At 70.0% G+C, this 57,671-nt stretch carries 45 protein-coding genes and 2 pseudogenes (1 of these 47 running past the window's edge); 31 read left to right on the top strand and 16 right to left on the bottom strand.

The features are described from left to right. A protein-coding gene (locus FM051_RS38790; RefSeq protein ID WP_158852113.1) for a CHAT domain-containing protein crosses the window boundary here: on the top strand, positions 1–3,066 show its 3' portion. Its footprint begins 2,628 nt before the window's first position; the window shows 3,066 of its 5,694 coding nt (coding positions 2,629–5,694); its start codon lies off the left edge, out of view; the stop codon is at positions 3,064–3,066. Positions 3,067–3,139: 73 nt separating this feature from the next. On the opposite strand, the gene FM051_RS38785 is transcribed toward FM051_RS38790, so the two are convergent. The 3 genes and pseudogenes from FM051_RS38785 to FM051_RS38775 all read right to left on the bottom strand — a co-directional run bounded on the left by FM051_RS38785 (position 3,140) and on the right by FM051_RS38775 (position 5,239). Further along, positions 3,140–4,459: an MFS transporter gene (locus FM051_RS38785; protein WP_158852112.1), complete on the bottom strand. Its 1,320-nt coding sequence runs from the start codon at positions 4,457–4,459 to the stop codon at positions 3,140–3,142. Between the two features lie 49 nt (positions 4,460–4,508). After that, a pseudogene (locus FM051_RS38780) lies at positions 4,509–4,808 on the bottom strand (response regulator); the annotation flags it as partial. After that, positions 4,805–5,239, bottom strand: coding sequence for a sensor histidine kinase (locus FM051_RS38775; RefSeq protein ID WP_158852110.1), 435 nt, complete (start codon positions 5,237–5,239; stop codon positions 4,805–4,807). The gene FM051_RS38775 and the pseudogene FM051_RS38780, both read right to left, overlap by 4 nt. 19 nt (positions 5,240–5,258) lie before the next feature. On the opposite strand from FM051_RS38775, the gene FM051_RS53400 reads away from it, so the two are divergent. Together FM051_RS53400 and FM051_RS38770 are read left to right on the top strand one after the other, a co-directional pair. Next, positions 5,259–5,381, top strand: coding sequence for a hypothetical protein (locus FM051_RS53400; RefSeq protein WP_274383859.1), 123 nt, complete (start codon positions 5,259–5,261; stop codon positions 5,379–5,381). Positions 5,382–5,500: 119 nt separating this feature from the next. Then, positions 5,501–5,977 carry a hypothetical protein gene (locus FM051_RS38770; RefSeq protein ID WP_158852109.1) on the top strand — a complete coding sequence of 159 codons (477 nt, stop codon included), beginning with the start codon at positions 5,501–5,503 and terminating at the stop codon, positions 5,975–5,977. Positions 5,978–6,004: 27 nt separating this feature from the next. On the opposite strand, the gene FM051_RS38765 is transcribed toward FM051_RS38770, so the two are convergent. From FM051_RS38765 to FM051_RS38755, 3 genes are all read right to left on the bottom strand, one after another. Next, positions 6,005–6,625, bottom strand: coding sequence for a chorismate mutase (locus tag FM051_RS38765; protein ID WP_238412961.1), 621 nt, complete (start codon positions 6,623–6,625; stop codon positions 6,005–6,007). A 32-nt stretch (positions 6,626–6,657) separates the two neighbouring features. Beyond that, positions 6,658–6,921, bottom strand: coding sequence for a hypothetical protein (locus FM051_RS38760; protein ID WP_158852108.1), 264 nt, complete (start codon positions 6,919–6,921; stop codon positions 6,658–6,660). A 118-nt stretch (positions 6,922–7,039) separates the two neighbouring features. Continuing rightward, a complete protein-coding gene (locus FM051_RS38755; protein ID WP_158852107.1) occupies positions 7,040–8,692 on the bottom strand; it encodes a PucR family transcriptional regulator in 1,653 nt (550 codons plus the stop codon). Between the two features lie 215 nt (positions 8,693–8,907). On the opposite strand from FM051_RS38755, the gene FM051_RS38750 reads away from it, so the two are divergent. Genes FM051_RS38750 through FM051_RS38740 form a run of 3 tightly spaced genes read left to right on the top strand, consistent with a single transcriptional unit; the run spans position 8,908 to position 14,473 of the window. Then, positions 8,908–10,167, top strand: coding sequence for an aspartate aminotransferase family protein (locus tag FM051_RS38750; RefSeq protein ID WP_158852106.1), 1,260 nt, complete (start codon positions 8,908–8,910; stop codon positions 10,165–10,167). Beyond that, positions 10,164–13,040 (top strand): FAD-binding and (Fe-S)-binding domain-containing protein, encoded by a 2,877-nt coding sequence (locus tag FM051_RS38745; protein ID WP_158852105.1) that lies wholly within the window; start codon positions 10,164–10,166, stop codon positions 13,038–13,040. The genes FM051_RS38750 and FM051_RS38745 overlap by 4 nt, the downstream gene beginning before the upstream one ends. Further along, complete coding sequence (locus FM051_RS38740) at positions 13,037–14,473, top strand: NAD-dependent succinate-semialdehyde dehydrogenase (protein WP_158852104.1); 1,437 nt, start codon at positions 13,037–13,039, stop codon at positions 14,471–14,473. Before FM051_RS38745 ends, FM051_RS38740 begins: the two co-directional genes overlap by 4 nt. Before the next feature lie 23 nt (positions 14,474–14,496). Here the strand turns inward: FM051_RS38740 and FM051_RS38735 are convergent, their stop codons facing one another. Next, complete coding sequence (locus FM051_RS38735; RefSeq protein ID WP_202919238.1) at positions 14,497–15,249, bottom strand: IclR family transcriptional regulator; 753 nt, start codon at positions 15,247–15,249, stop codon at positions 14,497–14,499. Positions 15,250–15,439: 190 nt separating this feature from the next. Between FM051_RS38735 and solA the strand changes: the two genes are divergently transcribed. From solA to FM051_RS38660, 15 genes are all read left to right on the top strand, one after another. After that, positions 15,440–16,576 (top strand): N-methyl-L-tryptophan oxidase, encoded by a 1,137-nt coding sequence (gene solA, locus FM051_RS38730; protein WP_158852103.1) that lies wholly within the window; start codon positions 15,440–15,442, stop codon positions 16,574–16,576. Positions 16,577–16,583: 7 nt separating this feature from the next. Further along, complete coding sequence (locus FM051_RS38725; protein WP_158852102.1) at positions 16,584–17,567, top strand: succinylglutamate desuccinylase/aspartoacylase family protein; 984 nt, start codon at positions 16,584–16,586, stop codon at positions 17,565–17,567. A 71-nt stretch (positions 17,568–17,638) separates the two neighbouring features. Then, on the top strand, positions 17,639–18,745 hold the full coding sequence (locus FM051_RS38720; protein ID WP_158852101.1) for an ABC transporter substrate-binding protein: 1,107 nt from the start codon (positions 17,639–17,641) through the stop codon (positions 18,743–18,745). Continuing rightward, complete coding sequence (locus FM051_RS38715; protein ID WP_202919237.1) at positions 18,738–19,880, top strand: ABC transporter ATP-binding protein; 1,143 nt, start codon at positions 18,738–18,740, stop codon at positions 19,878–19,880. Before FM051_RS38720 ends, FM051_RS38715 begins: the two co-directional genes overlap by 8 nt. A 3-nt stretch (positions 19,881–19,883) precedes the next feature. After that, positions 19,884–20,813 carry an ABC transporter permease gene (locus FM051_RS38710; RefSeq protein WP_158852099.1) on the top strand — a complete coding sequence of 310 codons (930 nt, stop codon included), beginning with the start codon at positions 19,884–19,886 and terminating at the stop codon, positions 20,811–20,813. Then, positions 20,810–21,667, top strand: a complete 858-nt coding sequence (locus FM051_RS38705) for an ABC transporter permease (RefSeq protein ID WP_158852098.1) — start codon at positions 20,810–20,812, stop codon at positions 21,665–21,667. Before FM051_RS38710 ends, FM051_RS38705 begins: the two co-directional genes overlap by 4 nt. Continuing rightward, the gene (locus FM051_RS38700; protein WP_158852097.1) at positions 21,664–23,034 is read left to right on the top strand and encodes an aminotransferase class III-fold pyridoxal phosphate-dependent enzyme; all 1,371 of its coding nucleotides are present in this window, start codon (positions 21,664–21,666) and stop codon (positions 23,032–23,034) included. Before FM051_RS38705 ends, FM051_RS38700 begins: the two co-directional genes overlap by 4 nt. Positions 23,035–23,066: 32 nt before the next feature. Continuing rightward, the gene (locus tag FM051_RS38695) at positions 23,067–24,020 is read left to right on the top strand and encodes a succinylglutamate desuccinylase/aspartoacylase family protein (RefSeq protein WP_158852096.1); all 954 of its coding nucleotides are present in this window, start codon (positions 23,067–23,069) and stop codon (positions 24,018–24,020) included. Further along, a complete protein-coding gene (locus FM051_RS38690; RefSeq protein ID WP_158852095.1) occupies positions 24,017–25,468 on the top strand; it encodes an aldehyde dehydrogenase family protein in 1,452 nt (483 codons plus the stop codon). Before FM051_RS38695 ends, FM051_RS38690 begins: the two co-directional genes overlap by 4 nt. Next, positions 25,465–26,400, top strand: coding sequence for an aldo/keto reductase (locus tag FM051_RS38685; protein WP_158852094.1), 936 nt, complete (start codon positions 25,465–25,467; stop codon positions 26,398–26,400). The genes FM051_RS38690 and FM051_RS38685 overlap by 4 nt, the downstream gene beginning before the upstream one ends. Positions 26,401–26,445: 45 nt before the next feature. Continuing rightward, complete coding sequence (locus tag FM051_RS38680; protein ID WP_158852093.1) at positions 26,446–27,111, top strand: haloacid dehalogenase type II; 666 nt, start codon at positions 26,446–26,448, stop codon at positions 27,109–27,111. 17 nt (positions 27,112–27,128) lie between these two features. Beyond that, positions 27,129–28,412, top strand: coding sequence for an NAD(P)/FAD-dependent oxidoreductase (locus FM051_RS38675; protein WP_158852092.1), 1,284 nt, complete (start codon positions 27,129–27,131; stop codon positions 28,410–28,412). 125 nt (positions 28,413–28,537) lie between these two features. Continuing rightward, positions 28,538–29,971, top strand: coding sequence for an aspartate ammonia-lyase (gene aspA / locus FM051_RS38670; RefSeq protein ID WP_158852091.1), 1,434 nt, complete (start codon positions 28,538–28,540; stop codon positions 29,969–29,971). A gap of 50 nt (positions 29,972–30,021) precedes the next feature. Then, complete coding sequence (locus FM051_RS38665; RefSeq protein WP_238412960.1) at positions 30,022–30,192, top strand: hypothetical protein; 171 nt, start codon at positions 30,022–30,024, stop codon at positions 30,190–30,192. Positions 30,193–30,250: 58 nt separating this feature from the next. Next, positions 30,251–30,961, top strand: a complete 711-nt coding sequence (locus FM051_RS38660; RefSeq protein ID WP_158852090.1) for a class I SAM-dependent methyltransferase — start codon at positions 30,251–30,253, stop codon at positions 30,959–30,961. 90 nt (positions 30,962–31,051) lie between these two features. Here FM051_RS38660 and FM051_RS38655 read toward each other — a convergent pair whose 3' ends face one another. Next, a complete protein-coding gene (locus tag FM051_RS38655) occupies positions 31,052–31,510 on the bottom strand; it encodes a respiratory nitrate reductase subunit gamma (protein ID WP_238412959.1) in 459 nt (152 codons plus the stop codon). A 715-nt stretch (positions 31,511–32,225) separates the two neighbouring features. Between FM051_RS38655 and FM051_RS38650 the strand changes: the two genes are divergently transcribed. Both FM051_RS38650 and FM051_RS38645 read left to right on the top strand, forming a co-directional pair. Continuing rightward, positions 32,226–32,831 carry a cadmium resistance transporter gene (locus FM051_RS38650; RefSeq protein WP_158852088.1) on the top strand — a complete coding sequence of 202 codons (606 nt, stop codon included), beginning with the start codon at positions 32,226–32,228 and terminating at the stop codon, positions 32,829–32,831. 181 nt (positions 32,832–33,012) lie between these two features. Next, on the top strand, positions 33,013–33,165 hold the full coding sequence (locus tag FM051_RS38645) for a hypothetical protein (protein ID WP_158852087.1): 153 nt from the start codon (positions 33,013–33,015) through the stop codon (positions 33,163–33,165). Between the two features lie 51 nt (positions 33,166–33,216). On the opposite strand, the gene FM051_RS38640 is transcribed toward FM051_RS38645, so the two are convergent. From FM051_RS38640 to FM051_RS38625, 4 genes are all read right to left on the bottom strand, one after another. Continuing rightward, complete coding sequence (locus FM051_RS38640; protein ID WP_158852086.1) at positions 33,217–34,224, bottom strand: arsenic resistance protein; 1,008 nt, start codon at positions 34,222–34,224, stop codon at positions 33,217–33,219. Next, on the bottom strand, positions 34,221–34,697 hold the full coding sequence (locus FM051_RS38635) for a hypothetical protein (protein WP_158852085.1): 477 nt from the start codon (positions 34,695–34,697) through the stop codon (positions 34,221–34,223). The genes FM051_RS38640 and FM051_RS38635 overlap by 4 nt, the downstream gene beginning before the upstream one ends. Positions 34,698–35,002: 305 nt before the next feature. Further along, on the bottom strand, positions 35,003–35,428 hold the full coding sequence (locus tag FM051_RS38630; protein ID WP_158852084.1) for a carboxymuconolactone decarboxylase family protein: 426 nt from the start codon (positions 35,426–35,428) through the stop codon (positions 35,003–35,005). A gap of 135 nt (positions 35,429–35,563) precedes the next feature. Then, a complete protein-coding gene (locus tag FM051_RS38625) occupies positions 35,564–37,993 on the bottom strand; it encodes a heavy metal translocating P-type ATPase (protein ID WP_158852083.1) in 2,430 nt (809 codons plus the stop codon). A gap of 158 nt (positions 37,994–38,151) precedes the next feature. Here FM051_RS38625 and fdxA point away from each other — a divergent pair, with 158 nt between their 5' ends. From fdxA to FM051_RS38610, 3 genes are all read left to right on the top strand, one after another. Continuing rightward, positions 38,152–38,481, top strand: coding sequence for a ferredoxin (fdxA, locus tag FM051_RS38620; protein WP_158852082.1), 330 nt, complete (start codon positions 38,152–38,154; stop codon positions 38,479–38,481). 76 nt (positions 38,482–38,557) lie between these two features. Continuing rightward, positions 38,558–42,718, top strand: a complete 4,161-nt coding sequence (locus tag FM051_RS38615; RefSeq protein ID WP_158852081.1) for a non-ribosomal peptide synthetase — start codon at positions 38,558–38,560, stop codon at positions 42,716–42,718. Further along, entirely contained in the window at positions 42,715–49,914 is a 7,200-nt protein-coding gene (locus FM051_RS38610) for a type I polyketide synthase (protein ID WP_158852080.1), read from the top strand. Before FM051_RS38615 ends, FM051_RS38610 begins: the two co-directional genes overlap by 4 nt. Positions 49,915–49,999: 85 nt before the next feature. Here FM051_RS38610 and FM051_RS38605 read toward each other — a convergent pair. Beyond that, positions 50,000–50,320 (bottom strand): annotated as a pseudogene (locus FM051_RS38605) (YnfA family protein); the annotation flags it as partial. Between the two features lie 206 nt (positions 50,321–50,526). Here FM051_RS38605 and FM051_RS38600 point away from each other — a divergent pair. Then, a complete protein-coding gene (locus tag FM051_RS38600; protein ID WP_158852078.1) occupies positions 50,527–50,979 on the top strand; it encodes a MerR family DNA-binding protein in 453 nt (150 codons plus the stop codon). A 101-nt stretch (positions 50,980–51,080) separates the two neighbouring features. Continuing rightward, positions 51,081–51,500, top strand: coding sequence for a heavy metal-responsive transcriptional regulator (locus tag FM051_RS38595; RefSeq protein ID WP_202919235.1), 420 nt, complete (start codon positions 51,081–51,083; stop codon positions 51,498–51,500). Positions 51,501–51,554: 54 nt separating this feature from the next. Here FM051_RS38595 and FM051_RS38590 read toward each other — a convergent pair whose 3' ends face one another. Further along, positions 51,555–53,015, bottom strand: coding sequence for an APC family permease (locus FM051_RS38590; RefSeq protein ID WP_158852077.1), 1,461 nt, complete (start codon positions 53,013–53,015; stop codon positions 51,555–51,557). A gap of 604 nt (positions 53,016–53,619) precedes the next feature. On the opposite strand from FM051_RS38590, the gene FM051_RS38585 reads away from it, so the two are divergent. Both FM051_RS38585 and FM051_RS38580 read left to right on the top strand, forming a co-directional pair. Continuing rightward, positions 53,620–54,357: a class I SAM-dependent methyltransferase gene (locus FM051_RS38585; protein ID WP_158852076.1), complete on the top strand. Its 738-nt coding sequence runs from the start codon at positions 53,620–53,622 to the stop codon at positions 54,355–54,357. 98 nt (positions 54,358–54,455) lie between these two features. After that, positions 54,456–55,121, top strand: coding sequence for a MerR family transcriptional regulator (locus FM051_RS38580; RefSeq protein WP_158852075.1), 666 nt, complete (start codon positions 54,456–54,458; stop codon positions 55,119–55,121). A 100-nt stretch (positions 55,122–55,221) separates the two neighbouring features. Here the strand turns inward: FM051_RS38580 and FM051_RS38575 are convergent, their stop codons facing one another. Continuing rightward, complete coding sequence (locus FM051_RS38575) at positions 55,222–56,784, bottom strand: MFS transporter (protein WP_158852074.1); 1,563 nt, start codon at positions 56,782–56,784, stop codon at positions 55,222–55,224. Between the two features lie 240 nt (positions 56,785–57,024). Here FM051_RS38575 and FM051_RS38570 point away from each other — a divergent pair, with 240 nt between their 5' ends. Beyond that, complete coding sequence (locus FM051_RS38570) at positions 57,025–57,546, top strand: MerR family transcriptional regulator (protein ID WP_202919234.1); 522 nt, start codon at positions 57,025–57,027, stop codon at positions 57,544–57,546. On the opposite strand, the gene FM051_RS38565 is transcribed toward FM051_RS38570, so the two are convergent. Beyond that, positions 57,543–57,671, bottom strand: a 129-nt coding sequence (locus FM051_RS38565; protein ID WP_158850051.1) for an adenosylhomocysteinase, incomplete at its 5' end; no start/stop codon positions are given. The genes FM051_RS38570 and FM051_RS38565 overlap by 4 nt on opposite strands.

The following is a 57,671-nucleotide window of genomic DNA, read 5'->3' as shown; positions in this document are numbered from 1 at the left end:
GCCCTGTTGTCGCACGCGCAGTGGTTCCCCTCCCCGCAGGCACGCGACGAGGCCGTCGAACTGTTGCGGGAGGCCCGCCGACGCTTCCCCGCAAACGATCCGGGCCACCTCGCGATCCAGCTGCACCTGGGACGCGCGTTGCAGCTGCGCTACGCCGAAACCGGCGATCCCGCCGCACTCACCGAGGCGATCGAGGTCGCCAGGAGCGGGATCCGGACCACCGCGTCGGACCACGCGTACCACGCCGCGCTGCTCGTGGTGCTCGGCACACTGCTGACACAGCTGTTCGAGCGGACCGACGACATCCCCGCCCTCGACGAAGCCGTCGAGGTGCACCGCCGTGCCGCCGCGACGATCACCGCGGGGAACGGGGTACTGGCCGTCGCCCTCTCGGAGTTGGCGAACTCGCTGCGCGCCCGGTATGTCCGCCGCACCGACGCGAGCGACCTCGAGGAGGCCATCGCGGTGGCCCGGCGCGCCGCGGAACTGCCGGGGTTGCTGCCGCCCGAGCGGGCGTCGGCCACGGCGGCACTGGCGAACGGCCTGTTGGCCCGCAGCACGCACACCGGTGACCTCGACGACCTCACCGCGGCGGTCGACCTCGGCCGGGACACCGTCGCCGGATTGTCCGCCGGGCACTTCTTCATGCCGCTTCAGCTGCTCGGGCTGGGCACGGCGCTGTGGACCAGGTACGAACGGACCGGCGCGATCGCCGACCTGCACGAGGCGATCGACGTCTTGAGCGCCGCGGTGGACCGCAGCGCCGACGGTGCATGGCGATCGCACGTGCTGACCAACCTCGGCAACGCGCTGTGCGCCCGGGCCCGACGCCTGGGCTCCACGGCGGACTTCGACGCGGCCGTTGACACCGGCCGGGCCGCGGTCGACGCCGCGTCCGAGGCGACCGCGTTCATCTGCCTGCTCAACTTCGCCGTCGCGCTGCACATCCGCTTCGTGGAGCGCCAGGACCTCCCCGACCTCGACGCGGCGATCGAGGCCGCCGGCGAGGCTGTCGAGCGTTGCCCGGAGGGGCACGCGCAGCGGGCACAGCTCCTGTCGAGCCTGGCCATGATGCGGCACAGCCGGGACCAGGCGCGCCCCGGGAGCGATGACCTCGACCGGGCCGTCGCCCTGCTGCGGGAGGCGGTCGCGAGCACCGACCCGACGCACGCGTCGGGGGCGACGTACCGGCTCAACCTGGGGTCGGTGTTGCGAGCCAGATACGAGCGCCGTGGTCGGGAGAGCGACGCGACGGAGGCCGTGGACCAGAGCCGTCGGGCGGTCGAGACCTTCCCGGCGGACGACCCCCGCCAGGCGATGACCTGGTTGAACCTGGGCCTGGTGCTACGCCTGCGGTACCAGCGGAACGGCGTCGCGGCCGACTGCGACGACGCCGTGGCGGCCTGTCGCGCCGCCGTCGAATCCCGCTCCGCCACGCCCATGTCGCGGTCGGCCGCCGCCGTGGTCTGGGCCATGCTGGCCGCCAATCGCGGGGACTGGCCGTCGGCGGTCGAGGCGTTCAGCACGGCCGCCGCACTGCTGCCGCAGGTCGCCTGGCACGGTGTCGAGCGCGGCGCCCGTGAACGTCGGCTGGACCAGTGGGAGGGCTTGGCCAGGGCGGCCGCGGCGGCCGCGGTGGCGGGGGGAGCCCCGGACCTCGCGGTGGAGTTGCTCGAACAGGGCCGCTCGGTGATGTGGTCGCAGGTGTTGCAGACCCGCGACGACACGTCGGTGCTGCGCGAGCGGGACCCGGCGCTGTACGACCGGCTGCGGGCCGTGGCCGCGGACATGGCGACCACGGGCACCCTCGATGCGCCGACCGGCATGGTTCCCGTCCTGCCCGCCGGTCTCCCGGCCGACGCCGCCCGGCACGATCAGGAACGCCGCATCCGGCTGGCCGAGGAGTGGGACCGGCTGCTCGCGCGGGCGCGGGCGTTACCGGGGCTGGAGCACCTGCTGCGGGTGCCGCCGCTGGCGACCCTGCGCGACGGCCTGCCCGACGGACCGGTGGTGCTGATCAACGTCCACGACACGCGGTGCGACGCGCTGGTCGTGCGGCGGGACGGGCCCGTGGAGCACATCCCGCTGCCCGACCTGTCCGCGGACGAGACCGTCCGGCGGACCACCGCCTACCTGCGGGCGTTGCACGTCCTGGAGAGCCCGGCGGTGCGGGGCGACCTGACCCGCACCAGCGCCAAGCAGACCCTGCACGTGACGCTGGAGTGGCTGTGGGACGCCGTCGCCGGACCGGTGCTCGACCACCTGGGCCTGGTCGACGGGGAGCGGTTGTGGTGGTGCCCCACCGGCACCCTGACCCTGCTGCCGCTGCACGCCGCCGGCTACCACGACCCGGCCGACACCCCGTCCGGGCGCACCGTGCTCGACCACGTCGTCTCGTCGTACACCCCGACGCTGCGCGCGCTCGCCAGGGCACGCACGGCCGACGCGCCGGACACCGCGGACCGCCGACTGCTCGTCGTGAGCATGCCCGAAACCCCGCCCGGCGAGGCCGCGCTGAGCCCGCTGCCGGGAGCCCGTGCGGAGGCCGAGTTCTTCCAGCGCGCGATGCCGGGGGCGCACACGCTGCGCGCCGGCGACGCGGCCACGCACGCCACCGTCACCGCCGACCTGCGCACCCACGCGTACGCGCACTTCGCGTGCCACGGGGGACAGGACCTGGGCAACCCGTCCACCGGCGCGCTCTACCTGCGGGACAAACCGCTGACCGTGCTCGACGTCGCCGAACTGGACCTCGCGCACGCCGAACTGGCCTACCTGTCGGCGTGCCACACCGCCGTCGGCGGCACCACCCTGTCCGACGAGGCCATCCACCTCGCCGCGGCCCTGCAACTGGCCGGCTACCGACACGTGATCGCGACCCTGTGGGCGGTCACCGACCGGACCGCGGTCGAGGTGGCGATGTCGGTCTACACGGCACTGATCAACGGCTCGGGGCTCGACCTCACCGAAACCGCCCACGTGCTCCACCGAACCGTGCGGGCGCTGCGCGACGCCGACCCCCGTGATCCGACGCGGTGGGTGCCGTACATCCACTCGGGAGCGTGACGAAGATCGGAATCGGGCGAGGGGCTCCTCTATCGGGACAAGTTTCCCGAGTAGGCGACGAAGCTGCCCGTTGTCAGTGCTCCAGAGCGGGGTCCTTCCGGCGGAACGACAACGCGATGACCCCGGCAGCAGCCATGAAGGCCGCCACGACCCACATGCCCGCCCGGAAGTTGCCGGTCACCCCCTGGAGCCAGCCCGCCAGGTACGGGCCGGCGAAACCCGCGAGGTTGCCGAACGAGTTGATCAACCCGATGCCCGCGGCGGCGCCGACCCCGACCAGGAACGAGTTCGGCAGCTGCCAGAACACCGGGATCGCGGCGAACACACCGATCGCGCAGACCGTGACGGCCACCATCACCAACAGCGGCGAGTTCAGGTACAGCGCGGCGGCGATCGCCACCGCTCCGGTGAACGCGGCGATCGCGACGTGCCCCGCCCGTTCGCCGGTGCGGTCTGAATGCCGCGCCCACAGCACCATCGCCAAGGCCGCGAAGGCGTACGGAACCGCCGTGACCAGCCCGATCTCGACGATGCTGAACGTGGTCCGGAACTGTTCCTGGAAGCCCTTGATCACCTGCGGCAGGAAGAACGCGAGGACGTAGAGGCCGAAGACGATGCCGAAGTAGACGACGCTGAGCGCGAGCACGCGCGGGTTGGTCAACGCCGACCGCGTGCTGACCTCGCCGCCGACCTCCTGGGCGTCCTCCGCGTCGATGGTCGACTGGAGCGCGACGCGCTGGTCCGCGGTCAACCACTTCGCGTCCCGCGGCCGGTTGGGCAGGAAGAAGAACACCGCGACGCCGAGCAGGATCGAGGGCAGGCCCTCGACGAAGAACATGAAGCGCCAGCCCGCGTCGAAGCCGAGCACGCCGTCCCCGTGCTGGATGAGCAGGGTGGAGATCGGGCTCCCGATGACCGAGGACAGCGGCACCGCGAGGAAGAACAGGGCGACGATCTTCGCCCGTTGCGCGCGGGGGAACCAGTAGGTCAGGTACAGGATGATGCCGGGGAAGAAACCGGCCTCGGCCACACCGAGCAGCACCCGGACGACGTAGAAGCTGACCTCACCCTGGATGAACGCGGTGGCCGAGGCCACGATGCCCCAGGTGACCATGATCCGGGCGATCCAGATCCGGGCGCCCACCCGGTGCAGCACGATGTTGCTGGGTACCTCGAAGAAGAAGTACCCGACGAAGAACAGGCCCGCGCCGAGCCCGTAGGCCGCCGCGCTGATGCCGAGGTCGGCGTTCATGGTCAGCGCCGCGAACCCGACGTTCACCCGGTCGAGGTAGTTGAGCAGGTACAGCAGCCCGAGGAACGGGACGAGGCGGATCACGGCCTTGCGCACCGCCTGCGCGGTGGGTGTCGCTGCCGTGGACGAGGGTTTGTTCATCGGACTCTCCTGCGTGTCGGCAGTGAACTGGTGACCGCGGCCACGGTCACCCGGACGCGCCGGCACGCAGCGCCTGGTAGACGTAGTCGTCGAGGTCGAACGTCGTCAGCATCAGCACCCGGGCCGGTGAGCCGGCGGCGACGATGCGTTCCAGCGCGGCGATCCCGCCCAGCACGGGCATGCGGATGTCCATCAGGACCACGTCGGGTTCGAGTGATTCGCAGAGCTGCACGGCCGTCGCGCCGTCGCCCGCCTCCCCGACCACCGTGGTGTCCGGTGCGGCCTTGAGCAGCGACACCAGTCCGGCGCGGAAGAGCGCCTGGTCGTCGACGACGAGGACGCGCGTCACGACAACGTCCCTCCTCCCAGGGGCACGGTCAACTCCACGCCGAAACCACCGTCCGCGCGTGGACCCGCGACGAGCGTTCCGCCGTAGATCCTGGCCCGCTCGCTCATCCCGATCAAGCCGTGCCCGCTACCGGCCGCCCGGACTGGTGCCAACGGCGGCGAGTTGACGACTTCCGCCGAGAGCTGTCCGGCGTAACGGCGCACCGCCACCTCGGCCGTGGCCCCGTCCGCGTGCTTGAGCACGTTCGTCAACGCCTCCTGGATGACCCGGTAGACCGTCATCTGCAGGCCGGACGGCAGGTCCGACGTGTCGCCGCGCACGGTCAGCGACACCTCCAGACCGGTGGCGCGGACGCGGTCGACCAACGATTCCAGCTCACCGAGGCCCGGTGCCGGCCCGTCGGGCGACTCGCTCGCGCGCGACCGTGACACCCGTGGCAGCTTCGTCACCATGCAGGAGCACCGCAAGCACGTGGGCACCAACTTCAAGGCGGGCACCAAGTTCTGCCTCGCCGCGTACGGCGTCGGGAACGACGGCACCGTTGGCGGAACGCTGTGGTGGAGCGGTCACTGATCGTGGCGCTCACCGCCGTCGCCTGGTCCTCGCCGGCCAGGGCGCGGCGGGCGCCACTTCGCAGAACGTCCAGGGGCACGCGGAAAGTCCGTCGTCGATCAGCTGGGGGGAACGCTGTGGTGGAACGTCACATCGTGATCGTGACGGCGCTGCTGGCGCTGGCGGGCTGTGCGTCTGCGCAGCCGCAGCCGCAGCCGGCACGCTTGCTCGACCCGCAGCAGTACGCGAAGGCTTTGGGCGACAAGTACTCCGCGTTCAGCTGGCCCGAAGGCCGCGAACCCGACCTGTCGGTGCTCGCGGAGAAGTCGGGACCGGGTGACGGCAAGGTGCCCGAAGGCGCCGAGCGGGTCGTTCTGGAGATCACCAACTCGTGTGCCTGGTACGCGTCGTGGGAGGACGCGCGCCAACGTGGTGATCACGTCTCGGTCGCACGCGCGTTGAAGGTCATGGCCGAGGTGCTGCCGACGTTCTCGCCGGAGGACCCGGACGGGCAGCGCTACGCCAGGGAGACCGCTGCCAAGGCGAAGGCGGGTGACGGCACGCAGGCCGCCGATTACGTGACCGCGAACTGCGACGCGGTGAAGTGGAGCGAATGAGGTGGACCCACCGGTGACGGTGATCGACTACGGCGTGCCGACCGCGGGTCGATCGCAGGCGGACGACAGCGAACGGTCCAGTGCCGCGCGGTGGGGCGGGTCGAGGTTCCGGTCGTGGGAGACGAACAGCCGCGTCGCGAGGAGTCGGCCGGGGCACGACGGGCGTGCGCGGGAGTGGTCGGTCGCTTTCAGTTGTTCCAGCAGTCGCAGGGTGATCCGGTCCAGCTGAGGGCGGACTTCGGTGGCCAGGTCGGGCCGTTCGACGGGCGCGAGTTCGGGGTGCGCGGTCCACAGCGCGTAGAGGTGGCGCTGGACCTGTTTGTTCGCCTCGATCTGGTCGCGGAACACCGCGACCGACTCCTCGGGATCGACGCCCATGCCGATCGACAGCGTTCGCACGTTGTCCAGCACGACCTGCTCGCGTGCGGGATCGTCGATGGGCGCGGGCGTGCCGAACTTCGCCGCGGCGACCTTGTCGGCCAGCAGGACCCGTTCCGCCGAGAGCCCGGTCAGCGGAACCAGGGACTCCCTCGCTCCGCCGGTGGCCGTCGCCCCGTTGACCGGGCCGAGGGCGGTGACGAGCAGTGCCACGAGCACCGCGACGGACGACCTGCCCACCGACACGCGCATTCCCGGAATCGAGATCACAGCGCGAGACTACCGGTGCCGTCAGGGTTCGGTCAGTGACCTCGGGCTTCCATGACCAGCAACATCAGCGAGAGCAGGAGCTGGAGGGCGCCGATACCGGTGCCCGTGACGGCGGTCCAGTCCAGTCGGTACTCGGTCTTGGTGGTCATCGACCGCACGCCGCAGACCACGGCGCCCGCCGCGAGGACCGCGCCTCCCGCGGGGGTGGGCCAGCTGAGCAGGCCCAGGCACAACGCGATCGGTCCCAACCACGCGTCTTTGCCCGGACGGTCCTTCGCGGGGAGTTGCCGCGTCACGCCGATCATGGTCCCCCAAGTCATCCGCAAGGCCTGCCCGTCACCACCGATCACGATAGCGATCGCACCGGCTGCGGAGGGAGCGCTGCTGTTCAGCTCCGTTGTTCAGCTCCGTTGTTCAGCTCAGCCGCAGAACGCCGAGCGCCATGAGGGCGACGTGCAGTTCGGTGCGCCGCTCCCCGGATTCCAGGTCGCAGTCGAGCAGTCGTTCGATGGCTCGAAGGCGCTGGTAGAGCGTCTGCCGGGAGAGGTCGCCGCGGCGGGCGGCGGTGGTCTTGTTGCCCGCCGCGTCGAGGTAGTGGCGCAGGGTCGGCAGCAGGTCGGTGTGGTGCCGGGTGTCGTGCTCGACGAGCCGGCCGATCTGCCGTTCCACGTAGTCCTGGACCCGGACGTCCTCGCGCAGCGTGTACAGCAGCTGCCGCAGGCCGATGTCGGACAGTTCGTGGAACGGCTTGCCGGGGGAGTCGGGCAGGACCGCTTCCGCCACGCGTGCCGCCTCGCGGAACGAGCGGGCGGCGTGGGCGAGGTCCGCGACCTCGGAGCCGACGCTGATCACCGCCGACGGGTCGACGTCCAGGGCGGTGCGGCTCAGCTGCTCGACGGCGGGCCGCCAGGGCTGGGCGGGACGCGGGGAGAGCAGGACGCCGACGCGTCCGGGGCTCAGCTCGCCGACCAGGACCGGGCCGAAGGTCGGCTCCAGGGCGTCGGCCAGCGACGTTTCGAGTTCGGCCGACGTGTCCACGAGGACGGCGAGGAAGCGGCCGTCCTTGGTCGGCAGGCCCAGCGCCGCGGCGCGCACCCGTGCCTCGTCGGGGGAGCGGTGCCGTTGCTCCGCGATGTCCTGGAGGAGGTTGCGGTGCGCTCTGCGCTCCCAGGTCGTGGCGTGGATGAGACGCGCGATCGTCAACGTCATCGCGGTCCGCTCCAGCACGGTGACGTCCTCCGGCCCGAACGCCCTGGCGGCACGGGTCGGCTTTCCCGGCGCCGGCGGGACGAGGGTCGGGAGCATGGCCACCCGGCCCCACCGTTCGCCGCGGTACTCCACCGGGGTCACCAGCCACCCCTCGGGGCCCCGCACGTCCGTGTCGTCGCCGGGCGGGACAGCCCTGGAACGACGTTCCCAGCCGGTGAGCGCGTCCTCCACGGTGCGGCCCGCCGGTTCGCAGATGACCGCCTGGTGCGCCAGGTTCTCCAACACCACCGTGTGGCCGCTCATCTCCGCCGCCGCCCGCATCACGTCCTCGGGACCCGCGCCGCGCAGCGTCAACGCGGTGAACGCGTCGTGGATCTGCTGCGTCCTGCGCATCGCCTCCGCGTGGTTGCCGAGGATCAGGGCGTGGACGACCTGGGTGATCTCCACGAAGTTGACGTCCTTGGCCAGCGACACCAGCGGCAGACCGCGCGTCCGGCAGGCCCGCACCAGCGCGTCGGGCGGGCGGTGGAACCGCCGGACGAGCTCGATGACCAGGGCGGACGCCCCCACGTCCGCCAACTCGTCCACGTACCGGCGCACCAGCGAGGGGTCGGTCGGCAGGGGCATTCCGGTGGTGAGGACGAGCTCGCCGCCCTTGAGGAACGACGCCGGGTCGGTCAGCTCGGTGATGTGCACCCAGCGGACCGGCCGGTCCAGCTCGGACTCGCCGGTGACGACCGTGGGCAGCCCCGCCGCCAGCACCGGCAGCGCCAGCACGTCGGCCACGGTGAGCGCGCCGACCGCCTGGCCCTGCTCGCCGGGCCGCGCCGGTCCGGCGGCCCGGAATTCCTCGTCCACGGCGTCTCCCTCGGTGCCCGGTCACTGTGACAAGCGGGTCTCCACCTGCGCAAGAGCAGCCCGGGGACGCCCACGCGGTCGCGGACGGCAGGCGCCGGCCCCGGACGTTGACAAAACGTCCAAACCCCGTGCTCCAGGCGGACAGAACACGCGTTGTCGCGCCTCAGCGCCCCGGAGATGCTCGGGACGCCCCCCCGAGAGCCAGGGAGACCACCATGACCGCACTGTCGCCGCACCTCCGCCAGGCCACGCCCGTGGTCGCGGTCCGGGGCGAGGGCGTCCACCTGTACGGCGAGGACGGCCGGCGCTACCTCGACTTCACCGCCGGTATCGGCGTCACCAGCACCGGCCACTGCCACCCGGCGGTGGTGGCCGCCGCGCAGGAGCAGGTCGGCACGCTCGTCCACGGCCAGTACACGACGGTGATGCACCGACCGCTGCGGCGGCTCGTGGACAAGCTCGGCGAAGTGCTGCCGGCCGGGCTGGACAGCCTGTTCTTCGCCAACTCCGGCAGCGAGGCCGTGGAGGCCGCGTTGCGGCTGGCGCGGCAGGCCACCGGCAGGCCGAACATCCTGGTCTGCCACGGCGGCTTCCACGGCCGCACGGTGGCCGCCGCCTCGATGACCACCTCCGGCACGCGGTTCCGGGCCGGGTTCTCGCCGCTGATGAGCGGTGTGGTGGTCACCCCGTTCCCGACCGCGTTCCGGTACGGCTGGGACGAGGAGACCGCCACCCGCTTCGCGCTCCAAGAGCTGGACTACGTGCTCCAGACCGTGTCCGCACCCGCCGACACGGCCGCGATCATCGTCGAGCCGGTGCTGGGCGAGGGCGGCTACGTGCCCGCGACCCAGGCCTTCCTGGAGGGCCTCCGCGAGCGGGCGGACCGCCACGGCTTCCTGCTGATCCTGGACGAGATCCAGACCGGCGTGGGCCGCACGGGCCGGTTCTGGGGCCACGACCACTTCGGTGTCGCGCCCGACATCCTGATCACCGCCAAGGGCGTGGCCAGCGGTTTCCCGCTGTCCGCCATCGCCGCCCCCGAGGAGCTGATGAGCAAGGCGTGGCCGGGCTCGCAGGGCGGTACCTACGGGGCCAACGCGGTGGCGTGCGCCGCCGCGTGCGCGACCCTCGACGTCGTCCGCGACGAGAAGCTGGTCCACAACGCCGAGCGGATGGGCGAGCGGCTGCGGGCGGGGCTGGAGGCGGTCGCCGCCACGACGCCGGCCATCGGTGACGTGCGGGGTCTCGGCCTGATGCTGGCCACGGAGTTCGTCACCGCGGACGGTCGGCCCGACGGTGAGACCGCCGCCCGCGTGCAGCGCGCCGCCGCGGACGCAGGGCTGCTCCTGCTGCTGTGCGGCGCGTGGAACCAGGTCGTCCGGATGATCCCCGCGCTGGTGATCGACGAGCAGGCGGTGGACGAGGGCCTGCAGGCATGGGCCTCGGCCGTCGAAGCGGGAGTGTCGGCGCCATGACGGCTGACGCCCTGGCGCGTCTGCTCGCCCGATCCGCTCCCGGTATGCGGTTGGAGACCGGCGCGGGCGGGACCGCGCCCTACGCCTACGACGCCTCCAACTACCGGGTGCCGCCGCGAGCCGTGGCGTTCCCGCGTTCCGTCGACGAGGTGCGCGCCGTGCTGCGGGCGTGCCGGGAACTGGGCCTGCCGATCACCGCGCGGGGAGGCGGCACCAGCATGGCGGGCAACGCCATCGGCCCGGGGGTGGTCCTGGACTTCTCCCGCCACCTGAACCGAATCCTGGACATCGACCCGGACGCGGGCACCGCCAGGGTCGAGGCCGGAGTGGTCCTGGACGACCTGCGGACGGCCGCCGCGCGGCACGGGCTCACGTTCGGCCCCGACCCGTCCTCGCACAGCCGCTGCACCCTCGGCGGGATGATCGGCAACGACGCCTGCGGCAACCGTTCCGTCCGGCACGGGCGGACCAGCGCGCACGTCGAGTCGCTGGAGATCGTCACCGCCGACGGCGTCCTCGCGATCGCCGACCACACCGGACTGCGTGCCGCCGACCCGGCCGACCCCGAGGCGGTGGCCCGGATCGCGCGGCTGACCGAGGACGCGCGGCAGCTGGTCGTGGACAACCTGGCGCTGATCCGCACCGAACTGGGTCGCATCCCCCGCCAGGTCTCCGGCTACCAGCTCCACCACCTCCTGCCCGAACGCGGCTTCGACGTGGCACGGGCACTGGTCGGCACCGAGGGCACGTGCGCCGTCGTGGTCGCCGCCACGGTCCGCCTGGTCGCCACGGCTCCGGCATCGGCCCTGCTGGCGCTGGGTTACGACAACCTCGTGGACGCGGCCGAGGACGTCCCGGAGATCCTGCGCTGGTCGCCCACCGCCGTGGAGGGCATGGACGAGGCCATCGTCGCCACCATGCGCGCCCGGCGCGGCCCGGACTCCGTCACCGGCCTGCCCGACGGGCGGGCCTGGCTGTACGTCGAACTCGACGGTGACGACGAGGCACAGGTCGCGATCAACGCCGGCGAACTGCTGGACGTCCTCAAAGCCCGTGGGCGCATGTGCGACGGCAGGCTGGTGGACAGCGCCGCGCAACGGCGTTCGCTGTGGCGGGTCCGCGAGGACGGCGCCGGCCTGGCCGCACGCCTCGTCGACGGCGGCGAGTCGTGGCCGGGCTGGGAGGACGCGGCGGTCGCGCCGGAGAACCTGGCGGCCTACCTGCGCGAGTTCCGCGCGCTGCTGGACGGGCACGGCCTGACCGGCGTGCTGTACGGGCACTTCGGCGCGGGCTGCGTGCACGTGCGCATCGACTTCGACCTCGGCACGGACACCGGCCGTGCCGCCGCACGCCGCTTCCTCCGCGAAGCGGCCACGCTGGTCGTCCGGCACGGCGGCACGCTCTCCGGCGAGCACGGCGACGGCCGGGCCCGCGGCGAACTGCTGGACGTCATGTACAGCCCGCGCATGATCCAGGCGTTCGCCGCCTTCAAACGGCTCTTCGACCCGGACGGCCTGCTCAACCCCGGCGTCATCGTGGCACCCGCCGCCCTCGACGCCGACCTGGTCCTGCACAACCCCGCCGCACCGGACGGCCGCCCCACGCTCTTCACCTTCCCGCACGACGACGACGGCTTCGCCGGTGCGGCACGGCGGTGCGTCGGGGTCGGCCGCTGCCGCAGCGACGCGGGCGGCGTGATGTGCCCCAGCTACCGCGCCACCGGCGACGAGAACCACTCCACCAGGGGCCGGGCGCGCGTCCTGCAGGAGATGCTGCGCGGCGAGACGATCGAGGGCGGCTGGCGTTCGACGGAGGTCCGCGACGCCCTCGACCTGTGCCTGTCGTGCAAGGCCTGCTCGACCGACTGCCCGGTCGGCGTCGACATGGCCACCTACAAGGCGGAGTTCCTGCACCAGCACTACCGGGGCCGGATCAGACCCCGCTCGCACTACTCGCTGGGCTGGCTGCCCGCCGCCTCCGCCCTGGCCCGCTACGTCGCCCGCCCCGTCAACGCACTGCTGCGCGGGCCACTGGGCACGCTGGCGGCCCGACTCGGCGGCGTCACAACACAACGCGCAATCCCCGCCTTCGCCTCACGGCGCGCGCTCCGGTCCGCCCTTCGTGACGCACCGCAGACCAACAAGCCCGCAGCACTGCTGTTCATCGACAGCTTCACCAGGGCGTTCCGCCCCGAGGTCGCCGGCGCCACCGCCCGAGTGCTCAGCGACGCGGGCATCCCCAATTCAGCCCGTGACGGGCTGTGCTGCGGCCTCACGTGGGTGAGCACCGGCCAGCTCTCGGTGGCACGTCGGGTCATGGCCCGCACGGTGGCCCGCCTCGACAGCGCGCCCGACCGCGACCTGCCCATCGTCGTCACCGAGCCGAGCTGCGCCGCCGCTCTGCGACGTGACGTGCCCGAACTGCTCGACACCGACGCCGCCCGTCGCGTCGCGGCCCGCGTCCACACCCTGACCGGCGCGCTCACCGACCTGGCCGCACCGGATTGGACCCCACCGCCGCTACCCGATTCCGTGCTGTTGCAGACCCACTGCCACGAGTACGCCACGTTCGCCGGCCGCCGACCGCAAGACCTGCTCCGCAAGCTCGGCGTGCGGAAGGTGACCGAGGCCGAGGGCTGCTGCGGCCTGGCCGGAAACTTCGGCTTCGAGGAACAGCACTACGAGACGTCGATGGCCGTCGCGGACCTCTCGCTGCGCCCGCGCCTCGACGAACAGCCCGACGACGGGATCGTCGTGGCCGACGGCTTCAGCTGCGCCACCCAGATCGACCACCTCGCCCAAGGCCGGGGCATCCGCGCGACGCACCTGGCCCAACTGCTGGACCAGGCCGCCCGACCAGGAGGAACACCGTGATCGACGTACCGAACCAGTTGTTCATCGACGGCGCCTGGCTGGACGCGGCCGACCGCGCCACCATGCCCGTGCACGACCCCGCGACCGGCGAGGTGATCCGCCACGTCGCCGACGCCGGCCCGAAGGACGCCCTGCTGGCCGAGGATGCCGCCGTGCGCGTCCAGGAGGAGTGGGCGGCCACCGCACCCAGGGTGCGCAGCGAGATCCTGCGCCGCGCGTACGAGATCATCCTCTCCCGCACCGACGAGCTCGCCGCGCTCATGACCGCCGAGATGGGCAAGCCGCTGGCCGAGGCCAGGGGAGAGGTCGCGTACGCGGCCGAGTTCTTCCGCTGGTTCTCCGAGGAGGCCGTGCGCGTCGACGGCGGCTACGGCGTCCTGCCGGACGGCCGCAACCGGATGCTGCTGATGCGGCGGCCCGTCGGACCGTGCCTGCTGATCACGCCGTGGAACTTCCCGTTGGCGATGGGCACCCGCAAGATCGGCCCGGCGGTAGCCGCGGGCTGCACGATGGTGCTCAAGCCCGCGCCGCAGACCCCGCTGTCCAGCCTCGCGCTGGCGCGGATCATGCAGGAGGCCGGGTTGCCGGACGGCGTGCTCAACGTCGTCACCACGTCGAAGGCCGGTGACGTGGTCGAGCCGATGCTGCGCGGCGGCCGGATCCGCAAGCTCTCCTTCACCGGCTCAACGCAGGTCGGCCGACTGCTGCTCGCGCAGAGTGCCGACACCGTCGTCCGCACGTCGATGGAGCTGGGCGGCAACGCCGCGTTCATCGTCTTCGACGACGCCGACCTGGACGCCGCCGTGGACGGCGCGATGACCGCGAAGATGCGCAACATGGGCGAGGCGTGCACGGCGGCGAACCGCTTCTTCGTCCACCGCACCGTCGCGCACCGGTTCGCCGAACGACTGGCCGAACGCATGGGCGCACTCGTCGTCGGGCCCGGCACCCGGCCGGGCGTGGACGTGGGCCCGCTGATCGACGAGACAGGCCGTGCCAAGGTCCAGGAACTGGTGAACGACGCCGTGCAACGGGGCGCCGAAGTGCTGGTCGGCGGAACCACCCCGGACGGCCCCGGTCACTTCTACCCGCCCACGGTCCTGACCGGCGTCGACCCCGACAGCAGGCTCATGTCGACGGAGATCTTCGGCCCGGTGGCGGCGATCCTCACGTTCGACGACGAGGACGAGGTCGTGCGCCGGTCCAACGACACCCCGTGGGGCCTGGTCGGCTACGTCTTCACCCAACAGCTGGACCGAGCCCTGCGGGTCAGCGAACGCCTGGAGGTGGGCATGGTGGGCCTCAACACCGGCCTGGTGTCCAACCCCGCCGCGCCGTTCGGCGGCGTGAAGCAGTCCGGCCTCGGCAGGGAGGGCGGCCGGGTCGGGATCGAGGAATTCCTGGAGTACAAGTACATCGCGGTGCCGGTGTAGGCCGACACCGCGACATCCGTGGGCTACGAACCGAGGCGGCGTGCGGAGATCTCCGCCGCCGCCTCGGCGACGAGCCGACCCCACTCGGGCAGCCGGGCGTCGTCGCAGCGGGAGTCCGGCATGGATATCGCCACGGCGGCCAGCGGCGTGCCGTCCCCGTCGAGGATCGCCGAGGCGATGGCGCACACGTCGGGCCGGTACTGGTTGCGGTTGACCGCGTAGCCGTCGGCGCGCACGCGGTCCAGCTCGGCCCTCAGCTCCTGAGGATCGGTGATGGTGGCTTCGCTGTAGCGCTCCAGTGAGCGGGCCAGCAGCTCCTCCACGTCGGACAGCTCCACGTTGGCCAGTATCGCCCGACCGGTCGCCGTCGCGTGGATCGGCGAGGTGTCGCCGATCTCGTAGAAGGTGCGCACCGCGTGCGAGGAGTCGACGCGGTCGACCACGACCATGCAGTCGAGGGCGTCCGGAACGGACAGGTGGATCGTCTCGTTCACCTTGTCGCGCAAGCGGATCATGGGTTCGCGCGCCGCCGCGAACAGGCTCGATCCCTGCAAGGCCGCAGGGCGCACGGCGAGCACCCGCACGCCGATCTCCCACCGCGTCGTGTCCTTCCGGTTTGCGCGCAACCACCCCGCCTCGCTCAGGGTGACCAGTGTGCGCTGCACCGTCGACTTGGGCAGCCCGAAGATCTTCGTCAGTTCCCCCACTGTGACCGGCTGGTGCTGCGCGACCGCCTCCAGGATGCGCAGCGACCGGGTCACGCTCTTCATCTCCATGCGTTATCCCCCTGTTAAAGCGGTGAAGTCCTGCCGGACACCTCTTGACTCCCTTCGGAGCAACTGCCATTCTTCGTGCCAGATTCTAGCACGGTGTGCCACATTGCGGCACAGTTGATGAGTGAATCCCTCAGAGTCCCCCCATCCGGCCGCATCAGCTTGGCGGTCCGATAGGCCGAAAGGAAGACCCGTGTCTGCCAGGAAGCGAGTCGCCGTCGTCGGCGTCGGAACGATGGGCAGCCAGGCCGCCTGGCGCTTGGCGGCCCGTGGCGCCGAGGTGGTCGGGTACGACCGGTTCGCCCCCGGTCACGATCGCAGCGCCGCGGGCGGCGAGACCAGGATCTTCCGCAGCGCGCACTTCGAGGACTCGCGCTACGTGCCGCTGCTCAAGCACGCCGACGCGTTGTGGGAGGAGTTGCAGCGCGAGACCGGCCGCGAGCTGCGTCGCCTCACGGGGTGCCTGCTGATGGGCCCCACCGCGCACCACCAGATGAGCACCGTCCTGGAGTCCATCGCCGAGCACGGCCTGGACCACGAGGTCCTGGACGCCGACCTGCTGGCCAAGCGCTTCCCGCAGTACCGGATCGAGGACGGTGACGTCGCCGTGCTGGACCGCCGTGCGGGCTTCATCCGTCCCGAGCTGACCGTGCAGACCGCCGCCCGTCGTGCCGAGGAGTTGGGGGCGCGCATCCACCGCTACACCCCGGTCCGTGAGATCACATCCGCGGGCAACGGGGTGGAGATCCGCACGGACGCGGGTGTCGAGCGCTTCGACGCGGTCGTGGTGACGGTCGGCCCGTGGGTCAACGACCTGCTGCCGGAACTCCCGTGGGAGGTGGAGATCCGCAGGCTGGTCAGCGCCTGGTACGTGCCCGCCACCGCCGACGCGTGGTTCGGCGACGAGCGCCCGGCCTTCATCCGCACCGCGCCCACCCACTGCTACGGCCTGCCGTCACCGGACGGCGTCTCCGTGAAACTCGGCCTGTCCCGCGCCCTGCACCGCCCGGTGGACGACCCGAACCGGCTCGACCGCACGGTGGACCCGGCGGAACTGGAGATCTTCACCGAGCTGATCGGACGCCACATGCCCGACCTGCACCCCGATCCCGTCCGGCTGTCGGTGTTCATGGAGGGCTACACCGAGAGCAGCCGCCCGCTCGTCGGCCCGCTGCCCGGCAACGACAACGTGGTGCTGCTCGCCGGTTTCTCCGGCCACGGCTTCAAGCTCTCACCCGCCTTCGGCGACATCGCCGCCGACCTCGCGCTCGACGGCGCGTCGTCCCAGCCCATCGACTTCATCTCCACCTCGAACCGCACGGAGGCGTGACGCAGCGATGACCAACACAGCGATCATCAACGGCGGGGCGGCAATCCTGACCGTCGGCGCGCTGAGCGCCGAGCCGGGCACCAAGGTGCGCGGCAGCGTTCGGGCCGAGCTCGGCACGCTGACCGTGGACATCCCGCTGGCCCTGGTCAACGGCAGCCGTCCGGGCCCCCGTGTGGTGATCACCGCCGGCGTCCACGGCGGCGAGTTCACCGGAATCGACGCGGCCCACCGACTCGCGGCCCGACTCGACCCCGACCAGGTGCGAGGGCAGGTGCTCCTCTGCCTGGTCGCCAACCCTCCCGCCGTCTACGACGGGCGGCTCGGCACGTCCCCGCTCGACGGGGTCAACATCAACCGCGTGTTCCCCGGCGACCCCGAGGGCAGTCCCACCGAGCGACTGGCGGCCTGGTTGTTCGCCAACCTGATCCACGGCGCCGACGCGTACGTCGACCTGCACGCCGGCCGCATCGACGAGTTCCTCCGCAACTTCGTCGGCTACCGCCTCACCGGCGACCCGGAACTCGACGCCAAGGCCGCCACCATGGCCCGTGTCATCGGCTACGACGACGTGATCCTGGGTCTGAACGCCGATGGCGGCAACAGCCACGCCGCGGCGGCGCGTCTCGGTATCCCTGCCATCCTCGTCGAGACCGGTCAGCTCGGCGAGCGCGACCCGCAGGCGGCCGAGCGCCTCGTCGCCGCGCTGCTGAGGGTGCTCGACTTCCTCAACGGCGAGGATGTCGAGCAGCCGCCGGCCACCGAGTGGGTCTGGGTCGGCGGTGTCACCGCCGAGGCCGCCGGCCTGTGGTACCCGGAGGTCGCCGCCGGGGACGACGTGGCCGAGGGCCAGGTCATCGGCCGCATCACCGACCCCGCCGACGGCGGGGAACACGAGGTCCGCGCAACGGCCACCGGCCGCGTCTTCTACGGCATGCACGGCCTGACCGTGGTACCCGGCACCGAGCTCGCCGCCATCGCGGCACCCCGCTAGCCCGATCCCCGAACCTCCCCTCCCACCCAGTCTCCCCACTCCGCTTCCTCCCCCGCCCCCTGGAGGCTCCCGTGAAAGACGTACGGATCGACCGCCGGCTGTTCCTGCGCGGTGTCAGCGCCGTCGCGGCAGGTGCTGCCGTGTCCTCGCTGGCCGCGTGTGGCACCGGCACCAGCCGCTCAGCCGACAGCAGCGGCACAGCCGGCAGTTCCAAGACGATCGTCGTCCGCAACAGCGGCGGCGCCTACGGCGACGCCAACCAGAAGGCGCTCTACGAGCCGTTCTCGAAGGAGACCGGCATCGAGGTCAAGGTCATCAACATCAACTACGCGCAGATGCTGGCCCAGATCGAGCAGGGCCGCCCGCAGTTCGACCTGATCGACAACTCCATGATCGACTTCGTGAAGTTCGCCAAGGCGGGGGCGACCGAGCAGCTGGACTACGACCGGCTCAAGAACGCCAAGAACACGGGCATCCCCCAGAACCTCCTCGCCACCCACGCGATCGGCAAGAACTACTGGGGCAGCGTCATGGCGTACCGCACCGACGCGTTCGGGGGCAGGAAGCCGGGCTCCTGGGCGGACTTCTGGGACACCGGGGCGCTGTCCGGCAACCGTGCCCTTCAGCACGTGGACGCCGACATCCCGGAGTTGGAGTTCGCCCTGCTGGCCGACGGCGTGCCGCTGGACAAGCTGTACCCGCTCGACCTGGACCGCGCCTTCCGGGTGCTGGACCAGGTGAAGGGCTCGATCAAGAAGTACTGGGACACGGGAGCCCTGCCCGGCGTGCTGCTGGGCCGTCGCGAGGTCGACGCGTCGAGCGTCTGGCACGGTCGGCTCGACGACCTGATCAAGCAGGGGCAGCCGCTGGCCTACCAGTTCCAGGGCGCCCGGAGGCAGAGCAACGGCTGGGCCGTCCCCAAGGGCACGAACAACCTGGACGCCGCCTACCAGCTCATCGACTTCTCGCTGCGCCCCGAGGTGCAGGCCCACTTCGCCGAGGTCTACCCGATGGCGCCGGTCGTGCCGGCGGCCTACGAGAAGCTGTCGGAGGAGGTCTCGGCCAACCTCCTGGGCTCGCCGAAGAACCTGGCAACCGGATTCGACGCCGATGTCGAGTGGTGGGTGGCGAACGACGACGAGGTCACCAAGCGTTGGCAGGAGTGGGCCCGTGTCTGAGCTCCACGTGATGTCGACGCAGCAGTCCCCGTCGATTCCCCTGTCGGCGGGGACCGGCACCGGCAAACCGCTGTCGGTGACCAAGGTGCGCAAGACCTATGGCGTCATGACCGCCGTCGACGAGATCTCGATGGAGATCGGCGCCGGGGAGTTCGTGACGTTCCTCGGCTCCTCCGGCTCGGGCAAGACCACCACGCTGATGATGATCGCGGGCTTCGTGGAACCCGACTCCGGGTCGATCGTGGTCGGCGGCCGGGACGTCACCAGGCTGGCGCCGCAGAAGCGCGGGCTGGGTTTCGTGTTCCAGCAGTACCTGCTGTTCCCGCACATGACGGTCGGGGAGAACATCGCCTTCCCGTTGCAGCTGCGGGGCGTGCCGAAGGCGGAGATCCGCCGGCGCGTGGGCGAGACGCTGGAGATCGCCGGTCTGGCCGGGTTCGCCCGGCGCCGGCCGCGCGAACTGTCCGGCGGCCAGCAGCAGCGCGTGGCGCTGTGTCGCGCGCTGGTCTACCGGCCACCGGTGATCCTGATGGACGAGCCGCTCGGCGCGCTGGACAAGAAGCTGCGCGACCAGCTCCAGACCGAGATCAAGCGCATCCAGCAGGAGCTGGGGCTGACCGTCATCTACGTGACGCACGACCAGGAGGAAGCACTCGTGCTCTCCGACCGGATCGCGGTCATGCGCGACGGCCGGATCGACCAGTTCGACACGCCGCGGGAGCTGTTCGAGCGACCGTGTACCCCGTTCGTGGCCGACTTCCTCGGTGCGGCGAACTTCCTCCCCGGGAAGGTGGAGGACAGCACCGCGGAGCACGTGGTGGTGCGCCTGGACACCGGCGGCGTGCTGCGCGCCCGTGCGCAGGACGTCACCGCGGGCACGCGGGTGCGTGTGGCGGTCCAGCCGGGACGGTTGACTCCGGTCGCGCCGGAGGCGGGCTTCTGCACCGGCATCGTCGAGTCCGTGACCTACGTGGGCACGCTCGTCCGCGTGACCGTGCTGCCGGAGGGCGGCACGAGCTCGACGGTCGTGCGACTGGAGGTCCCGGCTGGTCGGGCGCCGTACGTGGGCGACCGCATAGGCCTGTCCGCCGACCCCGGGGACGTCAGCGTGTTCGCGGCCGGCACGGAGGGCTGAGCGATGGCCGCACCCGTTCTCGCGCCGGCGGAACCCGCCGTCGCGACCGCACCCGGAAGCGGGCCCGGCGGACTGCGCCGCAGGCTGTCCGGCCGCCGGACCCGCTTCGGACTGCTCAACGCCACGCCCGTCGTCGTCTACCTGCTGGTGCTGTTCATCTACCCGATCTTCAGCACCCTGCTCCTCAGCGTCGAAGGCGAGGACGGCGGGTTCACGCTGCACTGGTACGCCGACGCCCTGCAGGGCACGAACCTGGACATCCTGCTCGCGACGCTGCGGATCTCCGCCGAGACGTCGCTGCTCAGCCTGGTCATCGGGTTCCTGCTGGCCTACTGGATCACCCGGCTGCGCCCGCTGTGGGCGGGGCTGGTGATGCTGGTCGTCGTCGTGCCGCACTTCATCAGCGCACTGGTCCGCACGTACGGCTGGATCATCCTGCTCGGCGACCACGGCCTGGTGAACGAAGCGCTGGTCGGCCTGCACGTCCCCGGCGCCCCGTTCCAACTGCTCTACAACGAGATCGGCGTCGTGATCGGCACGACCTCGGTGATGCTGCCGTACACCGTGCTGCTGCTGTACGCCGTGATGCGCGGTGTGGACCGCGGCCTGATCGCCGCCGCCGCGAGTCTGGGCGCCGGTCGGCTGGTGACCTTCCGCCGCGTCTACCTGCCGCTGGTGGCGCCGGGCCTGGTCAACGCCAGTGTCCTGTGCTTCATCCTCTGCCTCGGCTACTACGTGACGCCCGCGCTGATGGGTGGTCCGAAGCAGACAATGGTCGCCGCGCTGATCGAAGAGCAGGTGATGAAGAACAACCAGTGGAACGGTGCCTCCGCGCACGGCGTGATCCTGTTGCTGCTGACCTTCGCCGGCCTGCTGTTGCTGCAGCTGTTCAAGAAGGCGGGCGAGGCCCGCCGGAATCGAGGTGCTGCGTGATCGGCTTGCGTGACAGCGTGGCCGGACGCATCGTTCTGGCCATCCTCTCCCTGTTGGTGCTGCTGTTCCTGGCGTTGCCGATCGTCCTGATCGCCGTCACGTCGTTCGGCAGCGACGCGCTGGGCTCCTTCCCACCCGAGTCGTGGACGCTGGGCTGGTACCAGCAGGTGTTCGCCGACGACAGCAAGTGGCCCGCCGCGCTGTTGCTGAGCGCGATGGTCGCCGCCATGACCACCGTGTTCTCCGTGGCGCTCGGCATGACCGCGGCGATCGCCCTGGTCCGCAGCGACCTGCCGCTGCGGTCCGCGGTCTACGGTCTGGTGCTGGCTCCGCTGGTGATCCCGCAGGTCGTGATCGCGCTCGGCATGTTCCTGCTCTTCGAGCCCGCCTCGATGCTCGGCAGCCCGATCGCGATCGCCTTGGGGCACACCGTGCTGGCCGCGCCGATCGCGGTGATGATCATCATGGCGACGCTGAAGGGCATCGACGAGCGACTGGAGGACGCGGCCGCCAGCATGGGCGCGGGCCGGCTCACCATCGCGCGGCGGATCACGTTCCCGATGGCCGCGCCCGGTGTCGTCGCCGCCGCGGTGTTCTCCTTCATCACCAGCTTCGACGAGTTCTTCATCTCCCAGTTCCTGTCCTCTGTGGACACCACGACACTGCCCGTGCAGGTGTTCAACGTCCTGCAGTACGACGTCGACCCGTCGGTCACCGCGGTCGCCGCGCTGCTCATCGCCGTCGCGGTCCTGGCGTTGGCCGTGGTCGGTGTGGTCCGCAAGCTCGGCTCGGACAAGCAGAGCGGTCTGCTGCCGGTGGAAACCGGGATCTCGACCGGAGGTGAAACGCGATGACGACCGCGTTGTCCGCCACCGCGGCCCGGCACCTGCTGTTGAACATGACACCCAACGGTTCCCTGGGCGATGACGGGGTCTTCGTGGTGCGGAGCGGGGACGGCCCCTACGTCCACGACGAGGACGGCACGCGTTACATCGACGGGTTGTCCGGCCTGTACTGCTGCCAGCTGGGCTACTCCTACGCCGACGAGATCGCCGAGGCGGCGGGCAAGCAGCTCCGTGAGCTGTGCTTCAGCCCGCTGTGGTCGGCCTCGGCGCACCCGGCGGCGATCGAGTTGGCCGAGCGGCTGGCGGGCATCGTGCCCGCCGGCATCGAGCACACCTTCTTCTCCAGTGGTGGAGCGGAAGCGGTGGAGACCGCGTGGAAGATCGCCCGCCGCTTCCACACCCTGCGGGGCGAACCCGGCCGCACCAAGGCGATCTCCCGGCGCGGCGCGTACCACGGGCTGACCCTCGGCGCGCTGTCGTTCACCGACGACCCGGGGTTGATCGAGCCGTACGGGCCGCCGGCGGTTGAGACCCGGTTCGTGTCGAACACCAATCGCAACGGTCTGCCGCCGGAGATGGCGAACGACTCGATGTTCACCGCGCACCTGCTCGCCGAGGTGGAGTCGGTGATCCTGGCCGAGGGGCCGGAGACGATCGCGATGCTGATCGCGGAGCCGGTGCAGAACCGGGGCGGGTGCATCACCCCGCCCGCCGGTTACTGGCCGGGCCTGCGGGCACTGGCCGACCGGTACGGCTTCCTGCTTGTCGCGGACGAGGTGATCACGGGCTTCGGCCGGCTCGGCGAGTGGTTCGGCGGCGACCGCTACGACGCCCGCCCGGACATCGTCACCGTCGCCAAGGGCATCACCGCCGGGTACGCGCCCATGGGCGCCACCCTGGTCGGCGCCCGCGTCGCCGAGGTGATCAACCGGCCCGGCGCGGTGCTCAACCACGGCTACACCTTCGGCGGGCACCCGCTGAGCGCCGCCATCGCCCTGCGCACGCTGGAGATCATGGAACGCGACAAGGTTCTCGACAACGTCCGCGGGCTGCAAGGTGGGCTCGCGAGCGGCATGGCCGCACTGGCCGACCTGCCGATCGTCGCCGACATCCGCGGCGCGGGCTTCTTCCACGCGGTCGAGCTGGTCGGGGACCAGGAGGACGGCGGGTTCTCCGACGCGGCGCGCAAGGCGCTCGTCGTCGACCTCATCCCGCGCCGGCTGCGCGAAGCGGGACTGCTCGCCAGGGTCTACAACCGCGCCGCGCCCCTGCTGCAGATCGCGCCACCGCTGATCAGCGATCGGCCGCTGCTGGACCGCATTGTCGAGATCATCGCCGACACGCTCGACGAAGCCTCCCAGGCGCTGGCCCGATGACTCCTCCACGCCACACCACGAAAGGAACGCACATGTACTCCATCGGTCCGCTGACCGTCGCCCCGGGTGAGCGCGCCCAGGGCCTGATCCCGGTCGGCACCAGCACTTACGGCGTGGAGCTCGGCATTCCCGTGATCGTCGTCAACGGCGTCGAGCCCGGCCCGGTGCTGTGCGTGGACGCCGGCGTGCACGGCGACGAGTACGACGGCCAGGAGGCGATCCGCCGTGTCCTGGCCGAGACCGACCCGGCGACGCTGCGCGGCACGCTGGTCGGCATCCCGTGCATGAACACCCCCGCGTTCGAGGCGGCGGCCCGCACCAGCGGCCTCGACCACGCCAACCTCAACCGCATCTTCCCCGGTGACCCCGACGGCTCCTACTCCTTCCGCCTGGCCGCCACCTTCGTCGAGCAGGTTGTGCCCGCGATCGACGTCCTGGTGGACCTGCACACCGGCGGCACGTTCGGCGAGATCGCCCCGCTGACCATCGTGCAGGGCGGTTACGAGGACCTGGTCACCGGGATCGGCCTGGCCGCCGGGCACGAGCTGATCTGGAAGGGCGGCAAGTGGGGCGGCACCGTCCGCCACCCCACGCTCGCGGCGGGCAAGCCGGCCATCACCATCGAGGTCGGCGGTGGCACCTACCGGGAGTCGAACGTCGCGCTGCACGCCGACGCCGTGCGCAACATCATGCGGCACCTCGGCATGGTCGATGGTGACGTGGAGCTGCGCGACCGCTACACCGCTGTGACCGGCACGTTCGCCCGTTCCGCAGCCGGCGGCTTCTTCGTCAGCCACACCGAGCCGGGCGAGCAGTGCAAGGAAGGCGACCTCATCGGCCAGGTCGTGGACCACTACGGCACCACGCTGGAGGAGGTCCGCGCCGAGTGGGACGGGATCGTGCTGTGGGTGCGCCGCATCCGCACCGTGCGCCCCGGCGACGAGGTCGTGATCTTCGGCGCGGTCGAAGGTGAGATCACGCCATGAGCGGCACCACCGAACTGCTGATCGACGGCAAGCGGGTCCCCGCCGCCGACGGCCGCACGTTCACCGTGGTCGACCCGGCGCACGGCACGCCGATCGCCGAGGTGTCCCTGGCCGGCGCGGCGGACGTGGACCAGGCGGTCGCCGCCGCGCGGGCCGCGTTCACCGCCCCCGAGTGGGCGCGGATGCGTGCCGCCGACCGCGGCAGGCTGCTGCACCGGATCGCCGAAGGCATCCGGCGCGAGGGCGAAAAGCTGGCGCGGCTGGAAAGCCTCGACGTCGGCAAGCCGCTGCGGCAGGCGAGGGCCGACGTGGAGGCCGCCGCGCGGTACTTCGAGTTCTACGCGGGCATCGCGGACAAGCTCGGCGGCTCGACCATCCCGCTGGGCCCCGGCCTGCTCGACTACACCGTTCGCGAGCCGATCGGGGTGTCCGGGCAGATCATCCCGTTCAACTACCCGATGCAAAACACCGCGCGGGGCAGTGCCCCGGCGTTGGCCGCGGGCTGCACGGTGGTGCTGAAGCCGTCCCCGGAGGCGCCGCTGACGCCGTTGGAGATCGGCCGGATCGCGCTGGACTGCGGGCTGCCGCCGGGCGTGCTCAACGTCGTGCCGGGCGACGGCGGGACCGGTGCCGCGCTCGCCGGGCACCCGGGCATCGACCAGGTCACGTTCACCGGCTCGGTGGCCACCGGCATCAAGGTCGCCCAGGCGGCGGCGGTCAACGTGGTGCCCTCGGTGGTCGAGCTGGGCGGCAAGTCCCCGGTCGTCGTCTTCGCCGACGCCGACTTCGACCTGGCCGTCGCCGCCGTCGCCGGCTCCGCGTTCGGCAACGCGGGGCAGACCTGCTCGGCCGGCACCCGGCTGCTGGTCCAGCGCGGGGCCGAGGAGTTCGTCGACAAACTCGTGGCACACGCCGCCTCGTTGCGCATCGGTCCCGGTGCGGCGGACCTGGACGTCGGCCCGCTGGTCTCCGCCCGGCAGCGCGACCGGGTGGCCGGTTACCTCGACCTGGCCCGGGAGGAGGGCGCCACGGTCCGGGCGGGCGGCAGGAAGCCCGCGGACCCGGACCTGGCGGACGGCTACTACATCGAGCCGACCGTCCTGACCGGACTGACCAACCAGGCCCGGGTCGCCCGCGAGGAGATCTTCGGACCCGTCGTGACCGTCATCGAGTTCGATGACGCCGAGGAGGCGCTGGCGATCGCCAACGACAGCCCGTACGGCCTCGCCTCCTATGTCTGGACCCGTGACATCGACCGCGCGTTGCGCATGGCCTCGGGTATCCGGGCAGGTCAGGTGTACGTCAACGCCACCGGCGTCGGGACGGGCGTGGAGCTGCCGTTCGGCGGCTACAAGCACAGCGGGTGGGGCCGGGAGAAGGGCCTGGAGGCGTTGGCGAGCTACACCCAGACCAAGAACGTCTGCATCGGGTTCGGGAACCGGCCATGAGGTACCGCACGCTCGGCGAGCGCGGCCCCACCGTCTCCGTGGTCGGTGTGGGCGGCAACAACTTCGGTTCACGCCTCGACGAGGAAGGAACCAAGGCGGTCGTCCACGCCGCACTGGACGCGGGCATCACCCTGTTCGACACCGCCGACATGTACGGCGGGTTCGGCGGCAACGGCGCGCGCGGCGACGGTGAACGGCTGCTCGGTGCCGCGCTCAAGGGACACTGGGACGCCGTGGTCCTGGCCACCAAGTTCGGCATGGAGATGAGCCCGGACGACGACCGCCACGGCCCGCGCGGCGCGCGCCGTTACATCCGGCACGCCGTGGAAAGCTCCCTGAGCAGGCTCGGCACCGACCGGATCGACCTGTACCAGTACCACGAGCCGGACGGCGTCACTCCGCTGGAGGAAACCGTCGCGGCGCTCCGGGAACTGGTGCGGGAAGGCAAGGTGCGGCACATCGGTTGCTCCGACCTTCCCGCCGCCGAGCTCACCGCCGACTTCGTCAGCACGCAGGCCCGCTACCACCTGCTCGACCGGAGCGCGGAGACCGACCTGATCCCCGCCTGCCTGTTCGCCGGTGTCGGCCTGCTGCCGTACTACCCGCTCGCGAACGGCCTGCTCAGCGGCAAGTACCGGCGAGGTGAGCAGCCTCCGCCCGGCAGCAGGCTCTCCTGGCGACAGGGCTGGCTCACCGGCGCGGCCCTCGACCGCGTCGAGGCGCTTACCGCCTACGGCGCCGAACGAGGCCTGAGCCTCCTCCAGGTCGCGGTGGGTGGACTGGCCGCCCTGCCCGCCGTCGGCTCCGTGATCTGCGGCGCCATGACCCCCGAACAGGTCACCGCCAACGCGGCGGCGGCCGACTGGACCCCCGACGAGGCCGACCTGGCCGCACTCGACGAGATCGTGACCCCCGGCGAACGCGTCGTCTGAAGTCCCCCACTCCCTCTGGAAACCGCGAGATAGAGGCTGAACGCCATGCGAGAGATCGTCACCTTCGACGCCTATGCAACTTTGATCGACTTCGAGCTCGGCCCCACGACCCTGAAGGTCCTCGAAGACCGGCTGGACCTGGACAACCTGGACGTCGACGAGTTCCTCGACGACTTCCGCGTCATGCGCTTCCAGGCCGTCCTGGAGGCCTACCGCCCGTACCACGAGATCCTGCACTCCAGCCTGCGCAACGCCATGCGCCTGCACGGCCTGGAGTACCGCGAGTCCGACGGCGACGCCCTCGTCGAGGCCGTCCCCACCTTCGGCCCCCACCCGGAGGTCCCGGAGGCCCTGCGCGCCCTGAAGTCCAAGTACGAGATCGCCATCATCTCCAACACCGACGACAACATGATCGCGCGGAACGTCGAGAACATCGGCGTCGAGTTCGACTACGTCATCACCGCGCAGCAGGCCGGCGCGTACAAGCCGGACCGCCAGACCTTCGAGTACGCGTTCAAGACCATGGGCGTCGAGCCGTCGCAGGTCACCCACACCGCCCAGGGTTGGGAGTACGACCACATCCCGACCCGCGACCTCGGCCTGAAGCGCCGGGTGTGGATCAACCGCTACGGCCGCCTCGGCAGCAGCGACTACCAGCCCTACGACGAACTGCCCGACCTGAGCGGCCTGCCCGCCCTGCTCGGCTGCTGAAGGAGAGGCCCGCCGCCATGAAACAGATCCCCTACTGGCTCGACACCGCCCCACAGCCACCCGACCGGTCGGGCAAGCCACTGCCCGAGAACGCGGACGTGGTCGTCATCGGCGGCGGCCTCACCGGCCTGTCGACCGCCTACCACGCCGCCCGCAAGGGCGCTTCGGTCGTGCTGGTCGAGAAGGACAAGATCGGCTCGGGTGCGTCCGGGCGCAACGGCAGCATGTGCACCCAGGGCATCACGATCGCACCCGGCGAGGCGCGCAAGCGCTACGGCCAGGAGCGTGCGCTCGAGCTGTACAACTCCTTCCGCGAGGCCGTGGACCTCGTGGAGGAGTTGACGCTGAAGGAGCACATCGACTGCGACTTCGTCCGCTCCGGACGGCTCGGCGTCGCCTTCAAACCGGGGCACTTCGAGGCGATGAAGGCCAAGCAACGCGACTTGGCCGAGAACTTCGGCCACGACACCGTCCTGCTCTCCAAGGCGGAACTGCGATCCGAACTGGGCTCCGACTACTACCACGGGGCCCTGCTCGACCCGCTCAGCGCGGGCCTGCACGTCGGCAAGTACGTCTACGGCCTCGCCGAAGCCGCGGAACGCGCCGGCGCGCAGATCCACGAACGCAACGCCGCCACCGGTCTCACCAAGACCGCGGACGGCGGTTTCCTGGTGGAGACCCTGCACGGCACGATCCGCGCCAAGCAGGTCATGGCCGCGACCGACGCCTACACCGACAAGGCGCTGCCGTGGTTCCGCAAGCGGCTGATCAACGTCGGCAGCTTCATCATCGTCACCGAGCCGTTGGGGGAGGAGCGCGCCCGTTCGGTGATCCCGAAGGCGCGGCTCGTGGTCGACTCCAAGAACATCGGCCACTACATCCGCCTCACCCCGGACAACCGCCTCGCCTTCGGCGGCCGGGCCCGCTTCGCCCCTTCCAACCCCGCCTCCGACGTCAAGAGCGGAGACGTCCTCAAGCGGGAGATGGTCGAGATCTTCCCGCAGTTGGCCGACGTGCGGATCGACTACGTGTGGGGCGGCACGGTGGGCTTCTCCTGGGACCGCGTCCCGCACGCGGGCCAGGTGGACGGCCTGTACTACTCCATGGGTTACTGCGGTCACGGCGTCCAGATGGCCACCTACATGGGCCGTGCGGTGGCCGAGATGATGGACGGCAAGCCGGAGGCCAACCCGCTGCGCGGTCTCGGCTTCCCCAAGGTCCCCGTCCCCTTCTACAACGGGACCGCCTGGTTCCTGCCGTTCGGCGGCGCCTACTACAAGGCGAAGGACCGCCTGCGCTGACGCGGATGCGTCGGTGACACGGGCCCGGGGCCTTCCGCGAATCAGTCGCGGGAGGCCCCGCCGCGTCGGGGCGAACTCACGCACACCCTCGTCAGAACCTCGTCGGAGAGAAGGTCCGCACAGCCATGACCGCCGCAGCCACCCGAAGAGAGCACGACCTGCTCGGCGACCGCGACGTCCCCGCCGACGCCTACTGGGGCATCCACACCCTGCGCGCCACGGAGAACTTCCCGATCACCGGCACCCCGATCTCCGCCTACCCGCACCTGATCGACGCCTTGGCCGCCGTCAAGGAGGCCGCCGCCCTCGCCAACGAGGAGCTCGGGCTCCTGGATTCGACGAAGGCCGCCGCCATCGTCGAGGCGTGCCGCGAGATCCGCGTCGGCAAGCTGCTCGACCAGTTCGTCGTCGACGTCATCCAGGGTGGCGCCGGCACCTCCACCAACATGAACGCCAACGAGGTCGTGGCCAACCGGGCGCTGGAACTCCTGGGCCGGGAGAAGGGCCAGTACCAGTACCTGCACCCCAACGAGGACGTCAACCTCGGCCAGTCCACCAACGACGTCTACCCGACGGCCGTGAAGATCGCGACGGTCTTCGCCGTGCACGGCCTGCTGGAGGCGATGTCCGTCCTCCAGGACGCCTTCGCCCGCAAGGCGGTCGAGTTCCGCGACGTGCTCAAGATGGGCCGCACGCAGCTCCAGGACGCGGTGCCGATGACGCTCGGGCAGGAGTTCTCCGCCTACGCCGTCATGCTCGACGAGGACCGCAGCCGGCTCACCGAGGCGGTCGGGCTGATCCACGAGATCAACCTCGGTGCCACCGCGATCGGCACGGGTCTCAACGCGCCCGCCGGATACGCCGAGGCGGCCCGCCGCCACCTCGCCGCGATCACCGGGCTGCCTCTCGTGACCGCCCCGAACCTGGTCGAAGCCACCCAGGACTGCGGCGCGTTCGTGCAGATGTCCGGCGTGCTCAAGCGGGTCGCCGTCAAGCTGTCGAAGACCTGCAACGACCTGCGCCTGCTGTCCTCCGGGCCGCGCGCCGGGCTCGGCGAGATCAACCTGCCGCCCGTGCAGGCCGGCTCCTCCATCATGCCCGGCAAGGTCAACCCGGTGATCCCCGAGGTCGTCAACCAGGTCGCCTTCGAGGTGATCGGCAACGACGTCACCATCACCATGGCCGCCGAGGCGGGCCAGCTCCAGCTCAACGCCTTCGAACCGATCATCCTGCACTCCCTGTCGGAATCCATCACGCACCTGCGCAGCGCCTGCGTGACGCTGGCCGAGCGCTGCGTGTCCGGCATCACCGCCAACACCGAGGCGCTGCGCGCGACCGTCGAGAACTCCATCGGCCTGGTCACCGCCCTCAACCCGCACATCGGGTACACCGCCGCCACCGCCATCGCCAAGGAGGCCCTCACCACCGGCCGGGGCGTGGCCGAACTCGTCCTGGAAAAGGGCCTGTTGCCCGCCGAGACACTGGCCGACCTGCTGCGGCCCGAGGCACTGGCGGGCAACGGCGAGGCCCGCGGGGAAGCCCGCCGTGCGGCGACGTAGCCGCGGGCAGGCGCGCGGCCTACGTCACCGATGGCGATCTGCGTGACAGCGTGCACTTCAGCAGCGGGATCGCCCTGTGCCAAGCCGCCGGCTGCGTGGTGACCGGTCTGGCCGGCCAACCCCTGCACACCGGGATCCAGGGGCTTGTGGCGGCGTCCGACGCCGAGGCCCACGCCGAACTCGTCAGGATCATCACGCGGCAGTCCGGCCAACCGCGCTGACCCCGACCAACGCCAAAATCCGTCGCTCGTCCCGCCGCCGCGGCCTAGGTTTGCCCGAATGGATCTGACCACTGTTGCGGTGCCCCACACCCTGTCCAACCTGAAGCCGCTGCTGCCGGCGGCCCCGGCTCGTGTCCTCGAGGCCGGCTGCGGTCGCGGAGCCCTGGCCGCCGCTCTGGCCGACATGGGCTACGAGGTCACCGGCGTGGACCGCGACGCTGAGATGGCCGCCGCGGCCGGTGAACGCGGTGTGCCCGTCATCCAGGCCGACGTCCGCGACGTCTCCGGTGAGTTCGACGTCGTGCTGTTCACGCGTTCCCTGCACCACGCCGAGAGTCTGGACGACATCCTGGCCCACGCCGTCACGTTGCTCGCCCCGGGTGGGCAGGTCGTCATCGAGGAGTTCGCCTGGGAGCGGGTGGACCACGCCGCCGCCCACTTCCTCTACGACAACTGCGCACTGCTGGTCGCCACGGGCCTGCTCGACGCCGAACTCCCCTCCGGTGACCTGCTGGAAGCTTGGGTCAGCGGCCACGACTCCCTCCACCAAGGCTCCGCCATGCTCGCCGCCCTGAGCCGCGTCGGCTCTGACCTGACCACAGTGGCCACGTCCGTGCTGTGGCGCTTGGTCAACGGGCGCGGCGGTGTCTGGACCGAGCCGGCCACCCGCGCCGCCGACGCCCTCGACGCCGTCCGCGAAGCGGAGGAACGCCGCATCGCCGCCGGCGCACTCCCCGCAGTCGGTGTCCTCGCGTCCATCCGCCGGTGACGCGGACTACGTTCTGGTTCAGCGCGGCACTCGCGGCCGTGTAGAAGGCGATGAGGTACCCGAGACGGCTGGTACTCGGGCTCACCGCGATTACGTGCTGGTGACGGCGGTGCTGGTCTGCGTCGTGACGGATCTCGCCAGTGCTGACCGCTCTCGGCGGAACAGGCCTCGCGGTGATCGCCGCCGTGCAGACCTGGCACCTGCTGCGGTGGCGTCGTGCCGCGATGGCCCGCGCGTCGATCGGACGGTCCCTGGACGCGGCACCGGCCGACCAGAGTGCACCAGGCGGGTGAAGGGCCACACCGCGAACAGGGCGAACGCGCTGAGGGCGTGCAGTTGGAACACCAGCGGCACGTCAATCATCAGCGTCGGATCGGGCCGCAGCCAGAACAGGCCGCGGAACCACACCGCGATCGCGACCGTGAGCACCGCGAACAGCACCTTGTCCGTCGCGGTGGTGGCGCGCCGGACCCGTGCGTTGGTGAACCGGCGGGCCAGCAGGCCGAGCCCGACGACCAGCATCACCGCCGTGGCGGCGCCCGCGCCCACCGACAGCGCGTGATACAGGCCTTCGGAGACACCGTGTGGGGTTCCAGAAGTCGGCTGCACAGGCTCTGACCTGTGCGTTAAGCCACTGTGGGTTCGTACTCGTTGATCAGGCCGCCGAGGACTGGTCGGCGACGGCGGGGTATCGGCTGTCGTGGACGACTACGGGCCCGTGGCTGGTCGGGCGGCGGCGGTCGCTGTCGAAGCGGGTCGCTTCGACGAGGTCGTCAACTCTGGTGTGGCCGCGGGTGAAGGGATCGAAGTTGGGCTGTTCGTGGTGACATGGCTAGGGCTGGCGAGCGGCGCCCGTCCCGTCGCCGGAGATGATGTGGACCACCGCCGTCATCGTCGAACGCCGCGCCGGATGCATACCTGATCACGGCGTCTCACGTGAGTTCAGCGCGACTGAAGTTTGATCATGGCGAACCCGCGGGTTTTCGGTGCGCGGCGCTCGTGATCACCTCGGGTTCTCGTGTGGGGGTTCGGCCTGGTCCGGTATCCCGTCCGCTCGAACTCTTCGGCGCGCGTTCAGGTGTTAGGGGTTACCGTTCGGACCGCTGCGCGCCAGGACGTCCCAAGCCCTGCTGAACCGCCACCACCGAGTCCGTGGCCCGGTCGGCGACTCCCGAGCGGAGCGGCACGCGGTCCGTCCCCGCCTATGGGAAGGCCGCCCATAGGGTGTGCGGGTCGGTGGTGTCCGGCGGTGCAGGGGTGTCGGGTGGATCTGGGGCTGCTGGGTCAGGCCGTGGGCATGTTCGCGGTGACCAACATCGACGACATCCTGATCCTGGCGTTGTTCTTCGGTCAGGCCGCCGGCGCCGGCCGGGCGGGCGTAGTGCGGGTGGTCGCGGGCCAGTACCTGGGGTTCTTGGCGATCCTGGCGGCGTCGGTGGTGGGGGCGCTGGGCGCGGGACTGCTGCCGGAATCGGCCATCCCGTACCTGGGGTTGCTGCCCCTGCTGCTCGGCGTGCGGGCCGGGCGGAAGGCGTGGCGGGAACGCCACGACGACAGCGACGACGGCGAACAGTTGGGCCGGGCCGGTGGGCCGGGGGTCATGCAGGTCGCGGCGGTGACGCTGGCCAACGGCGGGGACAACATCGGCGTCTACGTGCCGGTCTTCGCCGTCTCCGGCACCGGGGGCATGGCGGTCTTCGTGGCGGTGTTCCTGGTCGGCGTCGCGGTGTGGTGCGCTGCCGGACGGTTCTTCGCCACCCGCTCGGTGATCGCCAAGGCCCTGTCGCGGTGGGGGCACGTCCTGCTGCCGGTGGTCCTGATCGGCATCGGCGCCCTCATCCTGATCGAAGGCGGTGCCTTCGGCCTGTGACCACGAACAGCCGGCGGCGCTGGTCGTGGGGCTGGGCGGGCGTTGTTCGGCGTCCTTCGCCGCCTCGCTGCGGAGCAGCACCGGCAGGATGGACAGCAACTTCCGGGTCACCTCGTACAGCAGGGACACCATCACCTGGACATGCTCTCAACCCAGAGGCTCTGTCGTTCTACCAACGCCGATGACTTTCGAGCGGCATACGATCATTGTCGTCCAGCCGGGCCTCCGTGCCTCGGCGGTCAACACGACTCGCAACATCAAGGTGATGCTCACCGACGTGCTGGACTGGATCTCACAACACGACGCCGAATTCCGCGTGATCGCACACGTATGAGCCGCCTCCGGTGTCGGCGATCCCAGCGGACGTCGGAACCAGGACTACCCGTTACTCCTGTGACCAAGGAGCGGAGCGAGACGCTGTTCGGGGCGGTAGGAGCTTGGGGACGGTGCGGATGTAGAGGATCATCCCGACGACCTCGACGAGGGTCTGAGTAACGATGACCGCCACGGCGACGGCGGAAGCCTCGGGTAGGGCCAGGGCGAGTGGTAGCACGACCAGGGAGTTGCGGGCGGCGCCGGTGAATACGACCGCCCGGCTGTCAGGCGTGTCGAGTCGGAACAGTCGGGACACGCCCATGCCGGCGAAGGCCATGAACAGCAGGAACGCCACGTAGAAGGGGATCACCGCGGCCACTTCGGAGGTGCTGTCGCCGAGCTTCGGGACCTGGGAGGCGACGACGGTGAGCAGGGTGGCAGCCATCAGCGGCGCGGTGGTCTTGGTCGCTCTGTCGGTGAATTTCCGGCCTGCCGGGCGTCGCGCGGCCCAGGCCTGGGTCAGCCAGGCGAGTGCGAGGGGGATGACGATCAGGACCAGGAACGCCTCGATGAACGGACCCGTTTGGATCAGGTCGGCTGCGGGGGCGCCCATGAAGATCATGAGGTAGAGCGGTAGCAGCAGTAGCTGGGTGATCAGCAGGAGCGGGGTCGTGGCGAGGAGCCGTTGGCCGCTTCCGCCGCCCAGATTGGAGAAGACGATCACGTAGTCGATGCACGGTGTCAAGAGCACCAGCAGCACGCCCAGCCGCACCGCCTGGTCGGCGGGCAGCAGACCGAACATGGCCGCGACCACCAGCGGCACGACCACGAAGTTGACCACCAGGGTGGCGGCCAGGAACCTGCCCGTGCGCAGTGAGTGGGCCAATCCGATGACCGGCACCTGCAAGAACGTCACGTACAACAGTGCACCCAGCACCGGGTTGATCGCGTGCTCCAGCACCGGCGTGGCACCGGGCACGGCCCAACCGACCAGCAATCCGGCCGCCAGCGCGCCGACGAAGACCGGGACCTGATATCGCTCCAGCCCCGTGCCGGATCCAGTGGAGACCGTCGTCACCGCCCGGTCGGTTCGTGGTTCGGGTCCTCAGCCCTTGCCGGAGCGCCGAAGACGTCGGTGAGCAGGTCCGCGGCCTCGATTGGAGCCCGTACGTCGAGCCACATCCCGCCGGCCGCCAGACGGAGGTTGAAGTCGAAGAACGCGCAACATGCCTGCTCGGCGGCGGCCAACTCGGCCACCTCGCTGGCCAGAGCCTTGGGCAGGCGCCACCGCCGGCCGCCCGCGATGTCCTCCTGAGGGGCTCCTGCGAGCAGCTCATGCCACTGCGCGATCCGTTGGCCCTGCTCACTGCCACTCAGCGTGCACGCGATCGGCACAGGTTCCGCGTTCGTCTGCGTCGTCGCCTGTTCGTCTACGGGCAGAAGTGCGAGTTCCAGTCGTGGTGCGGACGACGAGCCCGGCTGCTCGCAGCACCCCGGGCCACATTCGAACCCGTTGGCTGGCTGCGCCTTTTGGCCCATCGGGTTGGTCATACCTCAAGGGTAGACCTTGGAGTGGCCTCCAATGAAAGGGACATCCGCCAATGGGATGACGACTTTCCGGGTTGTTCGAGAAGGCCCTCGGCCTTTCGGGTGGTGGTATCGATACCGTGCCTGACGGCCTGGGCGGACGGCAGGCAGTGGAGACTCGCCTCTGCGGTCTGCTCAGAGAGGCCTGTGGGCGCCAGCGGCGTCATCGCGATCGTCCCGCATGACGGTGCTTGGGGAAGAAACGCCGGAAGCGGACCTGCGTGGAGCTGGGGCAGGTCCGCTTCCGGGGCGTTGGGTGATGCGAGTGGTCAGTGGATCCGGGCGGTGATGGCGACGCGGTTGAAGGAGTTGATGACCGCGATGATCCAGACCATCTGTTGGGTGCGGGCCTCGCCCAGTTCGGCGATGGCCTTGTCGAGCACCTCGTCGGGCACGCGGTCGTCGCTGATCAGGGTGACGGCTTCGGCTAACGCGAACACCGCGCGCTCCTCATCGGTGAACGCCTCGTGCTCCTGCCACGTGGCCACGTTGTCGACCCGGTCCTGTGTCTCGCCTGCAGTCAGGGCCTTGTCGATGTGCGTGCGGACGCAGTACGAGCAACCGTTGATCTGGGAGCACCGCAGCTTCACCAGTTCGATCAGCCCGAGGGGGAATTCGGCGTCGTCTTCCACCGCTTTCGACAGCAGGCTCATGGCGTTGAAACCGGGGCCGGCGAACGGATCGAGGCGAGGCATGTGGGTCCTCCGTGTAGTTCGGCGAAGTGGTGGTTCGGCACAGTGTGGTGGGAAGCGGATCAGCGGCGGTGACACCGGGCCTGGGGGAGGAGCCGGTGCCACCGCCGCCGCTGGGGCGATCGAGCCGCTGGAGCGTCAGCGCGGTTGGTGCTGACGCAGCGGGATCATCTCGATCGCCGGGCCGGTGGTCGGACCACAACCGCACCCGTCTCCGCAGCCATCGCTCTTCGGCTGCTCGACCACGATCGGCTTGGCCTCGCCCTTAGACGTGCCGCAGCCGCAGTCGTCTCCGCAACCGCCGCCCGCGGTGGGCTTGACCGCCTCCACCAAGGGCAGCACCGCCGACAGCGGCAGCGTGGCCTTGTGCTCGGTGGTGGCCTTCGCCGCAGGCGCCTGGACGACGTCCTTCGCCTTGCCGCCGCGCAGCAGGCGCAGACCGTTGGCGATGATCACCAACGCGAACGCCTCGTTGATCAGCACACCCTGGGTCAGGTTGAACGCACCGGTCAGCGCCGCCACGACCAAGGCCGCGATGACGATCAGGGACAACGTCACGTTCTGGGCGATGATCCGGTTCGCGCGCTTGGCCAGCCGCACCGTGTACGGCAGCTTGGTGAGGTCGTCCGACATGAGCGCGATGTCCGCCGTCTCCATCGCCACATCGGTGCCCGCGGCACCCATGACGACGGAGACGTTGGACGTGGCCAGCGCGGGAGCGTCGTTGACGCCGTCGCCGACCATCGCGACCGTGCCGTGTTCCTTGCGCATGGCCGTGATCGCCGCGCTCTTGTCACTCGGCATCAGCTGAGAGCGAACGTTCTCGATGCCGAGCTGGTCGGCGATGGACCGGGCAACGCGCTCGCGGTCGCCGGTCAGCATCGTGGTGTGGGTGACGCCGAGGTCGTGCAGCTCGGTGATGGCTGCCTTGGCCTCGGGACGCAGCTCGTCGGCCACGCCGAACAGACCGATCAGCTTGCCGTCGGAGGTGATCGCGACCGGGGTGGCGCCCTGGTTCTCGATCGCCAGCAGCGCTTCCGCGGCCTTGGGGTTGCCGCTGTAGTCCGCGACCCGGCCCACGACGATGCGGCGGCCGTCGACGGTGGCCTCGGCACCCTGGCCGGCGACGATGCTCACGTCGTCGGCGGGCTGCACCGGGGCACCGTGGTCACGTGCCGCGTGCACGATGGCCTCGGCGATCGGGTGGGTGGCCGCGGCCTCGACCGCCGCGGCGATCCGCAGCAGTTCGACGTCGCTGTCGCCGTCGAGCGAGTGGACCGCCACCAGGGCGGGACGGCCCAGGGTCAGCGTGCCGGTCTTGTCGAAGGCGACCGCCTTGAGCCGGGACAGTTCTTCCAGGTAGGCGCCACCCTTGATGAGCACGCCGTCGCGGGCGGCACGGGCGATCGCGGACACGACGCTGACCGGGACCGACAGCACGAGCGCGCAGGAACACGACACGATCAGCACGACGAGGGCGCGGTAGAACGCCTCGGCGAGCGTCAAGTCGAACAGCAGTGGCCCGAAGGCCGTCATCAGCACCGCCAGCGCGATCATCGCGGGGGTGTAGACCGAGGCGAACTTGTCGGCGAACCGCTGCGCGCGGCCGCGGTTCTGCTGTGCTTCCTCGACCTCGCGGATGACCCGGGCCAGGACGGTGTCCTCGTACCGCTTGGCGACCCGCACGCGCAGCGCGCCGTCGCCGTTGAGGGTGCCGCCGTACACGGCGCCGCCGGGCACGACCTCGACCGGCATCGACTCGCCGGTGATGGCCGAGGTGTCGATCCAGGAAGCTCCCTGGGTGACCTCGCCGTCGGTGGGCAGGCGCGCACCGGGGCGGACCAGGACGACGTCGTCGACCTGGAGTTGTTCGACCGGCACCGTCTCGGTCGTGCCGAACGGGGTGAACCGCTCCGCGCGGCGTGGCGCGAGGTCCATCAGCTTCTGGATGGACTTGCGCGCCCGGTCGGCGACGTAGCTCTCCAGGATCATGCCGAGCGAGAAGATGACCGTGATGCACGCGGCCTCGACGACCTTGCCCAGTGGGATCGCACCGGCGACCGCGACGAGCAGCAGCACGTTGATGGAGAACCGCTTGTTGCGCGCCAGCGTCCAGGCGTTGCGGGCCGGGTAGATGATGCCCAGCGCGATGGAGACGTAGGCAAGCCCGATCGCCAAGGGGGCGTCGGGCGCCCGACGGGTGATGACGTCGGCACCGATCATGAACAGCGCCGCGAGGCCGAGCAACACCATCTCGGGGCGCAGCCACCAGCGCGTCTTCTTCGCGGCCGGTGCGTCCTCCGCCTCGGCCGGCTGTTCGGGTTCCAGGGTGAGGCCCGACGCGGACGCGGTCCGGAGGAGGACGGCGTCGTTGAGGGTCTTGGGTGCCTCGACCGCGAGCACGCCGGAGGCGGACAGCATCCGGACCTCTCGCACGCCCTCGACACGGCGAAGCGGCGTGAGGTCGCTGGCACACTCGACGCAGCCGGAGATGACGCGGTAGCGCCTGATCTCCAGGTTCGCCTCGGCCGGCGCCTCTGCCCTGTTGGTTAAGGGTGGTGTGGTCACTGCACGTCACCCGCCTGTTCGGATAGGGAAAGACCACCTAGCGGAACAGACGTTAAAGGTTGGACCGTACTCCAATGTCAAGCATGTCTTCAGCGCTTGACTTGAAGCCGAGTTCAACATCGAGACTACCGCTGCCGGTGTGTGAGAGAGGACAACCCGTGACTTACGTGATCGCGGAACCGTGCGTCGACGTTATGGACAAGTCCTGCATCGAGGAGTGCCCGGTCGACTGCATCTACGAGGGTGACCGGATGTTGTACATCCATCCGGACGAGTGCGTGGACTGCGGTGCGTGCGAGCCGGTCTGCCCGGTGGAGGCCATCTACTACGAGGACGACGTGCCGGAGCAGTGGGCGCACTACACCAAGGCCAACGCCGACTTCTTCGCGGAACTGGGCTCGCCCGGCGGTGCCTCCAAGGTCGGCAAGGTCTCGGCGGACCCCGAAGTGATCCGCGCGCTGCCTCCCCAGGTCAACGGAGGCGACTGACGGCCTTTCTCCTCACGTTCCAGCAGATCACCCCGCGCGGCGGCTCCGACGCGCACCCGGAAGACGAGGGGACACCATGACCACCACCGATCCCATGCCGTCCATCCTCAGCGAACTGGCGCGCACGGAGGTCAGGATCCGGCTCGTCGGTGACGAGCTCGAGGTCAGCGCCCCTCGCGGGAGGCTCTCGGCGGATCTGCGCGACCGCATCGTCGCGCAGAAACCCGACATCATCCGCTGGTTGGCCGGCGCCGCGCCGACCGCGCACGTCCTGCCGCAGGTCGTGCCGGACCCGGCGTCGGCCGACGAGCCGTTCCCCCTCTCGGACCTCCAGACCTCGTTCCTCGTGGGCTCCGCGGAGGGCTTGGAATACCACGTCCGCCCCCACCAGTACATGGAGTTCGACCTCGCAGACCTGGACGTGGAACGGTTCACCGACGCGGTGAATCGGAACCTGCTGCGACAGCGCGACAACCTCGTGGCCCTCACCGAGGACATGAGGCTGCGTCGGATTTCCGGGTTCACCCCGCTGACGCCGACCGTCCACGACTTCCGCGGTCTGCCTGCCGACGAGGTCGAGCAGGCGTTGCTGCGGATCCGTGACGGCGTGCGGCGCAGGGAGTTGCCGCTGGACCGGTGGCCCTGGTTCGACATCCAGATCAGCCTGTACGGCGATCGCCAGGCCCGAATCCACTACAACAACAACAACTTCTTCAGCGACGGCATGGGCACGAGCCGGTTCCTGGAGAACGTCTTCGGCCTCTACCGCGACCCCACCCGACCTCTGCCGGACCTGGAGGTCAGCTTCCGCGACTGCGTGGTGGCCCTCGCCGAGATCGAGCGGTCACCGTTGGGCCTGGAGTCGGAGAAGTACTGGCGCGACCGCATCCCGGAGTGGCCGGACGCGCCCGCCATACCGCTGGCGACCGGCGCCCAGGCCCAGAGCCGCTCGGAGCTGAGCCGTCGTGAACTCGTGCTGCCCGCCGACCAGTGGACCGCGCTGAAGAAGCGGTCCCGTGCCCACGGTCTGACCGACAGCAACGTGATGTACGCGGCGTACGCGCAGGTCGTCACCACGTGGAGCGGGTCGAGGCACTTCCTGCTCAACAACATGGTCACCCACCGGCTCCCGCTGCACCCGCAGATCGGTGAGGTCATGGGGAACTTCGCCTCGCTGTACCCGCTGGAGGTGGACTGGCGCGCCGACGAGACGTTCGAGGTGCGGGCGCAGAAGCTCCGGGCCCAGGTGCTCCAGGACATGCAGCACGTGCACTGGAGCGGTGTGAAGGTGCTGCAAGCGCTGAACCAGCACCGCCGGACACCGGGACGTGCGGCGTGCCCGTTCGTCATCAGCAGCGGCCTGTTCATGGGCAAGTTCGACCGGCCGACGTTCTCCACGCTGGAGACCCCGCAGGTGCTGCTCGACTGCCAGTTCTGGGAGCAGGACGACGGCACCGTCTGGATCGCCTGGGACGTGATCGAGTCGATGTTCCCCACCGGGGTGGTCGACGCGATGTTCGAGGCGTTCCACCGCCTGGTCGTCGGCTTGGCACACGACGACGCGATGTGGCAGCGCACCACCTTCGACCTCGTGCCCGAGCAGCAGCTGGTCGCCCGCAAGCAGCTGAACGAGGTGCCGCACGACGTCCCGGACGGCCTGCTGCACGACGCGCTCGCCGAGCGGGCCGCGAACTCGCCGGACCGCGTCGCGGTGCGCACGCCGACCGCCACCCTGACCTACCGCGAGCTGCACGAGCAGAGCGGCCACGTGGCCGCGTCACTGCGCAACGCCGGCATGGGCGCGGGTTCACTGGTCCCGGTCGTGCTGCCGAAGGGCTGGCAGCAGCCGGCCGCGGTGCTGGGCGTGCTGGAGGCGGGCGGTGTCTACGTGCCGGTCGACCCGGAGTGGCCGAGCGAGCGGATCGCACACCTGTTGCAGGTCACCGAGGCCGAACACGTGGTGACCGTCGCTGCCCTGAGCGACCGGATCAGCGGTCTGTCCGCCGCCGAGGTCCACCTGGTGGGTGTGGAGGTCGCGGACCACTCGGCCGAGTCGGCGCCGCGCCGGCAACCGCAGGACCTCGCCTATGTCATCTACACCTCGGGCTCGACCGGCACGCCGAAGGGCGCCGCGCTCGATCACCGAGGACCTCTGAACACCGTGGTGGACATCAACGACCGCTTCGGCATCGGCGCGGGTGACGCGGTCTTCGGCATCTCCTCGCTGTGCTTCGACCTCTCCGTCTACGACGTCTTCGGCGTGGTGCGGGCCGGTGCGACCCTGGTGCTGCCCGACCCCTCCGAGCTGCACGACCCGCGGGCGTGGGTGTCGGCGGTGCGCTCGGAGAGCGTGACGGTGTGGAACTCGGTGCCGGCTCTCATGCAGTTGGCCGTCGAAGAGGCCGAGGCGACCGGCTTGGACCTGCCCTCGCTGCGTGTGGTCATGCTCAGCGGCGACTGGATCCCCGTCGACCTGCCCGACCGCATCCGCCGGGTCGCGCCGAACGCCAGGGTGATCAGCCTCGGTGGCGCGACCGAGGCGTCGATCTGGTCGATCTACCACCCGGTCGACGAGGTGGACCCGGCCTGGACCAGCATCCCGTACGGCAAGCCGCTGGGTGGTCAGACCTGGCACGTGCTCGACGACACGGGCGCGGACGCGCCGACCTGGGTGCCCGGTCACCTGCACATCGGCGGCGTCGGCGTGGCCGTCGGGTACTTCAACGACCAGGAACGCACGGACGCCTCGTTCGTCACGCACCCGAAAACGGGGGAGCGGCTCTACCGGACCGGTGACCTGGGGCGCTACCTGCCCGACGGCACCATCGAGTTCCTCGGCCGGGCGGACTTCCAGGTCAAGATCCAGGGTTTCCGGGTGGAGCTCGGCGAGATCGAGCACGTGATGACGCAGCACCCGACGGTGTCCAGGGCCCTCGTTACGGTGCGGGACACCGTCGCGGGACGACAGCTGGTGGCGTTCGCCGCCGGCAGCGAGGTGGACGGGACCCGGCTGCGGGAGTTCCTCGGCGACCGGCTGCCCCGGTACATGGTCCCGGCGAGCGTGACCGTGGTGGACCGGCTCCCGTTGACCGCCAACGGAAAGGTCGACCGACGGGCGCTGGACGCGCTGGCGCCCGCCGACACCGGACCCACCCGGGAGTTCGTCGCACCGCGCACAGAACTCGAATCCGCCGTCGCCAAGATCTGGGAGTCGGTGCTCGAAGTGCCACGCGTCGGCGTCTTCGACGACTTCTTCGACCTCGGCGGCCAGTCGTTCGCCGGCCTGCGGGTCATCAGCCAGATCTCCCGGCAACTGGGCAGGCGGCTGTCACTGGGCGCGCTGCTGTCCGGCCGCACCGTGGCGGCGCTGTGCGAACACCTCAGCCGGCCGCGGGACTGGTCACCACTGGTCCCCCTGCGCCAGGTGCACGACGCGACGAAGGTGTTCCTGGTCCACCCCGCGGGCGGCAACGTCCTGGCCTACCGGGGCCTGGCCGAGCTGGTCGACGCCGACTGGTACGCGTTGCAGGCACCCGGTCCGGACTCCGGCCAAGAGGTGCCCGCCGAGGTGACGGACTTCGCCGCCCGCTACGTCGACGAGATCCGCCGGGTGCAGCCGCAGGGGCCGTACGTGCTCGGCGGCTGGTCATCGGGCGCGGTGATCGCGGCCGAGGTCGCGCACCAGCTGGAACTGCTCGGGGAACGGGTCGACCGGCTCTTCGTGTTCGACTCGCCCGCTCCGATGCCCGTCCCCGAGGTGGACCCGGTGTCCATGCTCCTGTGGTTCCTCGAAGACCTGGACATGGGCTTCCGCGCGGACGACGCGACGCCGAACGAGCGCGCGGAACTGCTGGCCGTCGCCGAACCGGACCGGTTGCGCGCCGGTCTGGCTCTACTCGAACGCCGCGCGGGTCGAGCCGTCGCGGTCGACGAGGCGCACCTGGCCAACACGTTCAGCGTGTTCACCGGTGTCGTGCACGCCTGCCGCCGGCACAAGCCGACGGTCATCGGCGCCGACGTGCTCGTCGTGCGGGCCGCCGACGGTGCGGTCAGCGAGTTCGCCGAGCACCCGCACACCGCCGAGACCGCCTGGGGTTGGCACACCCTCACCACCGGCACGGCCGACGGCGTCGCCGTGCCGGGCACCCACTACACCCTGCTGACCGATCAGCACGTCGCCGAAGTCGCGGCACTGGTGCGCGACCACATCGAACCCGTGCTGGAGGCACAGCGATGACCACTGACTACCCCCTCCTGGTCGACGTCCTGCGCCGGCACGCGGTCGAACGCGCGGACAAGACCGCGCTGGTCGTGCTCGCCGACGGCGAGACCGAACAAGCCCGCCTGACCTACGCGGAACTCGACGCGCGGGCCCGGGAACTCGCCGCCCGGATGCAGCACGCGGGCCTCGCCGGCCAACGCGTCATCATCCTGTTGCCCACCAGCGTCGAGTACGTGCTGAGCATCCTGGGCTGCCTCTACGCCGGCGCCATTCCCGTGCCGCTCAACCCGCCGACGAAGAGCACCCACCGCGAGCGGGTCGACCACGTGGTGGAGGACTGCGACCCGGCGCTGGCGATCGTCGCCTCCGCCGACGGCCCGATGGCTCACCTCCCGCGGGAGTACGGCTGCCAACTCTTGTCCGTCGAGGACCTCGCGCAACCGGCGAACCACGAGTGGGCGCCGCCATCGACCCGACCCGAGGACGAGGCCTACCTCCAGTACACGTCCGGATCGACGAGCCGGCCACGCGGCGTCGTGGTCACCCACGACAACCTCGTCTACCAGCCCGCGCTGTTCAGCGCCGGTCTCGGACTCGACGACGAGGACGTCGTGGTCACCTGGCTGCCGCTGTTCCACGACTTCGGGCTCATCGCCGGTCTGCTCATGCCGTTGCTGCTCGGCGGCACCACGGTCATGATCCCGCCGCCGGTGTTCGTGCAACGACCCCTGCGCTGGCTCAACGCGGTCAGCAAGTACGGCGGGACCGCCTCGTTCAGCCCGAACTTCCCCCTCGACCTGTGTTGTGAGCGGATCACCGAGGAGGAGAAGGCAACACTGGACCTCAGCCGGTGGCGGGTGCTGGCACTGGGCGCCGAGCCGATCCGCGCGGACTCCTTGGACCGGTTCGCCGAGGCGTTCGCCTCCTGCGGGTTCAGCCCGAGTTCCTTCCGCACGGCCTACGGCATGGCCGAGTCGACCCTGGCGGTGGCGACACACCCGCCGCGTGAGGGCGCCCGGGTCATCGAGGTCGACGTCGAGGGGTTCGGGCGCGGTCGGGTCGACGTCGTGCCGGAGGGCACGCCGGGACCTCGACGGCAACGCCTCATCAGCAACGGTCCCTCGTTGGGCGGCACCGAGCTGCTGATCGTCGACCCCGAGACACGAGAGCGTTTGTCGGAGGGGCGTGAGGGCGAGATCTGGCTCGGCGGGCGCACCATCGCGGCCGGCTACTGGAACCGTCCGCAGGAGACAGCCGACACCTTCGGCGCGCACCTCGCCGACGGCGCCGGGCCGTACCTCCGCAGTGGTGACCTCGGAGCCCTGATCGACGGCGAGGTGTACGTGACCAGCCGCCGGAAGGACCTGATCATCATCCGCGGCCGCAACCACCACCCGCAGGACATCGAGCTGACGATGACCGACGCGCACCCGGCGCTCAACCGCGGGCTCGGCGTCGCGTTCTCGGTCGACTCCGATGGTGAGGAACGCCTGGTCGTCGTCCAGGAACTCAAGCGCACCGAACGAGGCAACTACGACCTGGACGAAGTAGCGCGTCGGGTTCGCGGTGCGGTCACCGAGGAGCATGACGTCGCGATCGACACCGTGGTGTTCATCCGGCCCTCGTCGCTGCCGGTGACCACGAGCGGCAAGGTCCGCCGGCAGTTCACCAAACAGGCGTACCTGCGCGGCGAACTCAAGGTCGAGCACATCGCGGGCCCGACCACGCGGGAAGCACCGGTCGAAGTCGTCGAGGAGCGCGACACCGCCGCAGTGGTGGACTGGCTTCGGGCACAAGTGGCGGCGAAGACCGGCTTGGCGCCGGCCGACGTCCCGATGGACGCCACCTTCGGCTCCATGGGCCTGGACTCGGCCTCGGCGCTCGCTCTCAGCGGGGACCTCGCTGCATGGCTCGGACGGCCGGTGGAACCGGCGACCCTGTACGGCAGCCCGACGATCATCCGGCTCGCGGTGGCGCTCACGATCGGCCCGCGACCGGTCACCACGGACATCGCCGTGCCGCGGGACGAGCCGATCGCCGTGGTGGGCATGGCGTGTGCCTTCCCCGGCGCCAACTCGATCGGCAACTTCTGGTCGCTGCTCGCGGAAGGGCGGGACGCGGTCTCCGAGGTGCCGGCGGATCGGTGGTCGACCGATTCCTGGTACCGGGAGGGCGGGCCCGTCGCCGGACACAGTGCGACGCGGTGGGGTGGTTTCCTGCCGGACGTCGCCGGGTTCGACGCGCGGTTCTTCGGCATCTCGGCCGAGGAAGCCGCCGCCATGGACCCGCAGCAGCGGCTGCTGCTGACTACCGCGTGGCGTGCCCTGGAGGACGCCGGGATCCCGGCGGACAGCGTCGCCGGCACCAAGGTCGGGGTGTTCGTCGGCATCAGCACCAACGACTACCGGCAACTGATGGTCCGCGACCACGTGGAGCCCGGCGCCTACACGGGGACCGGCACGTCGGCGAGCATCGCCGCCGGCCGCATCTCCTACTTCCTCGACCTCACCGGTCCGAGCGTCGCCATCGACACCGCGTGCTCGTCGTCTCTGGTGGCCGTGCACAACGCGTGTGAGAGCCTGCGCCGCGGCGAATGCGACACCGCGATCGTCGGCGGGGTGAACGTGTTGCTCGACCCCGATCTCATGGTGGCGTTGTCGCAAGCGGGAATGATGTCGCCGAGCGGCCGTTGCAAGACCTTCGACGCCGACGCCGACGGCTACGTCCGCGGCGAGGGCTGCGGCGTCGTCGTCCTCAAGCGGCTATCGGACGCCGACCGCGACGGTGACCGCGTGCGTGCGCTTGTGGTGGGCACGGCCGTCAACCAGGACGGCCACAGCAACACCCTCACCGCACCCAACTCGCTGGCGCAGCAAGCCGTCATGCGACAGGCCCTCGCGGCGTCCGGCCTGGCCGCGACCGACATCGGGTACCTGGAGGCGCACGGCACGGGCACCAGCCTCGGGGACCCCATCGAAATGTCCAGCATCGCCGGTGTCTACGGGGCACCGGATGCGCGCGACCCGTTGTGGGTCGGCTCGGTCAAGACCAACATCGGCCACTTGGAGGCCGCGGCGGGCGTCGCCGGACTCATCAAGGCCGTGCTGACCGTCGAACGCGGGCTGATACCCGCTCACCTGCACCTGAACCGGCTCAACCCGCTCATCTCGCTGGACGGCACCCGATGCCGCATCCCGACGGAACCGCGGCACTGGCCTGCCGACCCTGAACGACCCCGTGCCGCCGCCGTCAGCTCGTTCGGCTTCAGCGGCACGAACGCGCACGTGATCGTCCAGCAGCCACCCCTGCCCAGCAGCCCGACCGACACCGACCAGGCCGGCACCTGGCGCCTGCTGCCGATCTCGGGGAAGAGCGAGTGGGCCCTCGCCGAGCTGACCGACGGTGTGGCCGACGTCCTCGACGAAGCCGAGCACGAGCCGGAGTTCGCCGCGTTGTGCCGTGCCGCGCACCGGCGGCCACACTTCCCGCACCGCACCACAGTCGTCGCCCGCACCGCGAAGGAAGCATCGGAAGCCCTCCGCGAGCACCGCGCCGGCACACCGTCCGCGTTCGTCCTCACCGGCACCGCGAGGGACACCGGGCCGGGCCCCATGGCGTGGCTCTTCCCCGGTCAGGGCTTCCAGCGCATCGGCATGGCCAGGCCGCAGCACCAGCGGTACGAGGTGTTCCGCGACGCGATCGCCGCCTGCGACGTCATCATCTCGTCCGACCTCGGCGTCTCGTTGCGGCCCACGCTCACCCGGGAGCCGGGCGATCTGGTCGATCTGGGGGAGACCCGCTTCGGACAGCCCGCCATGTTCGCCACGCAGTACGCCATCGCGCGGGTGTGGCAGGAGTTCGGCGTGCGGCCCGACTACCTGATCGGGCACAGCCTCGGCGAGTTCACCGCCGCGTGCGTCTCAGGCGTGCTGTCCCTCGACGACGCACTGGGGCTCGTGCTGCTCCGCGCCCGCCTGATGCAGGAGACTTCGCCCGGTGCCATGTACGCGGTGCACACCGTCCACACCGACGAGCTGATCGCCGAGCTCCAGGACGGCAATGTCGTGGTCGCCGCGATCAACGGTCCGGACGACCTCACCATCTCGGGCCCGGAAGCGGACGCCGACGTCGTCGCGACCCGATGGGTGGAGCGTGGCGCCAAGGTCACACGGCTCGCCGTCACGCGTGCGTTCCACTCGCCGCTGATGGACCCCGTCATCGACACCTTCGCGCAGCAGGCGCGTGGCGTCGCGCACCACGCGGGGCGCATCCCGATCGTCTCGACGCTCACCGGCGAACTGCTGCCGACCGCCGAGCTGACCGGCGACCACTGGGTGCGCCAGCTCCGGCAGCCCGTCCGGTTCGCCGAGGGACTGCGCACGCTCGACCGGCTCGACGTCCGCCACTTCGTCGAGATGAGCCCCGAGCCGGTGCTGTCCCCGCTCGGACCGCGCACCGTGTCCGACGCGACCTGGCTGACCAGCGGCCACCGCCAGGACGAGGACGAGCGACGGCTGGTCCTGTCCTTGGCCGGTTGGCACGTCGCGGGCGGGCGGTTGGACCGGCAGGCCTTCGACGGACCGGTGCTCTCGACTGCCTTGCCCGGCCACCCGTTGCGTCCGGATCGCCACTGGTACGCCGCCGGTGTGACGCGGAAGCGGCCGACGGCCGGGCATCCACTGCTCGGCGCCAGGGTGGACGTGGCGGGAGCGCCACGCGAGTGGTTCGAGACCCAGCTGACCGCCGCGCGGCCGTGGTTCATCGAGCAGCACGTGGTCGGAGGAGTTCCCCTCCTGCCCGGCGCCGCCATGATCGAGTGGGTCGCGGCGGCGGCACGAGCGGTGTTCGGCGGCGGCGACGTGTGGACCGTCGAGGATGTGCGGTTCACGACGGCCGTGGCCCTGCCGCCAGGCCACGCGGTCGCGGTGCAGGCCGTGGTCGACCCGGAAACGGGGGTGGTCGAGTGCTTCGCACGCGACCACGACGGTGACCGCTGGGTGCCACGCGTGCAGGTCGGCCAGGTGCGGCGCGGAGCCGCGAGCACCCTGCCCGATCGCCCGGTGTCCGAACTCGTGGAGGCGCTCGCCGAGCAGGACGTCGAAGCGCTCTACACCAAGTTCTCCCTCGCCGGCCTCGACTACGGCCCCGCGTTCCGGGGTGTCCGTCGCCTGTGGCGGACGGGGGGTGACGCGCTCGGCCGGATCACCGTCGACACCGGCAGGGCGGGTGACCGCGACTACCTGCTGCACCCCGTGGTGCTGGACGCGTGCTTCCACGTGGCGGCGGCGTTCGTCGCGGACATGCCGCGTCCGCTGGTGCCCGTGGCGGTCGAATCCGTTTCCGTGCACGGTTCGTTGACCGGGGACGTGTGGTGCCACGCGAGCCTGCGCGGCGAAAACCTGGTGGACCTCCGGCTGATGTCGATCGGCGGTGAGGTCCTGGTCGACCTGCGCGGCCTGTCCCTGCGGCCGTTCGACGCCGCGCTCGAACCGCCGCTGCGCCGGTACACCGTGGACTGGACGCCCGCGCCCGAACCGACCGAGGTGGCTCTCGCCGGAACCTGGCTGCTGCTGGAGCCGGACGAGGAGACCGCTCACCGCTGGCAACGCCGGTTGCAGGCGGCAGGCGTGTCGACCGCGGTGCACACCGGGGAAGACGTCCCCGCATCCGTGACCGGTGTGGTCGTGATCGGTTCGACGCCCCTCAACGACGACCTGGCGGGGTTCGAGGACTCGGCTCGACGCGCCGTGGACCCACTCCGCCGACTCCTTCGCGACATGGCGGGCACGCGGCCGACCATCGTCTTCTGCACCGAGAACGCCGCCGGCACGCCGGGATCCGAGCCGCGGCTGGCTCGTTCGGCCCTTGCCGGACTGGCCGCCGCGCTGACCGTCGAGTACCCGGACCTGCGTGTGATCCAGGTCGACCGGGACAGTCCGTCCCTGCCGGAGCCGTTCGAGGTGTTGACCCGCGCGGTCGGCCTCGGGGGATCGGGCAGGCTCGCCGCGCGCGACGGGGAGTGGCTCCAGGCACGACTGGTCGCCGCCGAGCCGCCGAGCCGCCGAGCCGCGCTGCGGGCCGACGCCACCTACCTGATCACCGGTGGGTGGGGAGCACTCGGTCGAGTGACCGCCCATCGCCTGATCGAGCAAGGCGCCCGGCACATCGCTCTCGTCGGCCGCCACAGGCCCGAACCGGCGCCGGAGTGGGTCACCGGACTCCGGCAACGGGCCAAGGTGGTCCTCCTGATGGCCGACGTCACCGACGAAGGCGACCTCCGGAACGCGCTGGCCAGGATCGCCGAGTCGATGCCACCGTTGCGCGGTGTGGTGCACGCCGCGGGTGGCACCGACGACGGGGCGTTCGTCGACCTGGACTGGCCCCGTTACGAGCAGGTCCTGGCGGCCAAGGCGGTCGGCGCCTGGAACCTGCACCGGCTGACCCGCCGCAAGCAGTTGGACCTGTTCGTGTTGTTCTCGTCGTTCGCCTCGCTGGCCGGCTCGGCCGGGCAGGCGAACTACGTGGTGGCGAACACCTTCCTGGATGCCTTGGCCACGGTCCGGAGGGCGCAGGGACTGCCGGCCACCAGCGTGAACTGGGGGCCGTGGTCGGACGACGGCATCGCCGCCCGCGACGGCCTCCTGCCCCGACTGGCCCGCAGCGGCCTGTACGGGATCAGCGATGAGGAGGGAGCGGCGGCGCTGTCCGCGGTGCTCGGGAGCGAGCAGGCGCAAATCGGCCTCGCGAAGGTCGATTGGGACCGCTACGCCGAGACGACCACCGGCGCGGCGTCGCGGACCCTGCTCGCCAACCTGACCGCGGTCGCACGACCGACGGCGGAGACCACGGCACTGCCGGACGTCAGCGTGCTGGCTCTCACCGACCCGGACACCGCCGAGGCCGAGCTGATCTCCATGCTGTTGCGGGAGATCTCGGTGCTGCTCGGCCTGAGCGCCGTCGACCGGGAGGAACTGCGCGGGGGGTTCGCCGACAAGCGGCTGAGCACCCTCGGACTGGACTCGTTGATGAGCGTGCGGTTACGTGACCGGTTGCTCAACAACCTCTCCGTCGCCCTGCCCAGCGAGGTCCTGTTCGACGGCAGCACCGTGCGGGACATCGCCAAGGGGCTGTGCAAGCAGCTCGCCTTGCGCACCATCGTGACGTCGGACGACTACGCGGACTCCGACGACTTGGAAATCATCAGGTTGTGACTGCTCACACTGGGTCGGGTTGCGCGACCGAAGTGGTCGATGGCGGCGGTGCGTCGGATTCCTGGGCGCCCGCCGCCGGGCGGTTCGGCGCGTACATGATCACCAGAACGCCGACCAGGCAGATCGCGACACCGATCAGGTCCCAGCGGTCGGGCCGGAACTTGTCGACGAGCACGCCCCACAAGAGCGCGCCGAGGATGAATACCCCACCGTAGGCGGCCAGCACGCGACCGAAGTTGGCGTCGGGCTGAAGCGCCGCGACGAACCCGTAGAAGCCGAGCGCGATGACGCCGGCCGCGAGCCACAGCAGGCCTCGGTTCTCCCGGAAGCCCTGCCAGATCAGCCACGTGCCGCCGATCTCGGCGAGCGCGGCCAGCGCGAACAGGATTACGGACTTGAGAGGCATGGTCACATTCTAGGTCACGCTGAAGTGATCCCCGGATACGCCCAGTATTCGGGATACTCCAAGTGACGTGCGTCATCGTCTGAAGAGGCGTACTGGTTCACTCTTTTGACGTAGAGCTGTGGCGCAATGCTACGGTGGCGGACTGGTTAACTCCTGGTGGAGCGGGTAGCCTCCTTCAAGTCAGCTACATGTCTGGGGGAGATGTTTTGGCTGAGGACTTGTTATCGATAGACAAAGTCGCCAAGGAATCCGGCCTCGCCTCCTCGGCGCTTCGCTACTACGAACGATGCGGCCTGATCGGTCCGGTGGTGAAGATCCAGGGCAGGCGGCACTACTCGCGCTCTGTCCTGCACCGCCTTTCGGTCATCAAGGTATGCCAGTCGGTAGGGTTCAGCCTGACCGAGATCGCCTGCCTGCTCGACGGCGACGGTGAGCAGGACAACGCCTGGAAGGCGCTGGCCGCGCAGCGCCGGCGTGACATCGAACGGCAGATAGGGACGCTCCAGTCGCTCCTGGCCACCCTCGATTCGGCGCTCGACTGCTCGTGCCCGCAGTTGATCAAATGCCCGGAGATGGGGCCGCACGGCGAACTCGCCACGCGTGCCACGCACAGTCGGTTGGAGTTGACCGAGCGACGTCCTTCATGGGCTCGAGTGTGAACCGCCGGCACCGGAGCCGCACCGTTGTTCAAAGATTGAGACGGACCGCGCGCACTTCGTATTGATCGCCCGGCGAGGGAACATCGGAGTAAGATAGAGACATGGATTCTGGGCAGATGACGGTCGCCGGCTTATCTCAGCGCACTGGCGTTCCCGGCGACAGCATCCGTTATTACGAACGCGTGGGCCTGCTGCCGAAACCTCCGCGCAGCGAGGCCGGGTACCGGCGCTACGGCGAGGATGCGGTGGACCGGCTCCGCTTCATCCAGGGTGCTCAGCGCCTGGGGCTGCGGTTGCGGGAGATCGGCGACTTGCTGATGATCCGCGACACGGGGAAGTGCCCCTGTGGTGACGCCGCGGTCCTGCTGCGGGACCGGATGGACGAGATCGACACCGAGATGAGCAGGCTGGAGAAGCTGCGTGTCGAGCTCGACCAGATGGTGAAGCAGCTGCCGAGCCAGGACTGCCCGGACCCCGTGCCCGGTGTGTGGCGTCCGCCGCTGCCCATGGCGACCGCGTGACCAGAGCGCGAGGCACCTCGACCGGTAGTCCGGTCGAGGTGCCTCGCCGTGGGTTCACCGCGGTGCGGGGATGCGTGCTGCAGCTCGTGCTCGCGCCCTTCGGGTGAAAAACGAGATGGGGATGACGGCGAGCGTCACACCGAGTCCCACCACGATGACGTCGACACCCCACTGCAACCCGCCGAACACCAGCAGGATCGCGTTGAACAGCGACAGTCCTATGGCGACCGCCACGAACGGCTTGCCGAGGCGGAAGCCGCCGTCCTCGTCGCGTCGGTACCGGCGCAGTGTCAGGTAGGCGATCGGGAGCAGTACGAACACCACCAGGTAGCCGAAGGTCGCCGCGGCGACCACGCTCACGACCTCGGTGCCGAACACCAGCAGCATGATGATGATGACCGCCGCGTCGCCCGCGATGGAGCCGACCGGCGCGCCACGCTTGTTGATCTTGCCGAAGATCCTGGGCAAGTGCCCGTCCTGGGCCATCTGGTGGATCGTGCGCGACGAGCCGATGATGAAGATCTCCGCGCCGAGCACCAGGACCGCAGCCAAGCCGAGGCCGACGATGTACTCGCCCGCCGGGCCGAGGGTGATCCCACCGATCTCGGCGAAGACGGTGAACGGGTCGCGTTGCAGTCCTTCGACGCCGACGAGACCGAACAGCGAGATCGGCACGAAGGTGAACGCGACGATCGCGATGATCGCCGACACGGACATGATCCGCTTCACGTACCGCTCGGATTGCTTGATCTCGGAGCACACGGTCGAGGCCATCTCGGCGGCGTACGCCGCCCACGTCGCGATGAACGTCCACTTGAGAATGGCTCCGACCACGCCCCACCCGTCGGTCGGCGCATCGGCGGGCAGTTCGGTCGGCACAACCCGTGACACGTCGAAGGCTTCCGGGTGGAACACCGGCGTCAGGACCACAATGGACACGACGGCCAGGGCGACAACGGCCAAGGCCGCGTTGACGATGCTGGACAGTCGCAGACCCAGTGCCGTGACGAAGTACAGCACCACGCCGATGATGCAGGCCAGCAGGATCACGTTGCCGCTGGGCCAGAACAGCGACTTGAGGTAGGTCGCCGCGAGGATGAGGTTCACCGCGATACCCGGCGTCCAGGCGAACCAGTACGACCAGGACGACAAGGCGCCCAGAGTGGGCGATCCCTTCGTCGTGGCCCGGTAGGCGAACTGGGCGGTACCCCCGGCGCGGTTGGTGAAGCGGGACGCCAACTCGGCGATCAACAGGCACTGCAGGGCGCCGATCACCGCGGTGACGATCCAGACCCAGACGGACGCGTTGCCGATCTCGGCCGCCATCTCGGCCATCGATACCGCGACCATCAGTGACGCGCCGACGGCCACCAGGATCGATGTCCACCACGACGCGGTCACCGGGAGGAGGCTGCGTCCGGGGAACATCGGGGCGTCGGACCCGTCACGTTCACGTGCCGGTTCGATGGTGGCCGAGCGGCGGCCGCTTAACGAGCCGTCGTTGACTTCATGCATGTGACCTCCTTGGTGCAGGCACGGCAAATAGGCCGCCTGGCGGCTGCGAGGATTGCGAATACCGCTGGATCAATAGGCGATGGATGTTTGTGACGGCCGGGTGGCCGGCACCGCGAGCAAGGCCCCGGAGGCCATCGGAACCCGCGACTGGCTCCGTCCGGGGGAACGAACCGTAAGCCGAACCGGTCGCTCGAGGCAATGTTGTGGCACGGGACTCACCAGGTCGGGGGCACCTGTAATGGAAACGTTGCCGTGGATGACAGATCGTTACCTGTCGTTGCGCCACACGGGTGAATTGTGTCGAATTGGTGGTCGCAGGGATGCGGGAAGCCGTTTCGAGAGGGCTTGACTTGAAGCCGGGTTCAACTACGAGACTATGACCAGCACGAGAACCAGGATGACCGTGAACCGAACGGAAACGGGTGTCTCCGCCGCGACCGGGGAACCCGACCGCAGGCCTCAGTAGGGGTTCGACGACTTTCCGTAGGGGCCCCTGTCGACGAATCAGATATGACTCATCCGTCCGAATGATCGGACGGGCGCAGATGCGCGTGCTCCGGACGGGCACGCGTGCCTCGTTTACCGCTTGGAGGGCTGGCTGGCCATGGCAAACCTTCTGAAGAAGGCCTACGACGCCACATGGGGGAAGTACGTCTTCGCCGGGATGTACGACAAGTTCCTGGCGAAGGTGGAAGGCTACGGTCTTTCGGAGAAGCGCGCGGAGATGCTCAAGCCCGCGTACGGCCGGACCATTGAGCTGGGCACCGGTACGGGGCTGAACCTGCCGCACTACCCGGACACGGTTGACGAGTTGATCCTCACCGAGCCGTACCCGCACATGGTGGCCAAGCTGGAGGAGAAGACCCGCAACGACCCGCGGCGCATCCAGCTCGTCGTGGCGGGAGCGGAGAAGCTGCCCTATCCCGACGGCTACTTCGACACCGTCGCGGCGGCGATGATCCTGTGCACCGTGCCCGACCCGCAGCCGGCGTTGAAGGAGATCCAGCGCGTCCTCAAGCCCGGTGGGCAGTACCTGTTCCTGGAGCACGTGCGCAACCCCGATCCCAAGGTGGCGCGCAAGCAGGACATCATCCAGAAGGGGTGGTACTGGTTCGGCAACGAGTGCCACTGCAACCGGCCCACCGTTCAGACGCTGATGTCTTCGGAGCTGGAGATCGCGGACCTCCAGGAGACGAAGATGCCGGGTGCCTGGGAGTTCATCGAGGCCATGGTCATCGGCCGTGCCGTCCGCCCGACCACTGCCACCACCACCCCGCCGCTGACCGTCGCGGCCGTCAACAACGGCCACACGGGGCACGGGGAAGCGGGCTGCGACTGCTGAGCTGACCCGACCAGCGGCGGGCCGTTTCCCCAGAGACGGCCCGCCGCGACCTGTCCACGCCGCCCCCAGACCTTCGACGAAGGGCTTGCCGAGGCACCGTGTCGGAGATCCGAATCGCCAAACTCGCCGAGATCACCGGCTTCGCTCCCACCACGATTCGCTATTACGAGAACACCGGCCTGCTGCCCGCCGCGTCCCGATCGTCCAGCGGTCACCGCGTCTACACCGACCACGATGTCGACCGGCTGCGCTTCATCGCCCGCGGGAAGCAGATGGGATTCGCGCTCGACGAGATCAGGGAACTGATCCTCACCTGTGGCGGTGATCCGATCACGACGGAACTCGACCAGGTGATGGGAACCCTCCGATCGAGGATCGTCGAGGTCAACGAGCGGATCGCTGAGCTGTCAGCGTTCTCCGCGCAGCTGATGGGAAGCCTGTGGGCAGCTCGTTCGAACCAGGTGCCGGACACACCGGGAGCCGAACCGGTCTGCCAAGAGCACTGGGCCCGGGCGCTGGCACACCCGCACACCCACACGCACGTAGAGGGACTCCTCACGCTCACGTTCCGGAGCAGTCCGGCGCTGACCGTCGCCCTCGCCGAACTGGTGGCGCACGAGTCCGGTTGCCAACAGCCGACCGGCGTCCTGCTGCACTGCACGAGCCGGACCACGGTGCTTCAAGTCGTTGCTGCGGAGAACACTCGTCGCCTCATCGACGACCTCATCGTGTCTGTGGCCCGCGACTCCGCCCTCGGCGACTGATTCGCTGACCGGAGACCCACCAACCGGGTACCTACAGCGTTCGGCCCTGGTTCGTTGCCACGAACCAGGGCCGAAGACTTGTTGTGCCGGCGTGTAGGTGTCAGCGCGACACGGTCGCCTCCGGAGCGGCCTTGGCGGAGCGCCGTTCGCGCAGGAGCAGGGCGATCACCACGAAGGTGACGGCGCACAGCGCCGCCATCGTCCAGAGCAGGCCGTGCAAGCCGGATGCGAAGGCCTCGCCGGCGATCTTGGTGAACTCCGCGCGCTGCTCCTCCGGCACGCTCGCCGCAGCACGGCCCAGGTCACCCTGGTTGAGCGCGTTGGCCACGGCGTTCGCGTCGACCCCCGAGGCGCCGAACTCGGCCGCCCGTGCGGCGACCGCGTTCTGGGTGAAGCTGACCAGCAGTGCACCCGCCACCGCGATGGAGATCGTTTCGCCCGCTAGGCGCACGGTGTTGAACATGCCCGCCGCCATGCCGGCGCGGGATGCCTCGACGCTGCTCACCGCGGCGCCGTCGAGCAGGCCGAAGGACAAGCCGACCGCGATGCCGATCAGCGCCAGCGGTCCCATCAACGACAGGTAGCCGATACCCGGTTCGATCACCGTGAACCAGGCCAGGCCGATCGCCGCCAGCGCTGCCGTCAGCACGATCTGCACCCAGGCGGGCACCCACTTGGTGGCCACACCGGCGATGCCGGGGAAGACCAGTGCCAGGACGGTGAGCATGAGCATGAACAGGCCGATCTGCGCGGCGCCCAAGCCGTCGACCGAGGCGAGGTACGACGGCAGGTAGATCACCAGGGGGGAGAAGCCGAACACGACCGGGACGGTGGCCAGCGAGATGCCGACGAACTTGGGCTGGGACAGCAGGCCGAGGTCGAACATCGGCTGCTCCTGGCGGCGCTCCACGACCACGAACGCGATCAGGGCCACCACCGTGCCGACGAAGCTCCCCACGATCCACGCGTTGCCGAAACCCCACTGCGGTCCCTGGATCAGGGCGAAGATCAACAGCAGCAGGGCGATGGTGAAGGTGGTCGTGCCCGCCCAGTCCACCCGGTTGGCCTGTGGGTTGCGCGACTCCCGGATCACCGGGGTCAGCAGCAGCACCAGCGCCCCGACGATCGCCGGGAGCAGGAACACCGACCGCCAGCCGAAGTTGCTGATCAGCAGGCCGGACAAGCTCGGGCCGAACACCAAGCCCAGGCCGACGGCGGTGCCGAACATGCCGAACGCCTTCGCGCGGGCCGGTCTCTCGAACGCGTCGGCCAGGATCGCGCTACCACTCGTGGTCGCGGCGGCGGCACCGACACCGGCCAGCACCCGGGCCAGGTCGAGCACCAGGATGTCCGGCGAGAGGGCGGAGATCAGCGAACCGGCCGCGAACAGCACGACACCGATGCGGAACATCTTGCGGCGACCGACGAGGTCCGCCAGCGAACCGGTCGCCAGCATGAAGGCCGCATAGGTGAGGTTGTAGCCGTTGACCACCCAGAGCCCGGAGGTCAACGAGTTCTGGAAATCGGTGTTGATGGCGGGTAGCGCCACGGACGAACCGGTGATCGCCAAGGGGAACAACACGACGGTAAGGCACACGGCCAGCAGTGACAGCCCTGAACCGCGGCCGGCCTGCTGCTCGACGCTTCCCACCTTTTCAGGCATTCCTGATCTCCTCAGAGCTCGGTCCGTCTACGACCGACGCGGGTACCTTTTGCGGTACCTCGGGCAGTTCGATGGCTACCGCGACGGTAAGCCTTGGAGTAAGGACCAACCTCAAGAGGAAAAGCTGTGACATGGATCACGTGCACCCGGTCGGCATGGCCCATGGGCATAGGCGTTGCCTGGAATCCACCGATTGGCGGACTTGCATCCGGTACCGGGGTACAGGCTTAGTCTCAGGAAATGAGAGCGGACGAACCGGCGTTGCATGCGGAGGCCGGAATGACTCGGTTGCGCAGCGGTCAAGTCGCCGATGCGGCAGGGGTGAACCTGCAGACTTTGCGCTATTACGAGCGCGTCGGATTGCTTGCCGAACCCGAGCGCACGCCGGGCGGACACCGGATGTACCCGCCGGAAGCGGTCACGGTGATCGGTGTGATCAAAACTGCTCAGCGACTCGGCTTCAGTCTCGACGAGGTACGGGACCTGCTGGAGGTCAGCACCGGTGGGCGGCGAGAGCCCGGACTGCTGGAGCGTGCTGCGGCCAAGCTCGCCGAAGTCGAGAAGTTGGCCGACTTGGAGATCGTCCGTAGTGCGCTCCTGGATGCCATCGCGAACGATCAGGACAGTTCAAGCGCGTCGTCCGAGCCGCCGCTGTCCGGTCTCGGTGGCGTGGAACACGCGGGTGATCGGCCGGGATGCACGGCTGGTCCGCCGGCGAGGTTGTCGGGGAAGGTCTCAACCGCGCCGGCGGACTGGCACTAGTAGCGGTAGTGCTCGGGCTTGTACGGGCCCTCGACGTCCACGTCGATGTACTCGGCCTGGTCCTTGGTCAGCTTGGTGAGCTGCCCGCCCAGCGCCTCCAGGTGGATCCGGGCGACCTTCTCGTC

The sequence above is a fragment of the Saccharothrix deserti genome (assembly GCF_009769385.1).
In the GTDB taxonomy this organism is placed as follows: Bacteria; Actinomycetota; Actinomycetes; order Mycobacteriales; family Pseudonocardiaceae; genus Actinosynnema; species Actinosynnema deserti.
The sequence above is the reverse complement of the archived record's forward strand: the minus strand, read 5'-3'. Positions and strand labels throughout refer to the sequence as shown.

What these genes read in the sequence shown, in the direction of transcription:
- FM051_RS38785 (WP_158852112.1), bottom strand. Translation starts at nt 4,459, where the DNA reads ATGAACAAACCCTCGTCCACGGCAGCGACACCCACCGCGCAGGCGGTG.
- FM051_RS53400 (WP_274383859.1), top strand. Translation starts at nt 5,259, where the DNA reads ATGCAGGAGCACCGCAAGCACGTGGGCACCAACTTCAAGGCGGGCACC.
- FM051_RS38750 (WP_158852106.1), top strand. Translation starts at nt 8,908, where the DNA reads ATGACCGCACTGTCGCCGCACCTCCGCCAGGCCACGCCCGTGGTCGCG.
- FM051_RS38745 (WP_158852105.1), top strand. Translation starts at nt 10,164, where the DNA reads ATGACGGCTGACGCCCTGGCGCGTCTGCTCGCCCGATCCGCTCCCGGT.
- FM051_RS38735 (WP_202919238.1), bottom strand. Translation starts at nt 15,249, where the DNA reads ATGGAGATGAAGAGCGTGACCCGGTCGCTGCGCATCCTGGAGGCGGTC.
- FM051_RS38725 (WP_158852102.1), top strand. Translation starts at nt 16,584, where the DNA reads ATGACCAACACAGCGATCATCAACGGCGGGGCGGCAATCCTGACCGTC.
- FM051_RS38710 (WP_158852099.1), top strand. Translation starts at nt 19,884, where the DNA reads ATGGCCGCACCCGTTCTCGCGCCGGCGGAACCCGCCGTCGCGACCGCA.
- FM051_RS38700 (WP_158852097.1), top strand. Translation starts at nt 21,664, where the DNA reads ATGACGACCGCGTTGTCCGCCACCGCGGCCCGGCACCTGCTGTTGAAC.
- FM051_RS38695 (WP_158852096.1), top strand. Translation starts at nt 23,067, where the DNA reads ATGTACTCCATCGGTCCGCTGACCGTCGCCCCGGGTGAGCGCGCCCAG.
- FM051_RS38690 (WP_158852095.1), top strand. Translation starts at nt 24,017, where the DNA reads ATGAGCGGCACCACCGAACTGCTGATCGACGGCAAGCGGGTCCCCGCC.
- FM051_RS38685 (WP_158852094.1), top strand. Translation starts at nt 25,465, where the DNA reads ATGAGGTACCGCACGCTCGGCGAGCGCGGCCCCACCGTCTCCGTGGTC.
- FM051_RS38680 (WP_158852093.1), top strand. Translation starts at nt 26,446, where the DNA reads ATGCGAGAGATCGTCACCTTCGACGCCTATGCAACTTTGATCGACTTC.
- FM051_RS38675 (WP_158852092.1), top strand. Translation starts at nt 27,129, where the DNA reads ATGAAACAGATCCCCTACTGGCTCGACACCGCCCCACAGCCACCCGAC.
- aspA (WP_158852091.1), top strand. Translation starts at nt 28,538, where the DNA reads ATGACCGCCGCAGCCACCCGAAGAGAGCACGACCTGCTCGGCGACCGC.
- FM051_RS38660 (WP_158852090.1), top strand. Translation starts at nt 30,251, where the DNA reads ATGGATCTGACCACTGTTGCGGTGCCCCACACCCTGTCCAACCTGAAG.
- FM051_RS38645 (WP_158852087.1), top strand. Translation starts at nt 33,013, where the DNA reads ATGACTTTCGAGCGGCATACGATCATTGTCGTCCAGCCGGGCCTCCGT.
- FM051_RS38635 (WP_158852085.1), bottom strand. Translation starts at nt 34,697, where the DNA reads ATGACCAACCCGATGGGCCAAAAGGCGCAGCCAGCCAACGGGTTCGAA.
- FM051_RS38630 (WP_158852084.1), bottom strand. Translation starts at nt 35,428, where the DNA reads ATGCCTCGCCTCGATCCGTTCGCCGGCCCCGGTTTCAACGCCATGAGC.
- FM051_RS38615 (WP_158852081.1), top strand. Translation starts at nt 38,558, where the DNA reads ATGACCACCACCGATCCCATGCCGTCCATCCTCAGCGAACTGGCGCGC.
- FM051_RS38610 (WP_158852080.1), top strand. Translation starts at nt 42,715, where the DNA reads ATGACCACTGACTACCCCCTCCTGGTCGACGTCCTGCGCCGGCACGCG.
- FM051_RS38595 (WP_202919235.1), top strand. Translation starts at nt 51,081, where the DNA reads ATGGATTCTGGGCAGATGACGGTCGCCGGCTTATCTCAGCGCACTGGC.
- FM051_RS38590 (WP_158852077.1), bottom strand. Translation starts at nt 53,015, where the DNA reads ATGCATGAAGTCAACGACGGCTCGTTAAGCGGCCGCCGCTCGGCCACC.
- FM051_RS38585 (WP_158852076.1), top strand. Translation starts at nt 53,620, where the DNA reads ATGGCAAACCTTCTGAAGAAGGCCTACGACGCCACATGGGGGAAGTAC.
- FM051_RS38575 (WP_158852074.1), bottom strand. Translation starts at nt 56,784, where the DNA reads ATGCCTGAAAAGGTGGGAAGCGTCGAGCAGCAGGCCGGCCGCGGTTCA.
- FM051_RS38570 (WP_202919234.1), top strand. Translation starts at nt 57,025, where the DNA reads ATGAGAGCGGACGAACCGGCGTTGCATGCGGAGGCCGGAATGACTCGG.